The organism is Aliivibrio sp. SR45-2, from assembly GCF_963890165.1.
Taxonomy (GTDB): Bacteria; Pseudomonadota; Gammaproteobacteria; order Enterobacterales; family Vibrionaceae; genus Aliivibrio; species Aliivibrio salmonicida.
The window spans coordinates 57,672-98,381 of sequence record NZ_CAWPRC010000227.1 but is presented as its reverse complement, the minus strand read 5'-3'; the positions used below and the strand labels follow the sequence as shown (position 1 = coordinate 98,381).

Sequence of the window (40,710 nt, the reverse complement as noted above, 5' to 3'; positions counted from 1 at the left end):
CTCGCAGCAATCCGGCTACTAATGGTGCTCCATGCATCAAATCCTTGATAGTATGCTGATTCCTTCAGCTTATTCCTTTCTCGCCATCCTAGCGGTGTCCTTGATCTTATCCTGATCCGTTAACAGTCCGTAGTTAACTCTCTTCGCTTGTTCCTTGAGCGGTGTCCGTTACATCATCCTGATGTGCAGTCCATTTTCCTCAATCCTAGAGGTGTCCATCGTCTTTCCTTAGTAGCAACCATCCTAGTTACTATTGCGTCCATTCAATGTCCATTTTGCTATCCATGCCGATTACTTATCCTAAGTAACCGAGTGCCTCATCCTGAAGCGTACCAAATCCTTGGCTAGTTCCTGTTCCGTGTCAGCATCCTTCCGACACCAATAAGATTACGCTTTTCGCTTTTTTCAGCAATAGACTATTTCACTATTTTTGCAAAAAAAAACATGAGACATTCACCAATAAAAACAAATAGATTTAAATTCAACAACTTAACTAAAATTCACGCTAATAAGTGCAAAAATAAAGCGTTAAATCTCACTCGCTTGTGAGAGATCTCGCACAAGCGCTTTCCATTTTGTCTCTTAGTCTTCGTATAGCAGGAAAAATGAAGCGTGACGATGATCACTTTACATACTTTTTCATCAACACAAGATCCGATTTAAAACACAAAAATCAGGCATAAAAAAAGCGCTGATATAATATCAACGCTTTTTATTTTAGCTTCAATCAAGCACTACGCTTCATCTTGCTCCAAATCATCATCTGTTTTCTCTCTCACATAGAAACGAGAGAAGAACAAACCAAACTCAAACAAAATACACATAGGCACTGCAAGTAAGGTTTGAGAGATAATGTCTGGCGGTGTTAGCATCATACCAACAACAAAAGCACCCACTACAATATATGGACGTTTTTGTTTTAACGTTTCAGGCGTTGTCGCTCCCGTCCAACACAATAAAATGATGGCAACAGGAATTTCAAACGCAATACCAAACGCTAAAAACAATGCTAATACAAAATCAAGGTAACTGGAGATATCCGTCGCTACTTGTACGCCTTCCGGTGCAATGTTCGTAAAGAAGCTAAACACCAATGGAAACACAATAAAGTAGGCGAAAGAAACACCTGCATAAAACAGCATTGAGCTTGAAAACAGTAAAGGCATGACAAGTTTCTTTTCATGCTTATACAATCCAGGAGCCACAAATGCCCACACTTGATAAAGAATCACCGGAACAGCGACAAATATCGATGCCACCAAAGTCAGCTTTATAGGCGTGAAAAATGGTGACGCGACATCAGTTGCAATCATGGTTGCACCCGCTGGTAATCTTTCAACCAAAGGGGCAGATAGGAACTCATAAATGTCGTTAGCAAACCAAACTAAACCTAAAAACACCACGATAACGGCAATTAATGCCTTTAAAAGACGGTTTCTTAACTCTAGTAAATGAGTGAGCAACGGCTGAGAGTGTTCAACTGATGACATAATTACTCTGCTTTTGTTTTAGAGGTAGAGTCAGATGCAACGGAAGTTTCAGTGTCTGCACTCGGTGCTTCTACTTTTTCTTCTGGTTTTGCATATGGACGAGTGACATCTGCTGCCGCTTGTTTTAACTCTTCAACTGATTTTTTAAGTTCAGGCGATAAGTCATCCATATTCATCTGTTCTGCTTTACGCAAGTTCTCTTGAAGTTCTTGAATCTTCAATTCTTGAGTCAGCTCATCTTTGACGTTATTCGCCATGCTTTTTGCTGCCCCAACAAACTGCGCTACTGATCGGATCGCTTTTGGTAAACGTTCCGGTCCTAGTACCACTAGCCCAACAACAGAGATCAGTATCAGTTCCCAAAAACCGATATCAAACACGAATTATGCCTGCTCTTTGTCGTTTTGCTTTTGTTTTTCTACTGTTTCTGCTTCTTTTTTCTCTAAGTTCTGAGGAACAAAATCCGCGTCTTTCTTCGCGTCTTTCGCTGATTCATCTTCACTTATCGCTTTTTTAAAGCCTTTAACAGCAGAACCCAAATCACTGCCTACACCGCGTAATTTTTTCGTACCAAATAACAGAACGATAATTACTGCAATTATAAGAAGTTGCCAAATACTAATACCACCCATGCTTGTTTCCTCAGCGTGTTAGGGTTAAAAAATTGCTCATCAGAATAACGTTTATCGACGATATGCTCGCCAGCTTAATAGCCAAAACGTGATTCCTATAGCAGCACTAATTGATGCTAACGCAGTAATGTTACTGGTTAATAACACCGCAGAACAAATCAGCAGAGTTGCTCCAACATTAAATAGGAATTGTCCTTTTGCCTGTTGACGCTTACTTTGACGATAACCTGCGTAAAGTTTATCCATTCGTTGATTAAGAACTTTGCCTTGGCGCAAACTGTCATAAACTAAATCAGGTAGTTCTGGCAGTTTCTCAGCCCAAAATGGCGCTTTCTCAGTCAAAGCAGTCAAAAAGGCTGCCGGTCCAATTTGTTTTGCCATCCACGTTTCTAGAAACGGTTTGGCGGTTGCCCACAAATCCAATTGAGGATATAGCTGCCTGCCTAATCCTTCCACATATAATAACGTCTTTTGCAATAAGACTAATTGCGGTTGCACTTCCATATTAAAGCGACGTGCTGTGTTAAATAAATTCAATAACACATGACCAAAAGATATCTCACCTAATGGTTTAGCAAAAATCGGTTCACAGACAATACGAATAGCAAATTCGAATTCTTCGACATTAGTATCTGCCGGAACCCAACCTGAATCAATATGTAACTGTGCGACTTTACGATAATCGCTATTAAAAAAGCCAAGTAAGTTCTCCGCTAAATAGCGCTTGTCTTCTTTATTGAGTGTTCCAACAATACCACAATCTAACCCAATCCACTGTGGATTCTCTGGATTATCCGGATTTACAAATACGTTACCTGGGTGCATATCTGCATGAAAAAAGCTGTCACGAAATACTTGAGTAAAGAAAACCGAGACACCACGTTCAGCCAGTAGCTTCATGTTGGTGCCATTTCTCTCTAGTTGTTCGATGTCAGAAACTTGAATGCCATAAATACGCTCAGACACCATCAAGTGTTCAGAACTGACATCCAAAATAACTTCAGGGACATACAGCTCTTCACTGCCTTCAAAGTTGCGACGCAATTGCATTGCATTGCTCGCCTCTCTTCTTAAGTCTAGTTCATCGATTAAGGTTTTCTCATATTCTTCGATGACCTCGACCGGCTTAAGACGGCGCGCTTCTGGTATGTGCTTCTCTACCAAGGTAGCCATGCGATACATCAGGCGAATATCCGCCTCAATCACTGGACGAATATCAGGACGAATAACCTTAAGGACAATCTCACGACCAGACTCTTTCAGTTTTGCGGTGTGTACTTGAGCAATCGAAGCGGATGCTAATGGGACAATATCAAAATCCGTAAACCAATTTTCTAATGGTCCACCCAATGATAACTCCATTTGATCTTTTGCTAACTGGCCATCAAAGGGGGCGACCTGGTCTTGCAGTAAAGCTAATTGATCAGCTAAATGAGGAGGAAAAAGATCACGACGCGTAGACATCATTTGACCGAATTTGATCCAAACCGGACCCAATTCTTGCAATGCTAACCGTAAACGCTCACCCAATGGTTTTTCTGGATAGCGATTCTTAATCCAAAATAACCCTTTGCGTAAACGTTTTGGTAATTGAGTTAATGCATGATCAGGCAATAGCTCATCCAATCCATACTCAAGTTGAACCTTGGTGATTTGATATAAGCGTTTTAGCTCTGATGGGGTCATGCGCGCTCCATTGATGCTGTCTGTAATAATTGCGTCAAGCGAGCGTCTAATTGTGCGAGGTGTTTTTCAACATCAGACACTTGATCGCAGAAGTACGCAACCTCTAAAGGCGGCGGGGCAATCTTCCATTCTTCCGTTAGGACTTCTGCAGCATGACGAGTTTGACGCGTCACTTGCTTTTTAATCCAGCATGCACTGCCTTTAACGCCACTCACCAATGTATGTGCAACAATGTCTCCCGTATATTGAGACAATTTCTCTTCAACATCCGGTTTTAATTCTGTTAATAATGCAGAGAATTGCTGAGCGAGGTTAAGATCACCTTCAAGCACCAACTTATCTTGCTTTATTAATTGAGTAATATTGTTTTGCTCTCGCAATTGCGGCAACACCGACAAATTCAACGCAAGATAACAATCAACCTCACCTTCAAATTTAGACAAGATATCAACGCGCTGTTGGCTAAAGATAAAATAGAGATCTTTATTTAATTCATTCAGATGAACATGAATAATTTTCTCTTTTAATCGATGCAATGCAGCTTTGCTCTCTGGCGCTTCTTTTAGCAGGGCGTTTAACCCCGTTTCAATCACACCTGTTACAAACGGATCTAATGGCATCATTTTATCCTATTAAAATTTGTAACCACGATGCAGAGCAACAATACCACCAGTTAAGTTGTAGTAGTTTGCTTGCTCAAAGCCTGCCTCTTCCATCATGCCTTTCAGTGTTTCTTGATCTGGGTGCATACGAATAGATTCAGCAAGATAACGATAACTGTCAGCATCGTTCGCTATCAATTCCCCGATTTTAGGCAACAGGTGGAATGAATAAGCATCGTAGATTTTTGATAATGGTTCAAGGATAGGTTTTGAGAACTCAAGAACCAACAGACGACCGCCCGGCTTTAACACGCGAAACATCGAGCGTAATGCTTTGTCTTTGTCTGTCACGTTACGCAGACCAAAACTGATCGTAATACAATCAAAATGGTTATCAGGAAAAGGCAGTTCTTCAGCATTTGCTTGTACGTAGTTCACGTTACCAACAATGCCCATGTCTCTTAATTTGTCACGACCAACATTCAACATTGAGTTGTTAATATCAGCCAAAATAACTTGGCCTTTCTCACCAACAATACGAGAAAACTTAGCCGTTAAGTCGCCTGTACCACCAGCTAAATCAAGCACTTTATGTCCAGGACGTACGCCACTGCAATCAATAGTGAAGCGCTTCCAAATACGATGAACACCACCAGACATAAGGTCATTCATGATGTCGTATTTTGCCGCTACAGAGTGAAATACTTCAGCAACTTTCGCTACTTTTTCTTCTTTTGCTACTGTTGTAAAACCGAAGTGTGTGGTCTCTTCGGTAGAGTGCGTTTTGTCCGTCATTTTAAGTCCTCTAGAGATAATATGTTGACCCCTTCTTATCCTGTGGGATCAACAGCGCTCTAGTCTACTTTATCCGACCCACTATCACCAAGCGTTTGCATGGCATCTGCTTCAAAAGATTGCTCAATAAGACGACGATTTATGTCTCGTTTTACTTCTACACCAAGCTCTTTAAAGCTTTCCGCTTGGCGAATAATGTTTCCTCTTCCTGTTGCCAATTTATTCATTGCGCCTTGGTAACTTTGATTTGCCTTATCTAATGCACCGCCGACCGCTTCCATGTCATCCACAAACAATCGCATTTTGTCGTACAGCTTGGTGGCACGTTCAGCAATAATTTTCGCGTTTTGATTCTGTCTTTCATTGCGCCATAAGTTACTGATGGTTCTGAGTGCAACCAATAATGTTGTTGGGCTTACAATGATAATGTTCTGCTCCATCGCATCCGAGATTAACGAAGGATCGGCTTCAATCGCCACCTGAAAAGCGGGCTCAACTGGAATAAACATCAAGACATAATCCAAGCTGCGTAAGCCATTTAATTTGTGGTAATCCTTTTTGCTTAAACCACGTAAATGAGCACGAATGGCCATAAGGTGTTCATCAAGCGCTTGCTCTTTTTGATTAAAGTCATCACTGTTAAAAAATCGCTCGTAGGCAACTAAGGTCATTTTGGAATCGACCACGACATCTTTCTCGTCAGGTAAGTGAACAATCACATCAGGATAAAAGCGCTTACCCTCATCGTCATCCATACTGACTTGGGTATCGTACTCATGACCTTCACGTAACCCCGATTCTTTTAACACTCGACCAAGAACAACTTCACCCCAATTACCTTGTTGTTTGTTGTCACCTTTTAAGGCGTTAGTCAGGTTTACCGCTTCTTGTGTCATGCGTTCATTAAGCTGTTGTAAGCTGCGAATTTCATGCACTAAGGTGTGACGCTCTTTGGCTTCAAAACCAAAGCTGTCGTTAACCTGTCTTTTGAATCCTTCAAGCTGTTCTTTTAATGGCGACAACAAGCCCTCTAAACTCACTTTATTTTGTTCATCAACGGTTTTCGTTTTTTGCTCAAACAATTGGTTGGCTAAATTCTCGAACTGCTCCTTTAAACGCAGCTCTGCACGCTCTAGTATCTCGAGTTTTTCTTGGCTTGCTTTGCGTTCTTCTTCGTGTCGCGCTTCTTGTTCACGCAATTCAGCTTCAATATTGGAATTCGTTTGACGAGAAAACTCAAGTTGCTGTGTGAGAAATTCTTTTTCTTTTTGAATGGCATCAAAGTAACGCAGTTTTTCCATCGCAGCCATTAGACGGCCATGAAATTGCTTTTGCTCTTGAACCAGTTTATCTCTTTCAATGTCTAGTCCATCAAGCTCTACCTGTTGTTTATCGACCTGTTGATTAAGTTGACTCAACTGAGTACTCGCGAGTTTTTTTTCTGACTCTAATGATTGCTCTAATAATGCCAATGCTTGTTCGTTACGGCTTTTCGTTAATGTATAGGCGACTGCGTAAGCAACCACTGCTCCTGAAAAACCAAACAACAAATGCCCACCAAATTGATTCAAAAAATCCATAATTTACTCAATACAAAAACGAATCTTTATAGGATATTTTGATACTGGATAAATGTCCAGTTAACACTATTTCGTCACCGCAGGTAAACTCCAGATCTAAATGGATTTCTAATAGAGAAGAATAACAATGAATGAACGCCGTGCATTAGGATTTGGGATCGCTGCCGTCCTCTTATGGTCGACTGTCGCGACCGCATTTAAAATCACCTTAGAACACTTTACTCCCATCCAAATGCTGACGATTGCCTGTGCTGTTTCAATTTTAGCGTTAGTGGGGGTTGCCGCTTATCAAAAAACCTTATCACAACTAACAAGCACCTTTTTTGCCAACCCTTTGTATTACATTTTATTAGGTGCCATTAACCCATTGGCGTATTACTTGGTTTTATTTAAGTCTTACGACCTATTACCAGCCTCTCAAGCACAACCAATTAACTACAGCTGGGCAATTACATTAACATTAATGGCCGCTGTATTTCTTGGTCAAAAAATCCGAAAACAAGATTGGATTGCCTGTGTGCTTGGGTATGTTGGTGTCATTATTATTGCAACCAAAGGGGACGTTCTAGGTTTAGAATTTGACAGTCCATTAGGCGTTGGCCTCGCGCTATTTTCAACATTATTATGGGCAAGCTATTGGATTTTAAATGCGAAAAACAAAGCAGATCCTATTTTAGGATTATTACTGGGGTTCTTAGTTGCCTTACCCGTTGCGGTCGGTTTAAGCATTTATGAAGGTGCCCCTTGGGAGCAAATCCCAATGAGTGGCTGGTTGGCGGTATCTTATGTGGGTCTATTTGAGATGGGCATTACGTTTGTATTGTGGTTATCTGCATTACGACTCACGCAGAATACCGCTCGTATTAGTAACCTAATCTTTGCTTCTCCTTTTATCTCTTTATTACTCTTGGCTAATATCATTGGTGAAGAGATCCACCCGTCCACATTAATCGGTTTGGTTATGATTGTTTGTGGTCTGGTTGTTCAGCAATTCTATGGCAAGAAAAAAGAACCTATATCGGCCGCACAAGTTAAATAACAAAATTATCAATAGTGGATTTAACGATAAAAAAAGCAGCGGAGTTCGCTGCTTTTTTTATTTATAACCTTTACTTGCTTGCTAAATACGCTTGGAAATCTGCTAAAGAGACCCCTTCTTTTGCCATTTCTTCTGCAAGTTTTTTTGTTGTCTCACCTTTGCGTTCTTCAATTACCACTTGGAATTGGTAAATCAGATCACGCAATGTAGGAACAGACACTTGACGCGCAGCACTTCTTACGCGCTCTTGGCTTTGGTTACCCAATTCAGAAAGAAGTTTACCAAACATTAATTTCTCTGGTGACTCTTCCATCTGCTCTAGGACACGAGCCATTTCAATAATAGACATCGACATTGCGTGTTTTGCCTTTTAATTAACGATTAAAACGAGATAAGGGGTGAATATACACTAAAACCATCTTATCTCGATCTATTAAAAAAGCAATATTGCTGTTTTTTTATCCATCAATTGAAATTATTCAGTAATTGGATCTGAATGCCATCGTTTACCAACGCGACTTAATAGAATCAGCAAGCCTGGGATGAGAAGCCACATCATTAGTGCTAAGAGTTGTGCTGAAGGGAGTGCTAATCTTTGCATTGTGCCAACAATGATTCCCGCACCACTCATTTGAAACAGCCCTAATAATGCTGCCGCAGTTCCTGCTCTATCACCGAATGGTGCTAGTGCCTTACCTGCCGCCGAACCCAGTACCCATGCGAAGCCTACTGACGAGAAGAAAATCGGGATCATAAACGCCCAAGCTTGCTGAATATGTTGGAACCCTAACATTAACCCACCAGCAACCACTAAAATACTGAGGCCGAAAAGTAATGCATTACGAGTTCCGAATTTGATCATGAATTTTGGTGCAGCAAAACATGCCATGATATTTAATACCGCATTCACCGCAAACCAATTGGTAAACTCTTGCATTGTAAGCCCAAGTTTATCCATCAGTAATACTGGTGCCGATGTCACATACGCTAAAATGACGCCCATCGCTAACATACATAATGTCGCATGGAACAAAAAGGCGGGATGCTTTAGCACTGACCAATAACGAGATGGACTGATCAATCGCCCTGTTTGTAAGGTATTTGATGGTTTTGTTTCTTTATAGTTCAACGCGATAATCACAAAACTAACTAATGCGAATCCTGCCATGAAACTGAAGTTTGAACGCCAACCAAAATGCATCGTTAAATAACTGCCTAAAATTGGTGCTAATGCAGGAATAAAACAAATCGCGCCATTCAAATAACTGATCATTCGACCACTCTTCTCTGCACCAAATGAGTCTCGTACTGATGCGAACGCCGCAACAGAAGTCGCACAGGCACCAAAACCTTGAAGTAAACGAGCCAATAACAGCATTTCCATTTCTTGAGCTGAATACGCTAATGCCGCACTCAAACCATAAATAACAATACCAGTAAGAGCGATAGGACGACGACCATAACGATCCGCTAGTGGACCAGCAAACAATTGGCCTAATCCCATACTGAACATGAACCACGTTATCGTGTCTTGCCCTAATGTTGATGCAACTTGGAATTCGCTTACCATCATCGGTAATGCAGGCAGATAAATATCAATCGCTAACGGACTGAATAAAACGAGCATCACCATAAGGGTGATTAATTTTTTATCTGATGGTCTTGAGCTTGGCGTGTGCATGTTTCGTGTTAACTCCTAATGTTTGAATCGGGAGTGTACTCAATTAGAGATATGAACAGAAATGGTTTATATTCAGATCTAACATTCTAATTTGGAATATCTCTATGTTCTTCGAAAAGTTAGCGAGAATCGACCTCAATTTACTTTTAACTCTTCACCTATTATTGGAAGAGAAAAGTGTTACTCGTGCCTCTCAACGATTGTGTTTAAGTCAATCGGCCGTCAGTAAAAACTTAGCTAAATTACGAGAACAATTTGATGATCCCCTTTTTACTCGTACCGCTTACGGGCTTCAGCCCACAGCAAAAGCAAGAAACCTTCATGGACAGCTTCATGTTTTATTAAGCCACTTAGAAAGTATTACTGAAGCGTCTGAATTTGACCCTCAATGCAGCCACTATCGCTTTCGGGTTGGTTTAGTGGAAAGTACCTATCCATTACTATTACCTCGTTTCATGTCCTACATATTAAATGAAGCGCCCAATGTTATGCTCGATACCCATGCATGGGATAAAAATACCTTAAAAAAATTGCAATCAGGTGAAATGGACATTGGTATTACCGGCAAAGATTTAGACCCGAAATACGCGAACATTACGATGCAAATGCCATCAGATGTTCGAGGACAAGAAATCTATCGAGATAATCAAATGTGTTTGGTGCGTCCTGGTCACCCTGTATTAGATCAAGAATGGAATTTAGATACGTATCTAGAACAACGTCATGTTCAAGTGCGGTGCGATGGCAAAGACCAATGGTTGCTTGATTATAAACTTGCTGATCGCGGCCTTGAACGCAGCATCAGTATTATCGTTCCTGACTTTAATAGCGCAGCAAGTCTATGCACTCACACAGACTTAGTGTTCACCGCCCCAAGTCACTTTATTAAACTTATCGCAAAACAACTTAATCTTGTTGTATTGCCCCTGCCCACAGAGTTACCCCAGATGGCCTATACACTGTTTTGGCATCAACAAAAAGACAATGATGCTGCCAATTGCTGGCTACGCAATACCATAATTAATCACTGCCAAGATTTATCAGCATCAACAATTGCAGACCTCGAATAAAAGCGCTAGGTTATAACCAAATAAAATCGATATTTTCTGCCTCTCCACATACGGACAGATCAATAATAAGGACACTTCAGATGCACCTACACACTTCTCAGCGTATTGAACAACTTCGCTCATGGCTTGCTCAACAACATTTAGATGCACTTATTATTCCTCATGAAGATGAATTTTTAGGTGAATACATCCCTGAGCATAACGAACGTCTGTTATGGGCAACAGGATTCACCGGTTCAGCTGGTGCCGCCGTCATAACAAAAGACAACGCCGCGATTTTTGTTGATGGCCGTTACACGGTTCAAGTTCGTAAGCAAGTGCCAGCAGAGGTATTTGAGTACCGTCATTTGCATGAAGAACCTTTATTAGAGTGGATTAAAAATTCTCTACCTACTGGCTCAAAAGTTGCCATCGACCCTCGTATGCATACCGCACAGTGGTTACGTAATGCTAAAGCAGTTATTGAAGGACACGCCTCTCTTGAGATGCTAAACAGTAATCCAATCGATCGCTTATGGTCAGATCGTCCAGCAGTTAAAGTGTCTGACGTTCGCTTAATGGGATTAGCGCTTGTTGGTCAATCAAGCGCAGATAAACGTAAAGAAATTGCAGGTGTCATCGCAAATAAAAAGGCAGACGCCGCTCTATTAACGCAACTTGATTCTATTTGTTGGTTACTGAATGTGCGTGGTTTGGATGTCTCTCGCCTTCCTGTTTTGTTATCTCACGCCATCATTCATGCCGACGAAAGTGTCGACTTTTTCCTAGACCCAACACGTCTTCCTACCAACTTCATTGAACATGTAGGTCAAGGGGTTCGAATTCACAAACCTGACGCACTGCAATCGACTCTGCAATCGCTTGTTGGTCAAAAAGTCTTGGTTGATTCAGCAACATCGAACGCATGGATGTCATTGATTTTATCTGACGCTAAAGCCGAAATTATAGAAGCGGCTGATCCATGCCTATTACCAAAAGCCGCCAAAAACGAAACAGAAAAATCAGGAATGAAAGCGTGTCACATTCGTGATGGTGCCGCGATGGTTAAGTTTTTAACGTGGTTTGATGCAGAAATCGATGCAGGAAAATTGCATGATGAAGCGGTACTTGCGGATAAACTTCAAGGTTTCCGTGAAGAAGATGACACTTTGGCTGATTTAAGTTTTGATACCATTTCAGCCGCCGCAGGTAATGCATCGATGTGTCACTACAATCACGAAAACCAACCTGAGCCAGGTAAGCTACAAATGAACAGCTTATACCTTGTTGATTCAGGCGGCCAATATCCAGATGGCACAACCGACATTACGCGTACACTTCCTGTTGGAACACCAAGTGATGACATCAAGCAGCAATTCACCCTTGTTCTAAAAGGACACATTGGATTGGCATCAGCACGCTTTCCAAAAGGCACTTGTGGTCATCAGTTAGACATTCTTGCTCGTCAACATTTATGGGCACAAGGCTACGACTATGATCATGGAACGGGTCACGGCGTTGGACACTTCTTAAGTGTTCATGAAGGCCCACAGCGCATCGCTAAAGTCGTCAATAATACCGATCTACTTCCGGGTATGGTTCTGTCTAATGAGCCAGGATATTACCGTGCAGATGAGTTTGGTATTCGTATTGAAAACTTAGAATTAGTTGTCGAAATAGAAACCAAAGGCGATTTCTCTGTTCTTGGTTTTGAATCATTAACACGTTGCCCAATCGACAAACGTCTCATTAATGTTGATATGCTAAATCGCCCAGAACTGGCTTGGTTAAATTCCTACCATCAGAAAGTGTGGAATGACGTCAGTCCATTAGTGAATGGCGAAGTAAAAGAATGGCTAAAACAAGCAACAGAAGCACTTAGCTATGAAGACTAATACATTGCTTTAAACAACTAAAATAATACGACCACGTAATCGACAGTGGTCGTATTATTGTCTAAAACGTTTCACGTGAAACATGCTTGTTATCACGCTGCATTGTAATACGATGTATAACCTAGCGTCACCTACCGCACAATATCTCATTAATAACAGTCCTCTCAATTAAGTAATACAGAACGATAAACTGGTCACATACAAACAACGTTTTATAGGTAATCCTCCCTTTGAATTTAAAGGAATAAATATAGGATTACGTATAATGAAAAAAACGCTTTTAGCTCTTACCGTGTCGAGTATTATCGTAAGTACCCCCTCATTCGCGTCTGCACCAAATACAGATTTAAATTTGATGCCATACCCTCAATCTGTAGAGTTAAAATCAGGGAAACTGCCCATTGATAACAATTTCAGTATTTATATTGATGGTTATAAATCGGAACGCATTCAACAACTGGCTCAACGAGTCATTAAACGCATCGAAGCACAAACCGGCTTACCTCTTCTTTCCCCATTTTCTAATTCAGAGAAAAACGCCACTTTAATTATTCGAGTCAATAAAGCCGCAAAAAAAGAGATTCAAGACAATCATATTGATGAGTCTTACCAACTATCCGTAAACCAAAAGCAAATCATCTTACAAGCTGAACGCCCTTATGGCGTAATTAGAGGTGCAGAAACTTTCCTTCAACTTATCACAACATCAAAGAATGGTTACTCTGTTCCTCAGATAATAATTGAAGACCACCCTCGTTTTCCATGGCGTGGCGCTTCATTCGATTCCTCACGTCACTTTGTTTCAATCGAAACGATTAAACGTCAGATAGATGGTTTCGCGTCTGCCAAAATGAATGTGTTTCACTGGCATCTTTGGGATGACCAAGCCATTCGCATTCAAATTGAAAGCTACCCTAAATTATGGCAAAAAACCGCTGACGGTGATGTTTACACCAAAGAAGAGATTAAAGACGTTATTGAGTACGCACGGTTACGCGGCATTCGAGTGATCCCTGAAATATCATTACCGGGTCATGCCTCTGCGGTAGCTCACGCCTACCCAGAATTAATGTCGGGTGAAGGTAAACAATCTTATGAGCAACAACGAGCTTGGGGAGTATTTGTCCCTTTAATGAACCCTCTCAACCCTGAGTTATATATCTTCTTCGACAACGTATTCAGTGAAGTTACCGAGCTGTTCCCTGATGAATATATTCACATTGGTGGTGACGAACCAAATTATCAGCAATGGAGTGACAATAAAAAAATCCAAGCCTTCATCAAAGAAAATAACATTGATGGTAATAGAGGTCTTCAATCTTACCTAAACGCACGCATTGAAAAAATGTTGAATGACAAAGGTAAGAAGATCATGGGTTGGGATGAGATTTGGCACAAGGACCTACCAACTTCTATCGTGATTCAAAGTTGGCGTGGGCACGACAGTATTGGACAAGCAGCAAAAGAAGGTTACGCAGGATTATTATCCACGGGATTTTACTTAGATCAACCTCAACCGACTAGCTACCATTACCGCAACGATCCAATGCCAAAAGGACCACAAGTCGATGACCAACAGCATCAAGGCGAAAGCTTTGAAACCTACACATGGCAAAAACCAAGAGGCAAAGGTGGCCCTCGTAAAGGGACATTAACGATCATTACCAGTAAAGATGGTAACGCACGTGCCTTTACCGATTACAACGGAAAGTCACGCGCAAAAGTTGATATTATTGAGTACACCAAAGGAGAATCATTCCGTGGTCACTTTGATAATTTCATGTCTTATACTGAATTCAACTTAACGATGGATAACCGCCAATTTTCTGATGGCAGTTACCAATTGATTGGTAATGTTCGTTGGCCAACAACAGGAGAGTTAACGGCCTCCTCGTCAATGAAAGGAACTAAGATTGAAAAACCTACCGGTGGTTACCCCGTCGCATTAAATGAAAAAGAGCAAGCATTAATCCTTGGTGGAGAAGCCGCTATCTGGGCTGAGAACTACGATGATCTCACCGTTGAAGCTCGTATTTGGCCCCGCACTTACGCGGTTGGTGAACGCTTATGGTCAGCTGAATCTCTGACAGATGAAGACAGTATGTATAAACGGTTAGAAGTCATGAATAACTGGGCGACAATTTCTGTTGGTTTGCAGCACCAAGCAAACAGTTATAAACAGTACTTACGTTTGGCTAATGGAGGAGATGTATCCGCTTTGGCTAGTTTTGCAAACTATGCTGAACCAGCGCAATATTACGCACGTAACTGGGCTAAATTTAATGCAACCGATCCTAAAGGCGAATTATACAATCAATATGAAAGGTTAAATCGTTTTGTTGATGCCGTACCTGTTGAAAGTTTGGCCGTATTAAAAATGATGAGTTTGGCAACAACGGCGACAAATACCTCCTCAGATTTACAAGAATTGAAACGCCACTATCAAACGGTGTTAGACAGTGCCATAAAATCAAAACCTATTTTTGAAAACAACATTGCTTCTATCGATACTGCACCATTAGCCGAAAAACATAAAGAGGTGGCAACCGTCGCTTTAGGGCTTATTGCAATCCTAGAAAAAGGAAAGAAACCAACACCAACACAGCTTCGTCACGTTATCTCTGTAACCACAGCGGCATCAGGAATGTACGATGAAATGATCGTTGCAATCGTTCGTCCAACAGAAGAGCTAGTGCGTCAGCTACGTAAACAATAAAAACCACCCTCGACGATAAAAGAAAGCCGTCACCATCTTAATGGTAATGACGGCTTTTTAATTTCAATACAGCAAAAAAGAGGAAAGAAGTTTCACGTGAAACACGGTTCGTCGTGATAGTTCACTATCCCGAATAACTTCGCTCCCAATCTTTCCATACCGGTTCAAAACCCCTCGCCTTAACCGCTTGTGCAACCGCAGACGCTGAACGCTCATCACTAATAGCAAATTGCTCTAATGCCTCTTCGTTATTTGCGTAACCTCCAGGTTGAGTTTTTGATGCTGCAGAAACAGAAGTAATTCCAAGCGATAATACATTATCTCTAAAGTGTTCAGACTCACGAGTAGACAGTGACAATTCAACTTCCGAATTTAACAAACGGTATGCACAGATTAACTGCACAAGCTGTTTATCACTCATGATTGATTTGGGTTGCAACGCACCTTCACATGGACGCAAACGTGGGAACGAAATCGAGTACCTTGTTTGCCAGTACGTACGCTCCAAGTAATCTAAATGCGCAGCCACATAAAAACAATCGGTGCGCCACTCTTCTAAACCAATCAAGGCACCAATACCTATTTTATCAATCCCTGCTTTGGCTAATCGGTCCGGTGTTTCTAAGCGGTAGTTAAAGTCCGTTTTGTTACCTCGCAAATGATGTTCCGCATACGTCGATGGATGGTAAGTTTCTTGGTACACCATCACGGCATCTAAACCCAATGTTTTTAGTTCTGCGTATTCGTGTTGATCTAATGGTTGAACTTCCATGGCCAAATAATTAAATGACCGCTTAATTTGAGGAACCGTATCACGGAAATAATTCATCCCAACTTTTGTTTCATGCTCTCCAGTCACCAAAAGTACACTGTCAAAATTCATCGCTTTAATCGCATCAATCTCGTTAGCAATTTCATCTTGATTCAAGGTCTTTCGTTTAATTCGATTCTCCATCGAGAACCCACAATAAGTACACGCGTTTGCACATAGGTTCGAAAGATAAAGAGGAATATAAAACCCCATGGTATGGCCAAATCGCTGGCGAGTCAGCCGCGCGGATTCTTGAGCCATTTGCTCTAAATACCCTTCTGCGGCTGGTGAGATTAACGCTTTAAAATCGTCTAAATTACGCTTTGGTTTATTCAACGCTCTTTCTACATCTTGCGCTGTTTTACTGTAGATGGAGAGTTTGACCTCATCCCAATTCAGTTTTTTCCATTCATCAGTAAACGTCATCGCCTTTCCTTAGTCTCGGGAGTTAATCCAAGAATGCCGTTAATGGACTCGATGCCACCGCTTGAGAACTCACAGACGCCAACCCATTTTCATACGCTAACCGTCCAGACTGAACCGCCAACTTAAATGCCGTAGCCATCGCCACTGGATTTCTTGCTGCCGCAATCGCGGTGTTCACCAATACCGCATCAGCACCCAACTCCATCGCAAAGGCCGCATGCGATGGCGCGCCAATTCCAGCATCAACCACAACGGGCACTTTTGCTTGATCAATAATAATCTTTAAAAAATCACGGCTCACAATGCCTTTGTTTGACCCAATAGGCGCACCCAATGGCATTACTGCCGCACAACCTACTTCTTCAAGTCGTTTGCATAACACCGGATCAGCGTGACAGTAAGGCAATACAATAAATCCTTGGCGAACTAATTCTTCCGCCGCTTTTAATGTCTCAATCGGATCGGGCATTAGGTATTTTGGATCAGGATGGATTTCCAATTTCAACCAATTAGTTTGCAACGCCTCTCTGGCTAACTGAGCCGCAAAAATCGCTTCTCGGGCATTTTTAGCTCCAGATGTATTAGGCAGTAAATTTATGCCCGCTGTAATAATTGGCTTTAAAATGTCATCCTCAGGATTGCTCACGTCCACTCGTTTCAATGCCATCGTTGCGAGCTCAGAACCCGACTCAATTAATGCCTGCTGCATTATTAACGAATTAGGGAATTTTCCTGTTCCAGTAAACAAACGAGAAGAAAATGATGTATTTGCGATAATCAATGGTTGTGTCATATCAGCCTCCTGCAATAGCTTGGAATAAGGAAATCGATTCACCGTCAGATAAACCACGTTGTTGCCATTCACTTCGAGGAACGATTTGTTGGTCAATAGCTAACGCACACCCTTGAGTTTCTATTTGTTGATGAGATAGAAACATGAATAACGTCATTTTCTTTTCAACCCGATGCACAACCCCATTTAATTCCACACTAATTAAATTATTCACTGACCGATTCTCTCTCTTTATTACATGTTTCACGTGAAACATCGTTAAAATCACTTGGTGACTGACAGACAGGACAACAATGGTCTTTGGGAATATCCATCGTCGACCAAGATAATGACTTACCATTAAATTGATGCAGTGAACTCCATGCCATCCACTCAGGTTGCGTTAAATACTTAATTGTCTCTAAGGCTTGTAGATTGCCTATCATGCCAACCACAGGCCCAATAATTCCGAAAGATTGACAGTTTTTCGTTTGTTGGCTTTCAATAAAAGGGAACAGACAGTGATAACAAGACGACGATGTGTTGCCTAACTCATCACCCTTATTTGAAAACAACATCAATTGTCCTTGCCAACCAATCGCTGCGCCAGAAATTAAAGGCACCTGATGTTGAACACAGGCGGCGTTAATATTGTGACGTGTTGTTAAGTTATCAGTGCAATCTAGAACAACATCTACCTGTGTAATGAATCGTGAAAGCGCAGGTTCTGTTAGGTGCTTCGTTATCACCTCAATCGTAATCGTCTTGTTTATTGATTGCAGTTCTTGAGCCATCGCTAACGCTTTATTCTGTTTTATACTCTGCTCACGATAAACCACTTGCCTCTGTAAGTTACTAAGATCGACGTCATCGCCATCGGCAATAATCAACGTCCCGACACCTGCGGCAGCCAAATACATTCCAACAGATGATCCCAACCCTCCGCAGCCAACCATTAGCACGGTGCTATTTCGAAGAGACAACTGTCCTCGCTCACCAATATCAGGCAACATGATTTGTCGGCTATAACGAAGGAAATCTTGATCATTTAATCCTTCCATCAATAAATTACTCATCGATCACCTCCTGTGTATTTTGCGATTTAAGAAGGTGATCGGATGTTCTTGGTTGGGCTAAAATCGCAGAAAACTGATTGACGGCTTTTTCTATATTGTCGGCTTGAGTGATAGCTCGAACGACCGCAATGCTATCAACTCCGGTTTGCCACACTTGCTCAGCCACCGTTAAATCAATACCACCGATAGCAACGGTTGGTGTTTCACCCGCTAATTTTCTGTTGTTCGCTAAGTTAACTAAACCTTGAGGTTCTGATGGCATGTCTTTGGTCGGCGTAGGGAAAACATGACCAAGAGCTAAGTAACTTGGGTTCAATGCTTTAACGGTCATTAACTCACTGTCATCGTGAGTAGATAATCCTAAACAAATACCGGCATCAGAGATGGCAAGTAAATCCGCTACTTCAATGTCTTCTTGCCCAAGGTGAATACCAAACGCGCCATGCTTTATTGCTAGTTGCCAATAATCATTAATAAAGACTTGAGCATCATATTCACGACCGAGTCTAATCGCTTCAATGATCTGATTTTCTAAATCAGGTTGTTCCGGGTTTTTAATTCGTAATTGAATGGTTTGAACATTAACTTTAAGTAATGTCTCTATCCATGACACATCATCTACCACCGGGTAAAGGCCAAACTTTTCTCTATCGATTGCAGGAAAAGAATACATCGTTTGATCTCCAGAGTGGTGTTCCACGTGAAACACCACCATTCATGATTAAAATAATAATGGTAACTGTCGTTAGCTTTTCACGGGTTCTGCCTCTACAGCAGGATGGTACAACTCAGAACCAGAGGCCTTAAACTCTGCTGATTTTTGGCGCATACCTTCAAGTGGGTCATCGAGCATTTTGATATTAATCGCTCGGTCTAACTCCACTTGTTCTGTGTCTTTGGCATACTCTCGAACTTCTTGTGATATTTTCATTGAACAGAATTTAGGCCCGCACATTGAACAAAAGTGAGCAACCTTGCCTGACTCTTGAGGCAGTGTTTCATCATGAAATTCACGAGCAGTTATTGGGTCAAGTGAGAGGTTAAACTGGTCTTCCCAACGGAATTCAAAACGGGCTTTTGATAAGGCATTATCTCGAATTTGGGCACCCGGATGACCTTTGGCTAAATCACCCGCATGAGCGGCTAATTTATAGGTGATCAAACCAATCTTAACGTCTTCTTTATTTGGTAGGCCTAAATGTTCTTTCGGTGTGACATAACAAAGCATTGCACAGCCATACCATCCAATCATGGCCGCACCAATCCCCGAAGTAATGTGATCATAACCAGGGGCAATGTCAGTCGTTAATGGACCTAATGTATAGAACGGTGCTTCATGACAGTGCTTGAGTTGCTCGTCCATGTTTTCTTTGATCATATGCATTGGTACATGACCCGGCCCCTCAATAATCACTTGAACATCGTATTCCCAAGCAACTTTAGTTAACTCTCCGAGCGTTCTCAATTCAGCAAACTGTGCTTCATCATTCGCATCCGCAATTGAGCCCGGACGTAAACCATCCCCTAAAGAAAGAGAAACATCGTACTTTGCACAAATCTCACAAATTTCACGAAAATGCGTATATAAGAAACTTTCTTGATGATGCGCTAAACACCATTTTGCAATGATAGAACCGCCACGAGAAACAATCCCTGTCACTCGTTTCGCCGTCATTGGTACATAACGAAGCAGTAAACCGGCATGAATCGTAAAGTAATCTACACCCTGCTCCGCTTGCTCAATTAAGGTATCTCGCATGACTTCCCAGTTTAGATTCTCTGCCACGCCATTCACTTTCTCTAGTGCTTGGTACATCGGAACCGTGCCAATGGGTACTGGGCTATTACGAAGGATCCATTCACGTGTTTCGTGAATATTACGACCTGTCGATAAGTCCATCACCGTATCACCGCCCCAACGTGTAGACCAAACCAGCTTCTCTACTTCTTCTTCAATCGACGAACTGACCGAAGAATTACCAATATTGGCATTAACTTTAATTAAAAAATTACGACCAATGATCATTGGCTCTGCTTCTGGGTGGTTGATATTGGCAGGAATAATGGCTCGCCCTTCGGCGACTTCGTTACGTACAAATTCAGGGGTAATTTCTTTTGGAAGGTTGGCACCAAAACTGTGGCCAGGATGCTGATGATTTAGTTGTTCATCTGCAAATTTTTGACGACCCATGTTTTCACGGATCGCGATGTATTCCATTTCTGGGGTAATGATACCTTGGCGAGCATAGTGTAATTGCGTCACACATTGTTGAGGTTTGGCTCGTCGAATCGTGGGTAAATTGCCATAACGAAGTTCATCAAGTGTTTCATCAGACAGGCGTTCTTGAGAATAAACAGAGCTTACCCCTTTCAACACTTCAGTATCAGTGCGGTCTTCTATCCAACGTTCGCGTAATTTAGGTAACCCTTGGTAAACATCAATGTCGTAATTTGGGTCGGTATAGACCCCAGAGGTGTCATAGACTTGAATGGGTTCGTTTGGTATCAGTGTTGGGTTTTCTTTTGTTCCACCAACTAAGCTATCAGCCAATGATATTTCACGCATTGGAACACGAATATCAGGACTAGAACCGTCGATATAGATTTTTTTTGAATTGGGATAAGGTTGAACAGAAAGCGACTCAATGTTTGATTTAGCATCCAAACGCGCTTGTTTACGACTTGACGACATAGCAAAATTCCTTGTAATAATTAGGATAATTGCTTGTCGGATTATGTAGCAAGAGGTTCTTAGTGTGCGTAAATATAAAGTAGAAAAATCGTCTACTTAATTCAAGGTATCTGCTGAAAATGACACTTTGCAGTTACAATGATATGACAGCACTAAGTGATAAATTATCTCTTGTTCCCTTCGCAGGTATTAGCCTGATCAGGTTCTACGGATCCCGCAACGCGGTCTCAGCTCGTACTTTAAAAAAGTACTAAGCACTCCGACAAGTTTCTTTCAGAAGTTCTTGGTGAAAAACTGAACGAGTGCGGAGTATAAAGAAAGGAATAAATCACAGCAAATATTCCATTGAAGAAATAATAAAATATCGAGAAAAAGAAAAAGCCACATTAATATGCGGCTTTGTTAGCGATTTGTATCAGATTCGACTAAGTAAAGAATGTCTTATTGAGCAATCATGACATCACATTTCAATTTATCAGAAACTTCATCACCAAGCGTACGCCCCCAGTGAATTTTACTTTTATGGTAACCAATGATCACGAGATCGGTATTGATTTTATCCCCAATCTCACTGATGTGTTTTACGATATTTCCATCAGCAATATGTACAGCGCGAACAGGATAAGGTGATTCTTTAGATAATATAGATAACTGCTCTATTCGCTTAAACTCTAACGCGTTATGGCTCGATTCTAGCTCTAGCTCAACATCCATGTAATTAACATCACCGATGCCGACCTCTACAAAAATGACATGCAATTCTGCGTCATTTTGTTTTGCAAGAACCCCTGCTTTAACCATTAACTTATGTGCTTTACTGTCATCAGGATTTAATGCGAGTAAAATGGTTTGGTATAACTTCATATCTTGCTCCTGTGAAAGAATAACTTACGACGCTGATACTATAAAACTATAATCAACCTGCTGCAATTAGAAGCATGATTAAGTAATCACTGCCATTTTTGTATTTAAAAGAGATATTGATAAAAATTCATATCCAACTATGTTATTAATAAGCTAGCTTTCTATTTTAATCGAGGTATCAATGAATCAATTTATGCTATTGGGCTTTATTGCTTTTGGTGGCGCATTTGGGGCTTGTGCCCGCTATTTGATCTCAGAACTTTGTGTCGTTCTATTAGGTAAAGGCTTTCCGTATGGAACCTTAACCGTCAATATTGTCGGCTCTCTTATCATGGGTGTATTAATGTCTTCTCTTAACCAAGGCATTATTGAAGCCGCGCCTTGGCGTCCAATTATAGGGCTTGGATTTCTTGGAGCACTAACGACGTTCTCTACATTCTCGATGGATAATGTCATCTTGATGCAACAAGGAGAAATAATCAAAGCGGGTCTAAATATTTTACTGAATGTAACCTTAAGCATCACTGCCTGCTTTATTGGCTTTCAATTAATGAAAAGCTAATCTATCTGCTTTTTAGTATGTTCTTTACGAGCAGACATAAAAAAGACGCTTAATAATAAGCGTCTTTTTTAGTTTCAATGAGTCGTTATTATCACCACGTTCTTACAGGTGTGTAACCACTTATCATTATAGCCATTTTCGTATTTACGCTTTCGAATCCTTTCCAAAGTTTTTTCGTTACTGCTGTTTTTTTATTTCTTGGTTGTTGCTTACCGTACATAGCTTCATTAAGCATGTTCTTTGCAGCAATTTGACCAAGATAAACAGAACCTAAATCGTAATTCATTTTATAAAACCTTAGAGATTAATTAAGCAGCGAATTGTACTGCTTACCCTCTAAAAAACAAGATCTAGATCACACTTTTATTTCAGTAATAAAAACAGGACATTATCGAATCGTTGGCGTTGCTAAGTATGTAGACTTACGAACACCTTCCCCAAATGTACTCTGGATTAACGCCGTCATCTCTTGCGAATTTATGGAATCAGCCGTCTTTTGAATATTCAATAACGCATCAATTCCATAGCCATGTATTGTGTACCTCGTAAATAACCAGGCTTGTTGTGATGAGTTATTTTTCATTGGAGACAAATCAACCACTAACTGTTTTGCAGCAGAACGGGTTTCTTCCTCAGACACTCCTTTTAATAAATCAGTAATCACTTTGTCTATCGCTGATTCAATAAGCTCCGCATTTTTTGGAGCAACTTGAGCGCCAACAATCCAATTACTTCGTAATTCACCATCAGAGTTTATGATTTCTGTATAAGGCGCATAATCTAAGCTCAGCTCTTCACGTACATAAGACATCAAACGTTTAGAGACAATGCGTTGCAGCATATCTTCCATAAACAAGGATTTTGCTAATTGATTCTCATCAGCCTTATTCGCAATAAAATGAGCAATATAGTGACTGTTGTTTTCGGTATTAACTGCCATTGTAAAACTAGGCTTAAATGGTTCTTTGTAACCAGCGGCATAATCAACAGGTTCAGAATTAACGAATTGAATACTAGCAACATACTGACGCAATAACGGTTTTAACTCTGTTGGTTTAAGATCAGCAACAATCACTAATTGATAATTTCTATTCTGTTGGAATAATAATTGATGAACTTGTTTTATTTGCTCATCAGTGACGTCAACCACTCCATCGCCTTCCAGTAATCGATGACTGCTCGTTACTACATACGTATTGTGGTTAATGGCTTGAGTAAATTTACCCAGTGGTGTTTCTAGGTAGGCAGTGCGGTTTTGATTAAACTCCTGTTTTACCGCTTTAAGCTGCTCCCCATCAACTTTAATCTCAGACATCAATGCTGATAAAACGGCAAAACTTTCGGCAATCCCTTCTCTATTAGTTAAGACTTCAAGACCATGATGAGTAAAGTTAATATATGGATAAAGCTCAATATCATTACGTCTTAGATGTGCATCTAACTGAGACCCGGTAAGGTCGCCCAATCCACTGCGACTAACAACAGGAATCGCAATGTTTGCTGCGGGAAGTAAATTTGGAGTCAACGCGGCCATCCCACCTTTACTCGCTAACGAGATACTGATGTCATTCCCAGAGTTTACATCTCTTAAATACAGAACATTAATGCCATTATCTAACGTCCAACTTGTTAAGTTTCTTTCGCTCGATATCAACGTTTCTGAAAGAAGACTTCCAGACATAGCAGGGACAGGGAAAGCGGAGGTAATATTATTAAGTAAAGGTTTATTACCCTGCTTGTTATACAGAGACCTTAACTCAGGGATCGCTAGTTTAGTGGCATCAATACTTTCACTCGCATCTAAACTAATACCAAATTGGTAAGAACTTGATAGCAAATCATGCATATGTTGATTAATAGCCGTAAGGTCTACCATAGAAATAAAGGCTTCCAAGCTTTCTTTATAATCTAAAATAGACTGACTTGGTTGCTGGTTAACAATATTCATTGATTTGTTTTCTGCATGATCAACCGCGTTTAAATCGTCTCGGTTTTTACCCATATTATCTAATTCATATTGATAATATTTTACGATGTCCTCTAACTCATTAGCCGTTGCACCATAATCACGTAAAGAAGCCAACACCTCTAAAAATTGCGTTTCGCTTTGCTCTCTATAACGTGTCGGAAATGATACTGAAGAAATGGAGTAACGACGGTCTGAAACAAAGTATTCTGTCGAATAAATCCATTGAGCGGGCATTGCTGCATCTAAAAATGCAGCATTCATTCTTTGTTCAATTAATTCTTGAGAAATATAATCTAACCAAAGCTGGTGTTGTTTTTCTCTACTTTGAACATTCGCGTTTCCACGATCAATAATCATATTGATGCTTGGCGCTTCACCACCCGCAATATAGCCAATAAAATCAGATGTATTTAATACCTCCTTTTCCATTGTTGTTGCCGCAGTTGTGCCTTTTTCCCAAGAAGTGAAGTGTTTTTTAACGAGCTCAGTCGCTTGCGCTAAAGTAACGTCCCCCGTGATAACGATCTCAGCCAATTGTGGTTGATACCATTTCTTATAAAACTCGCTTAATGTTTCTGAAGACGCGGACACGACCGATTCTTTATTACCAAGAGGATCATAAGCATCATATGAGTTGTTGGTCATGTGCTCATAAAATTGTGTCGATGTATCCTTCTCTTCAAACCGAGAATATCTAAACTCACCAAGAATAACGTCTTTCTCTTTCTCTACCTCTTTAGAAGAAAGCTCGATACCATCCCCAATATCTCGCATCCATGTAAGGGCGTTATTTAATTCACTGTTATTTGGAAGATCTAACTTATAAACGGTTTCCTCATAAGAAGTATAAGCATTAATATCAGCACCGAAGCTGAGTCCTGCATTTTCAAATAAAGAAATGACGTCATTTTGAGAAAAGTGCTCACTTCCATTAAACGCCATATGCTCAACAAAATGTGCATATCCTTTTTGATCTTGTGTTTCTTGGAATGAACCAGAATGAATAATCAATCTTACTGAGACCTCTTTTTCAGTATCTGGATAGATATGATAACGAAGTCCATTATCAAGTTGTTCGCTGACCCAATTAGGATCTGTTTTTATTGGTGTAACGGAGTGAGTTGCGCAGCCTGTAACGAATAAAGAAAAAGCTATTGGTAACCAATAAGTTCTCATAATACATCCTAGTTATTATATTTATATTTTATAAGGCTCTGATCTAAATATAAAGTATCTATAAATGCAAGGAATTAACGTAAATGATTGCTATTCTCAATGGTTTTTTTGTTACTTGCGAAATCCGCCACAATTTACTCAAACCGCAGACAGCAAAAAGGCTTGTATCTTTCGATACAAGCCTTCTCTAAATATGGCAAAGCTAGAGTAATTCGAACTCCCAGCACGCGCGTTCTTATGGTGGGGGAATCCGTTGCTCTTTTCTATACTCTAGAAATGGAAAAACCCCAGCATTTCTGCTGAGGTCTTAAATATGGCAGGGGTGGAGAGATTCGAACTCCCAACACGCGGATTTGGAATCCGCTGCTCTGCCAGTTGGAGCTACACCCCTGTTATGCGTGCTATTGTAATGACTTAAACAATAAAATCTACTATTTCTGCGCTAAAAATATGAATCTAAATGAAAAATTCTACTTCTATCGCACTATTCCATCCAAAACGAACAGAAATTAGCCTTGTTTAACTTTCTCTACAAATTGATCCACTCGTTGCCAGTTCGTATATTCCACTTCTTTCGTTGGGTCAGTCTCTCCCCCCGTCATTCTCATGATTAATTGAATCATAAATCGATCAAAGAAGTTATAGCGCGGATAAAATAAGGCGCCAGCAAACGTGTCTTGCAAACAAGGGACCCAAGGAGATCTCATTAAAAACTTTTTAAAATACGCACTGGTTTCTGGCGTATCTTTCCCCTCTTTACGAGCCGTCAGATTTACAATGAAAAATGACGCTTTGGCTTGTTCTAATGAAATTTGGTGCTGTTCGATAAACTGATACAGCTTCTTATTTAAATGCCCATAACGAACAGATGCACCAATAACAACGCGGTCATAATCTGAAAATGCAACGCTCAATGGTTGATGCACATCCATTAAGTCACATTGACAATCTGAACCTAACTTCGTTGCTATGTAATTCAAAATTTTAATCGTTTGACCTTCACGGCTCGAATGAAGAAGTAATACTTTTTCCACAATAACCTCTTTTATTAATCTTGAGTGTTAACTACGCCAAAACGTCGGCGTAAATAAAATAAGGAGTGTAAACACTTCCAAACGACCAAATAACATCGAGATGATTAAAATCCATTTCGCTGAATCATTTATATCACCAAAGTGTACAGCAACCTCACCTAAACCAGGCCCTAAATTGTTTAATGTTGCCGCCACCGCTGAGAATGCGGTCAATTCATCAATGCCTGTCGCAATCAATGCCAACATACAAATAACGAACACTAATGTATAAGCAGAGAAAAATCCCCATACGGCATCAACCACTCGTTGTGGTAATGCCTTACTACCAATCTTAATCGTATAAATAGCTCTTGGATGAATCAATCGTTTAAGCTCACGCATTCCTTGTAATGACAATAATAAAATACGTATCACTTTCATTCCACCGCCGGTAGACCCCGCACAACCACCAATGAATGAAGAAAACAGCAACAACACAGGTAAAAATAATGGCCACTCAGCAAAACTGGTGGTTGTAAAACCCGCCGTTGTTGAGATAGAAACGGTTTGAAATAACGCCTGATCAACAGCGGTACCAATCGAATCATAAGTACTGTGTTTCAATAACAACAAAAACGTAATTAAAAATAACAACACTTGAATGAAGATAAATGCTCTGAATTCTGGATCTTTCCAGTAATACTTAGGATGTACACCACCAGACGCAAAAGCGGCAAAGTGTAGAGAGAAATTACACGCTGAAATAAGCAAGAACACCACTGTAATCGCATTAATTACAGGGCTATTGAAATACCCCATACTTGCATCATGGGTAGAGAAACCACCAATAGCGATTGTTGAGAAACTATGAGAGATGGCGTCAAACCAATCCATCCCCGCAGCCCAAAATGCCAATGTACAAGCAATGGTTAACGTTAAGTAGATATACCAAAGCACCTTAGCCGTTTCAGCTATTCGCGGAGTCATCTTAGAATCTTTTACCGGTCCAGGAATTTCAGCACGATAAAGCTGCATCCCACCGATACCAAGAACAGGAAGAATCGCAACGGCGAGTACAATGATACCCATACCGCCAAACCACTGAAGCAGTTGTCGATAGAATAAAATCGCTTTTGGTAAGTGGTCTAATCCTGTAAGAACGGTAGCACCAGTTGTCGTCAAACCAGAAAAGGACTCAAAAAAGGCATTGGTTATCGAAATATCAGGTGAACCAGATAATAAAAACGGCAATGCACCCGCACTACCAATTACCATCCAAAATAAGACCACAATGAGAAACCCATCGCGAGATTTTAATTCTTGTTTATGCTGTCTATTGGGGAACCAAAGTAGCCCTCCACCGGCAAGTAACAAGAAAAAAGTAATAACAAAAGGCACACCGGCACCATCACGATAAATAAACGCGACAAGAGCGGGGGCTAACATGAAAAAACTGAACACCGCGAGTAAAATACCCACAATGCGGATTATTGATCGAAACTGCATGATTTATTGAACGCTTCGCGTCACTCACATCCTAATGGTTTATATGAATTGAATTTATTATTGTGTTGGAAATTCAATTTTGGCCCCGCTTTTATTAATCACAGCGGTTTTAAATTCGTTAATAACGCGTTTTTCTAATTTTAAGGTCATGACAACCCTATCACTATAGTCAGCGCTAATTTGTTGCCCTTCAAATTGATGTAGTAATGTTTCGACCAAGCTCACTAAGTTATAGTCACAATGTAAAACAACCGTCGCCGTAATTCGTTTTTCTTCTGTTTCAATCAGCTTTAATGCTTGTTGTACACCGCCGCCATACGCCCTTACTAACCCACCAGTACCAAGCTTGATACCACCGGAGTAACGCGTAACTACCGCGGTAATTTCACCAATACCACAACCACTTAATTGAGCCAGAATTGGTTTACCTGCAGTTCCTGAAGGTTCACCATCATCACTAAATCCCCACTTCATTGAATCTTCAGGTCGTCCAGCTACAAAGCCCCAGCAATGATGCCTTGCTCCGGCGTGTTTCGCTTTAATTTCGGCAACAAATTGTTTTGCTGCTTCAACAGAGGAAGTTCTCGCGAGGTAAGTAATAAATACGCTTTTTTTGATCTCTTCTTCAAACACCGCCATTGCTTTAGGTACTTGATATGGTTGATCACTCATAGACTACACTGATAGCAAAAATGGAACCTTAAAGTGTATCACTTCTGATGAAATTTATTCTTTTAAGCTGAGCTTTATTCTTTTCATCACAAAAACAAATTTGTGATCAACCAATACAAACGTAAATAAAATGTTAAATTTAGTTTGCCATCTGTTTAAATTAGCACCACTATTAACTGGTCAAACCAGACTACTATAATAATGAATACTCAACTCTGGTTCTCATTTCATGGAGATAGAAAATGATTTATCAAGGTGAAAACCTCTCTGTAGATTACATCGAAAACGGCATTGCTCACTTAGTCTTTAATGCGACTGGCAGTGTTAATAAGCTCAATATTGCGACCCTACGCTCACTAGGTGAAGCCATTGATGTTCTCTATAAGCAAAAGGATTTACAAGCACTGTTACTTTCATCAGGTAAAAGTGCTTTTATTGTTGGTGCTGATATTACCGAGTTCTTAGGGTTGTTTGATACACCAGAAGAAGAACTCAGTGATTGGTTACATCAAGCTAATGTGATTTTTAGTCGACTGGAAGATCTTCCTGTACCGACACTATCTGCAATTACTGGCTTTGCTCTGGGCGGCGGTTGTGAATGTGTACTTGCTACCGATTTTAGATTGGCGGATGACACCGCGTCGATTGGCTTACCAGAAACCCAACTCGGAATCATGCCTGGCTGGGGCGGTTCTGTTCGTTTACCTCGCTTAATAGGTGCCGATCCCGCAATGGAAGTCATCACAACAGGTAAACCAAAACGCGCTAAAGATGCATTAAAAATAGGAATGGTCGACGGTGTTGTTTCACGTGAAACATTGATTGATGCCTCAGTATCTATACTGAAACAAGCGATCGATGGTCAACTAAATTGGCAACAACGTCGTGAACAAAAGAAAGCCCCTATTCAGCTATCCCCTCTAGAAGCCGCTATGTCGTTCAATGTCGCCAAAGGCATGATAATGAAAATGGCTGGGAAACATTATCCTGCACCACTAACTGCCGTTAAATCTATCGAGCAAAGTGCAAACATGCATCGTGATGACGCTTTGGCGATTGAGAACAAACACTTCGTGGCTCTCACTCGTACTGACGTCGCAAAATCATTGGTTGGTATTTTCTTAAATGACCAATTAGTAAAAAGCAAAGCAAAGCAAGCCGTCAAAAACAGCGAGCCAGTTAAAAATGCCGCGGTACTCGGCGCAGGGATCATGGGCGGTGGTATAGCCTATCAATCGGCATCAAAAGGCGTGCCTGTCTTAATGAAAGACATTGCACAAACGTCATTAGATTTAGGGATGAACGAAGCCTCGAAACTGCTTAATAAGCAATTAGAACGCGGGCGATTATCTGGACTAAAAATGGCACAAGTACTTTCATCTATCACACCATCACTCAATTATGGTGGCATAGAGACGAAAGACGTTATCGTTGAAGCCGTCGTCGAAAACCCAACCATCAAAGCGGCGGTATTAGCTGAAGTCGAAAATGAAGTTAATGAACACGCCATCTTAGCGTCAAATACCTCAACCATTCCAATTTCACTGCTCGCTAAATCATTAAAACGTCCAGAAAACTTCTGTGGTATGCATTTCTTTAACCCTGTTCACAGAATGCCATTAGTGGAAGTTATTCGTGGCGAGAAAACCTCACAACAAACCATTGATCGCGTAGTGGCTTATGCTTCTCAAATGGGCAAAACACCTATCGTTGTGAATGATTGCCCAGGGTTCTTTGTGAACCGTGTTCTTTTTCCTTATTTTGCTGGCTTTAGTTTATTGCTGCGTGATGGCGGGAATTACCAACAAATCGATAAAGTGATGGAAAAAGAGTTTGGTTGGCCAATGGGCCCTGCTTATTTACTAGATGTCGTGGGGATTGATACCGCTCATCATGCACAAGCGGTTATGGCGCAAGGTTTCCCAGAACGCATGGCGAAAAATGGCCGAGACGTTATCGATGCGATGTTTGAAGATGAACGCTATGGCCAAAAAAATGGAATTGGCTTCTATGCTTATGCCCTTGATAAAAAAGGCAAGCCGAAGAAAAACATTGATGAAAAAACCAATGCCATTATTGCCACAATAACCGACTCAACTCAACCTTACACCTCTGAGCAAATTAGCGCTCGTATGATGATCCCAATGATTAACGAAGTCATTCGTTGTTTAGATGAGGGGATTATCGCTTCTCCAGCAGAGGCTGACATGGCCTTAGTGTATGGATTAGGTTTTCCTCCATTTAAAGGCGGCGTATTCCGCTATCTGGATTCTATCGGTCTAGAAACGTATTTAGACATGGCCACAGAGTTTGAGCAATTAAGTCCGGTTTACCAAGTGCCTGACAGCATCAAACAAAAAGCAGCGGCTGGAGAGTGTTATTACCCGGCCCCGAAATCATCTGTTTCATCACCATCGGTTTAAGGAAGAATTTATCATGAAAAATGTCGTTATTGTTGATTGCATTCGAACACCGATGGGACGCTCTAAAAATGGGGTATTTCGTCATACTCGTGCCGAAGATTTATCCGCACACCTCATGAAAGGGTTATTAGAAAGAAACCCAAACGTTGACCCAAACCAAATTGAAGATATCTATTGGGGTTGTGTGCAGCAAACCTTAGAACAGGGCTTTAATATTGCTCGTAATGCATCGTTATTAGCAGGATTACCCAAATCCATTGCCGCAACAACAGTTAACCGCTTATGTGGTTCATCGATGCAGGCTCTACATGATGCCTCTCGTGCCATTATGGTTGGAGATGCCGACATCTGCATTATTGGTGGTGTCGAGCACATGGGCCATGTACCAATGAACCATGGGGTTGATTTCCACTCTGGCTTATCAAAAAACGTAGCTAAGGCTTCAGGTATGATGGGGTTAACGGCTGAAATGCTCGGCAAGATGCATGGTATCTCTCGTGAACAACAAGATGCCTTTGCTTTTGCTTCTCATCAAAAAGCACATAGAGCGACGATTGAAGGTCACTTCGATTCTGAGATTCTTCCGATGGAAGGTCACGATGAGAATGGGGCGCTAACGCTAGTGAAACACGATGAAGTCATTCGTCCAGAAACAACCCTTGAAGGTTTGGCAGCTCTGAGGCCGGCTTTTGATCCCGCTAACGGTACCGTTACCGCAGGTAGTTCATCAGCATTATCGGATGGTGCTTCCGCCATGCTGATCATGAGCGAAGAAAAAGCAAATGAACTAGGATTAACCATTCGAGCGAAAATTCGTTCAATGGCGGTCTCTGGCTGCGATCCCGCCATTATGGGTTATGGACCTGTTCCTGCTACAAAAAAAGCATTAAAACGTGCTGGCCTATCCATAGATGATATTGACCTATTTGAGCTGAACGAGGCTTTTGCCGCTCAATCACTGCCTTGCATTAAAGACTTAGGTTTATTTGATGTGATGGAAGAAAAGATAAACTTAAATGGAGGGGCAATTGCGTTAGGTCACCCATTGGGTTGCTCAGGTTCTCGTATTGCCACCACATTAATTAATAATATGGAGCGCACAGGTGCAAAACTGGGCGTAGCCACCATGTGTATTGGTTTAGGGCAAGGTATTGCAACGGTCTTTGAACGACCTTAGGAATAGATTGATACGCTAGAAACTAAAAAAGTCGCCTTCTGGGCGACTTTTTTCGAGTTGATACCTTATTCGGTATCGCTTGTTATCTTATTTTTTTAAGATAACTTTAGTATCACGCGCTTGGTGGAACCAAAAACGCTTTCTGCCTGTTGATTTAGACATGAGATATCCTTCTTAACTTTAGTATAAACATGCATCAATACGATGCGCTTGTTTAGCCTGAGAAGAGATATTTATCTTATGTAATTTATACATAGAGAAGTTGTACGTTCTTTACCTTTTCCATCTATTTACACTTTAAAAAGAGATTCTCTTTAAAAAAATAAGTAGGTAGCCTAATAACGATATTAGGTATAAAGCCAACGCATTTCACAACTTCGATAGCACACGGTCATATTACATTATAAATAGATCCAGTTAGGCTTATTCGCTGCTAACGATCTGCTGAAATGTTCAATTATTAATAATTGGAAAAGTGAAATGAAACACGGAGATAATAGCTTTTTCGAAGATATTTTTCTGAGGGTTTGACTTGTACTTATTGCTTGTATTAATAACTCTATACATCAGAGCAAGGGTGCAAAATAACACGATCCAATAAAAAGTAAAGATCTTATTTGCTCTTTTCGAATTTTTTTTCATACAATGATCTATGCATAAAATGCATAGTCACCATGTTTAAGTATCATTTTTTTTCCGAAAAACACTCACCTATACTTAACCCATCAATCAAATGCAGAGTTTGATTCTCTATTTAATATCATTGGAGTTCGTTATGTTTAAAGCACTCATTTTGAATCAAGAAGAAAGAAACACTATTGCCGCAGTTACTAAAATCGATGAATCTCAACTGCCAGAAGGCAATGTGAAAATTGATGTTAGCTACTCTTCTCTTAACTATAAAGACGGTTTAGCGATTACAGGTAAAGGGCGTATTGTTCGTAACTTCCCGATGATCCCTGGTGTTGACTTAGCCGGTGTCGTTTCTCACTCTGATGATGCTCGCTACAAAGCAGGCGATGAAGTCGTTCTTACTGGTTGGGGTGTTGGCGAAGGTCACTGGGGCGGCATGGCTGAAAAAGCAAGCCTAAACGGTGATTGGTTAGTTCCTATGCCAAAAGGCCTAGACGCTAAAAAAGTCATGGCGATTGGTACTGCTGGCTTCACTGCAATGTTATGTGTACAAGCGATTGTTGATGCAGGCATTAACCCAGAAGACGGTGAAATTTTAGTGACAGGATCAAGCGGCGGTGTGGGCAGCGTGTCTATCACATTGTTAAACCAACTTGGTTATAAAGTAGCGGCAGTAACAGGCCGAGCTTCTGAAAATGGCGAGCTACTTAAATCACTAGGAGCAACTCGTATTGTTGAACGTAGTGAATTAGAAGAACCAGCAAAACCACTAGAAAAACAACTGTGGGCTGGCGCGATTGATACCGTTGGCAGTAAAGTACTTGCTAAAGTATTAGCTCAGATAAATTACAACGGTGCCGTAGCGGCGTGTGGCCTTGCGGGTGGATTCGATCTACCAACAACAGTCATGCCATTCATCCTACGTAACGTTCGTTTACAAGGTATCGATTCGGTTATGTGCCCTCGCGAAAAACGCATTAAAGCATGGGAACAACTATCTACGCTTCTTCCTGAGTCATTTTATGCTCAAGCAACAAAAGAAGTGTCATTAGATGGTGCTATCCAAGCTGCTGAAGACATTACGAACGGTCAAATTACAGGTCGTGTCGTTATCAAAATCTAGTTTTATAATTAGATAAAAAATTTAACGCTGAGCCCTACCTAGCTTGGTGTTAATGTGAAAACATCAGTAAATTAAAGGCAGCTTAATCGCTGCCTTTTTATGCTTAGTCTCTGCAACACCAATCAAACAAAACCAATATCTTCAATGCGTTTTTCAATTAATTTCCCACACTCTTCTTTTACAACTCTACGTAACCAACTTTGCGCGGGCGATGTATCGCAACGAGAATGCCAAATTAATGAATAATCAAACGGTGTAAATTCAAAAGGTAATGGTTTAATCACTAAGTCATAACGTTCAGCAACTAAATAAGCTAAATCGGCTGGAACCGTAATAATTAATGGCATCCGGTCGACAATCGCTAAAGCCGCTTCTAAATGGTAAGCCCTTAATACTTGTTTGCGATCTCGTTGGCCAATCAACGCGGTATCTAACAATGCTTTTACACCATCACTGATCGCAATCATCGCATGTGGATACGATAAATAATCGTCCAATGTCAGTAATGCATGAGACAACGGATGATGCTTTGATAAAAGACATAACACTCCAACCTGCCCTAATACTTCTTGTTTTAATGGAGATACGGACCCGATAGGACGACAAATTGCCATGTCGACTTTCTCTGTACTCAATTGTTTAAACAAGTTTTCATGATTAAGAGACGTAAACTCTAAAGATATATTTGGGGCTTGTTCGTAAATCTTAGGTAATGCATAAGGTAGAATTGTCTGCATTGCATAATCGGTCGTTGCGATCAAAAAGTGTTGATCACAATGCATAGGGGTAAAATCACTGGGCGTAAGCAACTGACGTAACGACTCTAAAGGTTGATTTATTTGCGCACAAATTTCTAATGCTTTTTCTGTTGGAACCAGATGCTGCCCTTGTCGAGTAAATAAAGGATCACCTAGTAAATCACGCAGCCGACCCAGCACCCGACTCATCGCTGATTGACTTAAATTCAGGCGAATCGCCGCTTGGCTAACGCTGTTTTCTTCTAACAGAACTTTTAACGCAACCAATAAATTTAAATCACGACGATAAACTTCTTCTAATTCCATAACCTAACCCATCAATAGAGAACGCCTTTATGGCATTACCTACATTTTAACGGTTTTATAGATAAAAAAAATCCCGCTTTTCACCTACGTCTTATTTAATATCAAGAATACGTGATAATACGGGAAACTGGAGTCGATATATTTCAGTTACATTCTGAGGTTAATGATCTTTATCTTCAATAGCCTCTGATTCACTCCATGTTTTTAGTTCAATCGTTAACGCTATCATAACTGAAGCTAAACTAATTAATGGAAAGAGGCTCATGGTGTTAGGTGTGCTGAAAACCAATGAACAGATAGTGACAAAACACAGCACGCAGTAAATAGTAAGGCGATCTATTTGAGTAAGCATAATGGCGATCCTTCTTTTATTACTTTTCTACAGGAGATGTTATAAACCATAAAAACAACAACTTAACCGTTCCATGTTAATTTATTGTTACTTTAAACCTACTCCATTTTCAGTTCTTTGCCAACGCGTATTGATTATTTTTTTTACAGCAGTATGATCTGGCTCGCCTTTAACTGTAAAGAGATATAAACATGACCATCAATTTTGATAATGCGACACACATACTAGAAGCTGAAGGATTACGCTGTCCTGAACCTGTCATGATGGTTAGGAAAACAATTCGACAGATGGCCGATGGCGATACATTACTGATTAAAGCTGATGACCCATCCACCACCCGAGATATTCCAAGCTTTTGTCGCTTTATGGATCACGAACTCATTGCAGAAGACACTGAAACACTCCCTTTTCGATTTCTGATCCGTAAAGGGCTTTCTGCGTAAAACAAAAAAGGCAGCCACGAGGCTGCCTTTTCTTAATCTGTTCGAGAATTAATGTCTCTTATTTCTCTTTGAAGTATGTCCATCTGATGTTGCAGATCACGCATTTCTGTTTTCATCGGTAATATATAACGAACTCGAACCCAAGCTTCAACGGATAGCCCCAAAGTAACAAGAGCACCTACAACCATAGGTAACCACATCTCGGTTAGCACCATAGCCAATAAATTCAAAGCAAATGCGGTCGAAAATAAGTAACACTGGCTTTGAGGAGAAATAGCTAAAAAACGTGTCATGATATGCTCCTTTCCTTAAGAAACGTCTACCAATACAACAAATCCTAACCGTAGATTACCACCTTATTTACTTAACCAACGTGGCGATTATCACACTCTACTCCGGTATTTTGTGAAACTTTAATGACAGTAAAAAACCTACTTTTTCTCACCGGTATACACCACCATGACACTGTCTGATTCATTCTTTCGAATAAACGCATAGTAAGGCTCACGCTTGATCACTTGATGCTCACCATTCGCAATTGATGAGTGATTATTTCTAAATTCGATGAGCTTTTTCCAATGAGACTGCAACGACCAACGTTGATCTTTTATCTCATTCCAATTCATCTTACTGTATATCCCTCCCATTTTGGCCGTTTCATCCCCATACCAAATAGAAACCGCATTAGGAGAAAGTAGTAACGCCGTTGCTGCATCACGGTAATCCGCGTAATTATCTGCGTTTACACTGCCCACTGAAGAATCAGATAACGATTTACCATCAAACCAAGTCAATCGAGTCATACTTGGTTTTTCAGCTTGGCTTTGAGTTACGTACTCAGCATTAAGCTTAGTGAGGCAGTGCGGTTCATCATTGCTTTTTAAAGACAGCATTTGATCGCTAAAGTAATTCTGTTGCTGTAAATCAATCACACGAAAAGACGCATTTTCTAACGCTTTGTACGCGTTGTCTTTGTTCCACAGAGTAAAAGCGTCTTTCCCTTCTTGCTCGATCTTCTGAGTTAACTCTGGTGTTGAATTAGAAACAACAAAACCATCAATCCCAAACTCTGACACCCATGCACTCATCCATCCAGCTAGGTACTCATTTTTTGTCTTTTCACTGCTTTTTACTTTAGTTGACGGCTTATTCGCAAAAAATGCAGGCAACGTGATCGCGTTTTCATTATTTTCTTCCATCCATGCTTCTGACCACCAATCAGGTATATCACCATTCTTATTTTTAAAAGCATCTAAATAATGTGTTAAGTTTTGACCTTCTTGTGGTTGCCATTCACTCCAATAGCTTGGTAACGCATCCGGATTATTCGGCTGAATTGAAAATTGCTGTAAATCCGATAAGGTTGGTATTGACGGTGCCGTATCCACACTCCACATCACTCGCATACCCAATTGGTGCGCTAGGTCGACAAACGTTCGCATTTCTTGCTCACTCCCCATGTTGGTATCCAGTTGCGTCCAATCGAGAGTCGCACCACCGGCATAAGGGTATTCAGGAGAATTGCCGCTCTTATTGGGTAACCACCCATGCACTTGCTCTAGAGGAGTGGAGATCCATACGACATCAACGCCTAATTCGGCTAAGTAATCGAGTTTTTTTGTTAAGCCAACAATATCTCCGCCCTGAAAGCCCTCCTTTGTGCTTTGGCGTCCATAACTGTGATCATTCCAACTGTTCCCATTAAAGAATCTATCCGTTGCGATGTGGTAGAACGTCGCACCATCCCAAGAGAAGCGCGCTTTTTCTTCTTCTGATTCCAACAGTAATACGCCACCACTGTGGCGACTTGGTGTTAGCGTTATCTCTCCATTAACCACCTGAGCAATATTCCCAGTATAAGCATCGGTGATCACATCACCGTTTGCCCATAAATCAGACACAGAAACAGTCACTGGTTGAATGCCTAATACGGGACAAATAGCGGTGTTATTGTTTGAGCTTGTGGTTGATTCAATTTGATTTGATGAATCAGCTGTTGATATTGAATCAGAACTATCTGTCGAGGTTAATGACGTACTTTGACATCCTACCAATAGCGAAAGGGAGATAAACGTTGCACAAACAGATAATTTCATCGAAATCAGCAGCCTAAATAAAAGAGAAGAGTGCCAATTGTAGTCACTGTTATCGATATAATTAACCTCTAATTTTCGAAAACACGATATTTAGACAAAAAAATACCCCGCCATAGCGAGGTATTTCATCAGATATATGAATTTCTATTTTTGAAGAAGAGAAATATCAGCAATATCTAAGAATAAGTTACGTAGCTTATTCAACAAAGTTAGACGATTCAGCTTAAGCGCCTCATCGTCAGCCATTACCATTACACCATCAAAGAACGCATCGACAGGCTCACGTAGCTCAGCTAAGCGGCTTAATGCTTCTTGATAATTACCAGCAATAAATACTGGCTCTAGTGCTTCTGCTAGGATTTCAACTTTCTCAGCCAATACTTTCTCAGCGTCTTCTTGAAGAAGAGCTAGATCGATTTCTTGAGCCAGTTCGCCATCGAATTTCGCCAGGATATTACCTACGCGCTTATTCGCTGCCGCTAGAGACTCAGCCGCGTCTAATTCACGGAAGTGAGATACCGCTTTCACACGTTGATCAAAATCAGCAGGCTTGGTTGGACGACGAGCAAGTACCGCTTGGATGATGTCTACACTGAAACCTTCATCTTGGTACCATGCACGGAAACGACCTAACATGAAATCAATCACATCAGTGTCTACGTTTGCATTCGTTAATTTATCGCCAAACAAAGATTGTGCTTTAGCAACAAGGTCAACTAAATCTAAGTTGTACCCTTTTTCAACGATGATGCGTAAGATACCTAACGCAGCACGACGAAGTGCAAATGGATCAGACCCCTTAGGAGCTTGACCAATGCCGAAGATACCCACTAGCGTATCTAGCTTATCTGCCATTGCTACTGATGCCGAAACATCGGTACTTGGTAAGTCATCACCCGCGAAACGAGGCATGTATTGCTCGTAAAGCGCTAATGCGACTTGTGCATCTTCACCATCGTGAGTTGCGTAGTGCATGCCCATAACACCTTGAGTATCTGTAAATTCAAATACCATTGAGGTCATTAAGTCACACTTAGCCAGTAGACCTGCACGTTGCGATTTCTCAACGTCCGCACCAATTTGCTCAGCGATGTAGCCAGCAAGTTCAGTAATACGGTCTGTTTTGTCTTTGATTGTGCCCAATTGCTTCTGGAATATTGCTTGATCTAGTTCTGGCAGACGATCGATAAGCGGACGCTTACGGTCTGTATTGAAGAAGAATTCAGCATCAGCAAGACGTGGGCGAACCACTTTCTCATTACCTTCGATAATGTGACGAGGTTCTTTAGATTCGATGTTAGTAACAAAGATGAAGTTAGGAAGTAGGTTCTTCTCTTGGTCGTACACAGGGAAGTACTTTTGATCGCCCTTCATTGTGTAAACCAACGCTTCAGAAGGAACATTCAAGAACTCTTGCTCAAACTTAGCGGTTAATACCACTGGCCATTCAACAAGAGACGTAACTTCTTCAACTAATTCGTCTTCTAGATCCGCAATACCGCCAACCGCTTCTGCTGCTTTTTTAGCACCAGCAAGGATGATGGCTTTACGCGCATCGTAGTCAGCCATTACTTTACCGCGTTCTTCTAAGATCGCAGGGTATTGGTCAGCAGAATCAATCGTAAACTCGCTTTCACCCATGAAACGGTGGCCACGGATAGTACGAGTAGAAGCAACACCTAAGATAGTGCCTTCAATCAGTTCGTCACCCAATAGGATTGTCAGTGTTTTCACTGGACGAATAAATTGAATGTCTGAGTTACCCCAACGCATTGCTTTAGGAATTGGTAAACCAGCCAGGGCTTTTGCTGCTAATTCAACAACAAGTCCTTTAACCGGTTGACCTTTTACTTCTTCTTTATGAAGTAGCCATTCGCCTTTGTCTGTTTTTAGACGCTCAGCCTGCTCAACCGTAATACCGTTACCACGAGCCCAGCCTTGAGCTGCTTTAGTCGGATTACCGTCAGCATCAAATGCAGAAGCGATTGCAGGACCACGCTTTTCAACGATTTTGTCTGCTTGGCCTTCATCTAATTCAGCGATTTTAAGCGCTAAACGACGAGGCGTTGCATACCACTTAATGCCTTGATGCGCTAAACCAGCTGCTTTAAGGCCGGCTTCAAAATTTGCAGCAAACGCTTCAGCTAATGAACGAAGTGCTTTCGGTGGAAGCTCTTCAGTCCCTAATTCGATTAGAAAATTCTTCGCCATGATTACTTCTCCTCTGTCGCTGTTGGTTTAGTTGAGCGACACATTGGGAAGCCTAGCGCTTCACGTGATGCGTAATAAGCTTCTGCAACCGATTTAGTTAGGTTACGAATACGAAGAATGTAACGTTGACGCTCTGTTACAGAGATCGCTTTACGAGCATCTAGCAAGTTAAATGCATGACCGGCTTTTAGAATGCGCTCGTACGCTGGAAGAGGTAGCGGCTTTTCAAGTTCAAGCAACTCTTTACACTCTTTCTCGCACTGATCGAAGAATCCAAATAGGAAATCAACATCGGCGTGTTCAAAGTTGTAAGTCGATTGCTCTACTTCATTTTGGTGGAAAATATCACCGTAAGTAACTACGCCTTGAGGGCCATGGTTCCAAACAAGATCGTAAACCGAGTCTACTTCTTGAATGTACATAGCAAGACGTTCGATACCGTAAGTGATTTCACCTGTTACAGGTTTACACTCAAGACCGCCAA

35 protein-coding genes, 1 tRNA gene, 1 pseudogene and 1 riboswitch (1 of these 38 cut by a window edge) are annotated in these 40,710 nt (G+C 40.9%); of the genes and pseudogenes, 9 read left to right on the top strand and 28 right to left on the bottom strand.

Annotation, left to right across the window (positions count from 1 at the left end; genetic code table 11):
* Positions 1 to 734 precede the first annotated feature (734 nt).
* The 7 genes from tatC to rmuC are packed head-to-tail and all read right to left on the bottom strand — an operon-like array spanning position 735 to position 6,785.
* Entirely contained in the window at positions 735 to 1,490 is a 756-nt protein-coding gene (tatC, locus tag AACV33_RS21490) for a Sec-independent protein translocase subunit TatC (RefSeq protein ID WP_017022938.1), read from the bottom strand.
* A gap of 2 nt (positions 1,491 to 1,492) precedes the next feature.
* The gene (gene tatB / locus AACV33_RS21485) at positions 1,493 to 1,870 is read right to left on the bottom strand and encodes a Sec-independent protein translocase protein TatB (protein ID WP_017022937.1); all 378 of its coding nucleotides are present in this window, start codon (positions 1,868 to 1,870) and stop codon (positions 1,493 to 1,495) included.
* 3 nt (positions 1,871 to 1,873) lie between these two features.
* Positions 1,874 to 2,122 (bottom strand): Sec-independent protein translocase subunit TatA, encoded by a 249-nt coding sequence (tatA, locus tag AACV33_RS21480; protein WP_012551400.1) that lies wholly within the window; start codon positions 2,120 to 2,122, stop codon positions 1,874 to 1,876.
* Positions 2,123 to 2,173: 51 nt separating this feature from the next.
* Complete coding sequence (gene ubiB / locus AACV33_RS21475; protein ID WP_023604426.1) at positions 2,174 to 3,808, bottom strand: ubiquinone biosynthesis regulatory protein kinase UbiB; 1,635 nt, start codon at positions 3,806 to 3,808, stop codon at positions 2,174 to 2,176.
* Positions 3,805 to 4,428, bottom strand: coding sequence for a ubiquinone biosynthesis accessory factor UbiJ (locus AACV33_RS21470; protein WP_017022935.1), 624 nt, complete (start codon positions 4,426 to 4,428; stop codon positions 3,805 to 3,807). Before AACV33_RS21470 ends, ubiB begins: the two co-directional genes overlap by 4 nt.
* Before the next feature lie 12 nt (positions 4,429 to 4,440).
* Entirely contained in the window at positions 4,441 to 5,205 is a 765-nt protein-coding gene (ubiE, locus tag AACV33_RS21465; RefSeq protein ID WP_017022934.1) for a bifunctional demethylmenaquinone methyltransferase/2-methoxy-6-polyprenyl-1,4-benzoquinol methylase UbiE, read from the bottom strand.
* A gap of 59 nt (positions 5,206 to 5,264) precedes the next feature.
* Entirely contained in the window at positions 5,265 to 6,785 is a 1,521-nt protein-coding gene (gene rmuC / locus AACV33_RS21460) for a DNA recombination protein RmuC (protein WP_182699630.1), read from the bottom strand.
* Positions 6,786 to 6,912: 127 nt separating this feature from the next.
* Here rmuC and AACV33_RS21455 point away from each other — a divergent pair, with 127 nt between their 5' ends.
* Entirely contained in the window at positions 6,913 to 7,824 is a 912-nt protein-coding gene (locus AACV33_RS21455) for a DMT family transporter (RefSeq protein ID WP_182699629.1), read from the top strand.
* A gap of 70 nt (positions 7,825 to 7,894) precedes the next feature.
* Here AACV33_RS21455 and tsrA read toward each other — a convergent pair whose 3' ends face one another.
* Both tsrA and AACV33_RS21445 read right to left on the bottom strand, forming a co-directional pair.
* Entirely contained in the window at positions 7,895 to 8,179 is a 285-nt protein-coding gene (gene tsrA / locus AACV33_RS21450; RefSeq protein ID WP_012551394.1) for an H-NS-like global regulator TsrA, read from the bottom strand.
* Between the two features lie 120 nt (positions 8,180 to 8,299).
* Entirely contained in the window at positions 8,300 to 9,505 is a 1,206-nt protein-coding gene (locus AACV33_RS21445; RefSeq protein ID WP_012551393.1) for a multidrug effflux MFS transporter, read from the bottom strand.
* Positions 9,506 to 9,609: 104 nt separating this feature from the next.
* On the opposite strand from AACV33_RS21445, the gene AACV33_RS21440 reads away from it, so the two are divergent.
* The 3 genes from AACV33_RS21440 to AACV33_RS21430 all read left to right on the top strand — a co-directional run bounded on the left by AACV33_RS21440 (position 9,610) and on the right by AACV33_RS21430 (position 15,165).
* Positions 9,610 to 10,575, top strand: coding sequence for a LysR family transcriptional regulator (locus AACV33_RS21440; protein ID WP_017022931.1), 966 nt, complete (start codon positions 9,610 to 9,612; stop codon positions 10,573 to 10,575).
* An 80-nt stretch (positions 10,576 to 10,655) separates the two neighbouring features.
* A complete protein-coding gene (locus AACV33_RS21435) occupies positions 10,656 to 12,449 on the top strand; it encodes an aminopeptidase P family protein (protein ID WP_182699628.1) in 1,794 nt (597 codons plus the stop codon).
* Positions 12,450 to 12,714: 265 nt separating this feature from the next.
* The gene (locus tag AACV33_RS21430; protein ID WP_182699627.1) at positions 12,715 to 15,165 is read left to right on the top strand and encodes a family 20 glycosylhydrolase; all 2,451 of its coding nucleotides are present in this window, start codon (positions 12,715 to 12,717) and stop codon (positions 15,163 to 15,165) included.
* 124 nt (positions 15,166 to 15,289) lie between these two features.
* Here the strand turns inward: AACV33_RS21430 and thiH are convergent, their stop codons facing one another.
* From thiH to AACV33_RS21395, 7 genes and pseudogenes are all read right to left on the bottom strand, one after another.
* Entirely contained in the window at positions 15,290 to 16,402 is a 1,113-nt protein-coding gene (gene thiH / locus AACV33_RS21425; RefSeq protein WP_182699626.1) for a 2-iminoacetate synthase ThiH, read from the bottom strand.
* A gap of 22 nt (positions 16,403 to 16,424) precedes the next feature.
* A complete protein-coding gene (locus AACV33_RS21420) occupies positions 16,425 to 17,195 on the bottom strand; it encodes a thiazole synthase (protein ID WP_182699625.1) in 771 nt (256 codons plus the stop codon).
* Between the two features lies 1 nt (position 17,196).
* Entirely contained in the window at positions 17,197 to 17,409 is a 213-nt protein-coding gene (gene thiS / locus AACV33_RS21415; protein WP_083190263.1) for a sulfur carrier protein ThiS, read from the bottom strand.
* Complete coding sequence (locus AACV33_RS21410; RefSeq protein WP_182699624.1) at positions 17,402 to 18,250, bottom strand: HesA/MoeB/ThiF family protein; 849 nt, start codon at positions 18,248 to 18,250, stop codon at positions 17,402 to 17,404. The genes thiS and AACV33_RS21410 overlap by 8 nt, the downstream gene beginning before the upstream one ends.
* Positions 18,243 to 18,917: pseudogene (gene thiE, locus AACV33_RS21405) on the bottom strand (thiamine phosphate synthase); the annotation flags it as partial. The pseudogene thiE and the gene AACV33_RS21410, both read right to left, overlap by 8 nt.
* A 78-nt stretch (positions 18,918 to 18,995) precedes the next feature.
* Entirely contained in the window at positions 18,996 to 20,942 is a 1,947-nt protein-coding gene (gene thiC, locus AACV33_RS21400; RefSeq protein WP_182699623.1) for a phosphomethylpyrimidine synthase ThiC, read from the bottom strand.
* Positions 20,943 to 21,100: 158 nt separating this feature from the next.
* Positions 21,101 to 21,214: riboswitch (TPP riboswitch) on the bottom strand.
* Between the two features lie 169 nt (positions 21,215 to 21,383).
* Positions 21,384 to 21,806, bottom strand: coding sequence for a universal stress protein (locus tag AACV33_RS21395; RefSeq protein ID WP_012551383.1), 423 nt, complete (start codon positions 21,804 to 21,806; stop codon positions 21,384 to 21,386).
* 181 nt (positions 21,807 to 21,987) lie between these two features.
* Between AACV33_RS21395 and crcB the strand changes: the two genes are divergently transcribed.
* A complete protein-coding gene (gene crcB, locus AACV33_RS21390; protein WP_182699622.1) occupies positions 21,988 to 22,368 on the top strand; it encodes a fluoride efflux transporter CrcB in 381 nt (126 codons plus the stop codon).
* Positions 22,369 to 22,459: 91 nt separating this feature from the next.
* Here the strand turns inward: crcB and AACV33_RS21385 are convergent, their stop codons facing one another.
* From AACV33_RS21385 to AACV33_RS21360, 6 genes are all read right to left on the bottom strand, one after another.
* Entirely contained in the window at positions 22,460 to 22,654 is a 195-nt protein-coding gene (locus AACV33_RS21385; protein ID WP_012551381.1) for a hypothetical protein, read from the bottom strand.
* A gap of 102 nt (positions 22,655 to 22,756) precedes the next feature.
* Positions 22,757 to 25,513 (bottom strand): M16 family metallopeptidase, encoded by a 2,757-nt coding sequence (locus AACV33_RS21380; protein ID WP_182699621.1) that lies wholly within the window; start codon positions 25,511 to 25,513, stop codon positions 22,757 to 22,759.
* A 314-nt stretch (positions 25,514 to 25,827) separates the two neighbouring features.
* Positions 25,828 to 25,904: transfer RNA gene (locus tag AACV33_RS21375), tRNA-Trp, on the bottom strand.
* 118 nt (positions 25,905 to 26,022) lie between these two features.
* Positions 26,023 to 26,547 (bottom strand): menaquinone-dependent protoporphyrinogen IX dehydrogenase, encoded by a 525-nt coding sequence (gene hemG, locus AACV33_RS21370; protein WP_017020764.1) that lies wholly within the window; start codon positions 26,545 to 26,547, stop codon positions 26,023 to 26,025.
* A gap of 27 nt (positions 26,548 to 26,574) precedes the next feature.
* Positions 26,575 to 28,032 carry a TrkH family potassium uptake protein gene (locus AACV33_RS21365; protein WP_017020765.1) on the bottom strand — a complete coding sequence of 486 codons (1,458 nt, stop codon included), beginning with the start codon at positions 28,030 to 28,032 and terminating at the stop codon, positions 26,575 to 26,577.
* A 57-nt stretch (positions 28,033 to 28,089) separates the two neighbouring features.
* Complete coding sequence (locus AACV33_RS21360) at positions 28,090 to 28,704, bottom strand: YigZ family protein (RefSeq protein WP_182699620.1); 615 nt, start codon at positions 28,702 to 28,704, stop codon at positions 28,090 to 28,092.
* 242 nt (positions 28,705 to 28,946) lie between these two features.
* On the opposite strand from AACV33_RS21360, the gene fadB reads away from it, so the two are divergent.
* The 3 genes from fadB to acuI all read left to right on the top strand — a co-directional run bounded on the left by fadB (position 28,947) and on the right by acuI (position 34,060).
* Positions 28,947 to 31,127 (top strand): fatty acid oxidation complex subunit alpha FadB, encoded by a 2,181-nt coding sequence (fadB, locus tag AACV33_RS21355; RefSeq protein ID WP_182699619.1) that lies wholly within the window; start codon positions 28,947 to 28,949, stop codon positions 31,125 to 31,127.
* Between the two features lie 13 nt (positions 31,128 to 31,140).
* On the top strand, positions 31,141 to 32,304 hold the full coding sequence (gene fadA, locus AACV33_RS21350; protein ID WP_012551374.1) for an acetyl-CoA C-acyltransferase FadA: 1,164 nt from the start codon (positions 31,141 to 31,143) through the stop codon (positions 32,302 to 32,304).
* 775 nt (positions 32,305 to 33,079) lie between these two features.
* Positions 33,080 to 34,060: an acrylyl-CoA reductase (NADPH) gene (gene acuI, locus AACV33_RS21345; RefSeq protein ID WP_065611929.1), complete on the top strand. Its 981-nt coding sequence runs from the start codon at positions 33,080 to 33,082 to the stop codon at positions 34,058 to 34,060.
* Positions 34,061 to 34,182: 122 nt separating this feature from the next.
* On the opposite strand, the gene AACV33_RS21340 is transcribed toward acuI, so the two are convergent.
* Complete coding sequence (locus AACV33_RS21340; RefSeq protein ID WP_012551372.1) at positions 34,183 to 35,124, bottom strand: LysR family transcriptional regulator; 942 nt, start codon at positions 35,122 to 35,124, stop codon at positions 34,183 to 34,185.
* Positions 35,125 to 35,284: 160 nt separating this feature from the next.
* Entirely contained in the window at positions 35,285 to 35,476 is a 192-nt protein-coding gene (locus AACV33_RS21335) for a hypothetical protein (protein ID WP_012551371.1), read from the bottom strand.
* 191 nt (positions 35,477 to 35,667) lie between these two features.
* On the opposite strand from AACV33_RS21335, the gene tusA reads away from it, so the two are divergent.
* On the top strand, positions 35,668 to 35,919 hold the full coding sequence (gene tusA / locus AACV33_RS21330; RefSeq protein ID WP_017020771.1) for a sulfurtransferase TusA: 252 nt from the start codon (positions 35,668 to 35,670) through the stop codon (positions 35,917 to 35,919).
* Positions 35,920 to 35,951: 32 nt separating this feature from the next.
* On the opposite strand, the gene AACV33_RS21325 is transcribed toward tusA, so the two are convergent.
* From AACV33_RS21325 to glyQ, 4 genes are all read right to left on the bottom strand, one after another.
* Entirely contained in the window at positions 35,952 to 36,212 is a 261-nt protein-coding gene (locus AACV33_RS21325; protein ID WP_012551369.1) for a hypothetical protein, read from the bottom strand.
* A 138-nt stretch (positions 36,213 to 36,350) separates the two neighbouring features.
* Positions 36,351 to 38,015 (bottom strand): alpha-amylase, encoded by a 1,665-nt coding sequence (locus AACV33_RS21320; protein WP_065611930.1) that lies wholly within the window; start codon positions 38,013 to 38,015, stop codon positions 36,351 to 36,353.
* A gap of 144 nt (positions 38,016 to 38,159) precedes the next feature.
* Positions 38,160 to 40,226, bottom strand: a complete 2,067-nt coding sequence (glyS, locus tag AACV33_RS21315) for a glycine--tRNA ligase subunit beta (RefSeq protein WP_182699618.1) — start codon at positions 40,224 to 40,226, stop codon at positions 38,160 to 38,162.
* A gap of 2 nt (positions 40,227 to 40,228) precedes the next feature.
* A protein-coding gene (glyQ, locus tag AACV33_RS21310; protein WP_023604442.1) for a glycine--tRNA ligase subunit alpha crosses the window boundary here: on the bottom strand, positions 40,229 to 40,710 show its 3' portion. The gene runs 451 nt beyond the window's last position; the window shows 482 of its 933 coding nt (coding positions 452-933); its start codon lies beyond the right edge, outside the window; its stop codon occupies positions 40,229 to 40,231.

Bases quoted from the DNA above. Each gene is read 5' to 3' on its own strand.
- tatC (WP_017022938.1), bottom strand. From the start codon at position 1,490: ATGTCATCAGTTGAACACTCTCAGCCGTTGCTCACTCATTTACTAGAG.
- tatA (WP_012551400.1), bottom strand. From the start codon at position 2,122: ATGGGTGGTATTAGTATTTGGCAACTTCTTATAATTGCAGTAATTATC.
- ubiB (WP_023604426.1), bottom strand. From the start codon at position 3,808: ATGACCCCATCAGAGCTAAAACGCTTATATCAAATCACCAAGGTTCAA.
- AACV33_RS21470 (WP_017022935.1), bottom strand. From the start codon at position 4,428: ATGCCATTAGATCCGTTTGTAACAGGTGTGATTGAAACGGGGTTAAAC.
- ubiE (WP_017022934.1), bottom strand. From the start codon at position 5,205: ATGACGGACAAAACGCACTCTACCGAAGAGACCACACACTTCGGTTTT.
- rmuC (WP_182699630.1), bottom strand. From the start codon at position 6,785: ATGGATTTTTTGAATCAATTTGGTGGGCATTTGTTGTTTGGTTTTTCA.
- AACV33_RS21455 (WP_182699629.1), top strand. From the start codon at position 6,913: ATGAATGAACGCCGTGCATTAGGATTTGGGATCGCTGCCGTCCTCTTA.
- tsrA (WP_012551394.1), bottom strand. From the start codon at position 8,179: ATGTCGATGTCTATTATTGAAATGGCTCGTGTCCTAGAGCAGATGGAA.
- AACV33_RS21445 (WP_012551393.1), bottom strand. From the start codon at position 9,505: ATGCACACGCCAAGCTCAAGACCATCAGATAAAAAATTAATCACCCTT.
- AACV33_RS21440 (WP_017022931.1), top strand. From the start codon at position 9,610: ATGTTCTTCGAAAAGTTAGCGAGAATCGACCTCAATTTACTTTTAACT.
- AACV33_RS21435 (WP_182699628.1), top strand. From the start codon at position 10,656: ATGCACCTACACACTTCTCAGCGTATTGAACAACTTCGCTCATGGCTT.
- AACV33_RS21430 (WP_182699627.1), top strand. From the start codon at position 12,715: ATGAAAAAAACGCTTTTAGCTCTTACCGTGTCGAGTATTATCGTAAGT.
- thiH (WP_182699626.1), bottom strand. From the start codon at position 16,402: ATGACGTTTACTGATGAATGGAAAAAACTGAATTGGGATGAGGTCAAA.
- AACV33_RS21420 (WP_182699625.1), bottom strand. From the start codon at position 17,195: ATGACACAACCATTGATTATCGCAAATACATCATTTTCTTCTCGTTTG.
- AACV33_RS21410 (WP_182699624.1), bottom strand. From the start codon at position 18,250: ATGAGTAATTTATTGATGGAAGGATTAAATGATCAAGATTTCCTTCGT.
- thiC (WP_182699623.1), bottom strand. From the start codon at position 20,942: ATGTCGTCAAGTCGTAAACAAGCGCGTTTGGATGCTAAATCAAACATT.
- AACV33_RS21395 (WP_012551383.1), bottom strand. From the start codon at position 21,806: ATGAAGTTATACCAAACCATTTTACTCGCATTAAATCCTGATGACAGT.
- crcB (WP_182699622.1), top strand. From the start codon at position 21,988: ATGAATCAATTTATGCTATTGGGCTTTATTGCTTTTGGTGGCGCATTT.
- AACV33_RS21385 (WP_012551381.1), bottom strand. From the start codon at position 22,654: ATGAATTACGATTTAGGTTCTGTTTATCTTGGTCAAATTGCTGCAAAG.
- AACV33_RS21380 (WP_182699621.1), bottom strand. From the start codon at position 25,513: ATGAGAACTTATTGGTTACCAATAGCTTTTTCTTTATTCGTTACAGGC.
- AACV33_RS21365 (WP_017020765.1), bottom strand. From the start codon at position 28,032: ATGCAGTTTCGATCAATAATCCGCATTGTGGGTATTTTACTCGCGGTG.
- AACV33_RS21360 (WP_182699620.1), bottom strand. From the start codon at position 28,704: ATGAGTGATCAACCATATCAAGTACCTAAAGCAATGGCGGTGTTTGAA.
- fadB (WP_182699619.1), top strand. From the start codon at position 28,947: ATGATTTATCAAGGTGAAAACCTCTCTGTAGATTACATCGAAAACGGC.
- fadA (WP_012551374.1), top strand. From the start codon at position 31,141: ATGAAAAATGTCGTTATTGTTGATTGCATTCGAACACCGATGGGACGC.
- acuI (WP_065611929.1), top strand. From the start codon at position 33,080: ATGTTTAAAGCACTCATTTTGAATCAAGAAGAAAGAAACACTATTGCC.
- AACV33_RS21340 (WP_012551372.1), bottom strand. From the start codon at position 35,124: ATGGAATTAGAAGAAGTTTATCGTCGTGATTTAAATTTATTGGTTGCG.
- AACV33_RS21335 (WP_012551371.1), bottom strand. From the start codon at position 35,476: ATGCTTACTCAAATAGATCGCCTTACTATTTACTGCGTGCTGTGTTTT.
- tusA (WP_017020771.1), top strand. From the start codon at position 35,668: ATGACCATCAATTTTGATAATGCGACACACATACTAGAAGCTGAAGGA.
- AACV33_RS21325 (WP_012551369.1), bottom strand. From the start codon at position 36,212: ATGACACGTTTTTTAGCTATTTCTCCTCAAAGCCAGTGTTACTTATTT.
- AACV33_RS21320 (WP_065611930.1), bottom strand. From the start codon at position 38,015: ATGAAATTATCTGTTTGTGCAACGTTTATCTCCCTTTCGCTATTGGTA.
- glyS (WP_182699618.1), bottom strand. From the start codon at position 40,226: ATGGCGAAGAATTTTCTAATCGAATTAGGGACTGAAGAGCTTCCACCG.